Source organism: Pseudomonas sp. NUPR-001 (genome assembly GCF_052147955.1).
Lineage (GTDB): Bacteria > Pseudomonadota > Gammaproteobacteria > Pseudomonadales > Pseudomonadaceae > Aquipseudomonas.
On sequence record NZ_CP197353.1, the window covers coordinates 563,867 to 618,812 of the forward strand.

Consider the following 54,946-nt stretch of genomic DNA (forward strand, 5'->3'; position numbering starts at 1 on the left):
TGCAGCACCAGGACGCCGTCGTGCCCCTCTTGTTTCACCGCCTCGACAATCACGTCGCGCATCGCCAGCCAGTTGGCTTGCTGCATGTTGGCGCTGTCCAGCAACGGTGACAGTTCACGCAACGTCCAGTCGATGCTCGGTGAGTGCGGATCGCTGGCCAGGTAGTCGCGCATACGCGGCTCGAAACCACCGGCAGGCGCCAGGCCTTGCGGGGTTTCGAGCATGCCGATGGTGCCTCCGGTATAGAGGACCAGCAGGTTTTTCACGCTGCGCATATCAGTGCTGCGGCTGCGCGGTAGCTGTTGCAGTGGCCTGTGCATCGGCTGCGGCTGCCGGCTTGGTTGGCCAGGCTTGCAGATCCAGATCCAGGTCGCTGAACTTCGCGGCGTCGAACACCGGCTGCTGGATACCGGCTTTGCGTTGTTCGTCGTAGTCACGCATGACCCGCAGGCCGACCTTGAACAGCAGGGCCAGGGCAATCAGGTTAACGAAGGCCAGGCAGGTCATGGTGATGTCAGCGAAGGCAAACACGGTGGACAGGTTCTGCACCGAACCCCAGACGATCAGCGCCAGTACCAGGGCGCGATAGCCCAGCAGCACCAGACGGTTACGGGTGAGGAACTGCAGGCTGGTTTCGCCCAGGTAGTAGTTGTACAGAATGCAGGTGAAGACAAACAGCGACAGTGCCACGCTGACGAACAAGCGGCCCCAGTCACCCACGACGGCTGCCAGCGAGTTCTGGGTCAGGACAATGCCATCCCCTTCAAAACCCGGGGTGTAGAAGCCGGACAGCAGGATCAGCAGCGCTGTGCAGGTGCAGATAACGAAGGTGTCGAGGAACACACTGAACGCCTGTACCACACCTTGTGCGCCGGGGTGACGCACGGCCGCCACGGCGGCGACGTTCGGCGCGCTGCCAAGGCCGGCTTCGTTAGCGAACACACCACGCTTCACGCCCATGACAATGGCGCTGCCGAGCAGGCCGCCAAAGGCTGGATCAAGGCCGAAGGCACTCTTGAAGATGGTTTCCAGCATGGCTGGAACGTGCTCGATCTGGCTGCCGATCACGTACAGGGTCACGCCGATATAGGCCAGGGTCTTGACCGGGACCAGCAGGTCGGACACCGAGGCAATACGCTTGATACCACCGAGGAAGACGATGGCCAGCAACACGGCCAGGGCGATGCCGGTGTGCTGTGGATCGAAGCCGAAAGCGTTCTGCAGCGAGTGGGTCACGGTGTACGACTGCAGGCCGTTGAAGGCAAAGCCGTAGGTCACCAGCAATAGCAGCGAGAACACAACGGCCATGGTTTTCAGCTTCAGGCCGTGCTGAATGTAGTAAGCCGGGCCGCCACGGTACAGACCATCACCGTCGCTGCGCTTGTAGACCTGAGCCAGGGTGCATTCAAAGAAGCTGCTGGACATCCCCACCAGGGCCGTGACCCACATCCAGAACACCGCACCTGGGCCGCCCAAGGTGACGGCGATGCCGACACCGGCAATGTTGCCCGCACCGACACGACCGGCCAAGCTCAGCATCAGTGCCTGGAACGAACTCAGTTGGCCTGCCTGGCCGCGCAACGACTCCTTGAACACACCGAACATGTGGCCGAAATGGCGGAATTGGACAAAGCGGGAGCGGATGGTGAAATAGCTGCCGAGTCCGACGATGAGCACGATGAGGAGTTTCCCCGAAAGGAAATCGTTGAGCGCTTCGAGCATGGAGTAACCTCGATTCTTGTTTTTTTGCGTGAAAGACGAGGGCGCCGACGTCGATGCGCCGTGCCCCAGGCGCGCATAGTTGGCCAAGATAAACGTTGTTACAATTTCGCATGTTGCTCTGAGTTGATGCGACTTGATGCTAAACTGGCGCCTGTCGCATCACCTGGAACGGATCGCATGAGCGAAAATCTCGGTATCAACCTTAAACTCGCCTGCAGTCACTACCGCTCTATCTCAGAGGTTTGCCGACAGCTGTCGATCAATCGCGCGCAGTTCAACAAGTACTTGAGCGGGCAGAGTCAGCCGACGCCTTTCAACCTCAAGCGCATCGGTGATTTCTTTGGCGTGGAAGATTACGAACTGGGGCTGCCGCCTGAGCAGTTCGCTCGGTTGATCGGCGCACGTAATCCGGCCAGCGTCGCCACCTCCCAGGCAGATCCGCTCAGCGAATTGCTCAGGCCCCTGCGCGAGCAGAGCGGCAATCTTTCGCGTTACTGCGGTTATTACTTCGAATACTCCAACTGCATGTCGGTGCCGGGTTTGATCCTGCTGTCGCTGGTGCATTTGCGCGAAGAGCGGGGCACTTTTCTGTTCGAGCGCCAGGAGCGTCAGGAGCGCTCCAGCAGTACCGATGTACAAGCCGAAGACTGGGTGCGTTGCCGTTATCTGGGGGCGGCGTTCCAGTTGCAGGATCGCCTGTTTCTCATGGACTACGAGTCGCTGACGGTCAATGAAATGAGCCAGACCATCCTGATCCCGAGCTTCAAAAGCCGCATCACCCGCCTCAATGGCCTGAAAACCGGGGTGTCCAGCGGCGATCGGCGCACCCCCGCCTGCACCCGGGTGGTGTGGGAGTACCTGGGGACGGAGATCAACCGCATCAATGCCTACCGCCAGGTCAAGCTGTACCGCCCCGATGACCCGCGTATCGACGACGATGTACGCGAGCGGCTCAGCGTCGGGCCCGGCAGCAACGGGCTGTTCGAGATCGAGTGATCAGCGCTCGCCGATAATGAACTCCGCTACGGTTTGCGCCACCTGGTCGGCGACCATGGGCGTGCTGCGCAAATGGGCGGCGATACTGTGATCACAGTTTGCGAGCAGCAAGCACTCCAGATGCGGCGGTGGCACCGACTTGAGCAGCGTGCGGGTGACCTCTTCCGGGATCGGGCTGTAACGCTGAGCGCCTGCCAGCCACAGGGTGCCCGCCGAAGTGCCTGCACCTTGGCCGTGCGCCTGGGAGTTAAGCCCATCGAACTCACCCATTACCAACAGCACACGGCCCTGGAACTGGCGCAAAAATTCAAAGCTGTCGCAGTCGAGAAATCCATAGGGCTTGCTGATCGCAGCCTTGAATGCCGGGCCGAAGGGCGCGTCATGAGCGTTGTCTGGGTAGACGGCAGGGCAGATCAACACCAACTTATCCACAGCCGGTTGCTGCGCCGCCAGCTTCAGCGCGATAGAGGCCCCCAGGCTGTGACCCACCACTGTTTCACAGCGCGCCGCGATATGCCGGTGAAAACGCAGTGCTTCTTCACGGTTGGTGCTGAGCGATGGTTGAGCCGCACCGGGTTCGCTGGCAAGACTGTGCCCAGACAGGTTGGCAGTCAGCGAACCGATACCTAATGTTTGCAAGCGATAGAGCAGGGGATTGAGGCGGGTAAAATCCGATTGCGCGCCACCCACCACGAACATTGGCGGTGCGCACTCTTCGTCGGGTACCAGCCAGCGGGCCTGTTGCTGATAATTGTCGAAAGTCTCGGTGATAAACCGCTCCTCGCCGGGGCTGGGTTCATCGTATTGCCAGGTAGAACGCTGCGAGGAAGTTGCTTCAAGTTGCATGAACACCACCTAGAGAAACAGAAGATGCAGCCGCTCAGCGAGCGGGTTTCCGGTGCTGAACAATAGCTTGAGCGCCATGATGCAACACACGCAAACCAACAGCGGGCGGATCAGCCTAGGGCCAAAATGCACCGCACACCGCGCACCTGCCTGGGCACCGAGAAACGCAACGCAGGCCATTGCCAGCGCTAGCGGCCAGATAATAGCGCCGCTCAGCGAGAATACCGATAGCGCTCCGAGGTTGCATGCCGCGTTCAACAGTTTGCTGTTGCAGACGGCCTGGAGCAGCGGTTGTCCGAGCAGAATCACGCAGGCGAGCATGAAAAATGAGCCCACCCCAGGGCCAAACACACCATCGTAGAAACCAATGATCGGTGCTACCAGCAGGCAAAACAGGCTGATGGACAGCTTCGCCTTGCGTTGCTGGTTGTCCAATTTGGGGCTGAAGGCGAAGTAAGCCGCTACCAGAATCAGCAGCACGGGCACGCAGGCCTGCAGCAGGGCTTTGGGCACCAGGCTTACCGACAACGCACCAACAGCGCCACCCGCAAATGCCATACAGGCCATGGGCAGGCCGCTTTTCCAGTCGATCATGCCTTTGCGGGCGAATGCACAGGTGGCGGACACGGTGGCCGAGGCAGCTTGGAATTTGTTGGTGGCAATTGCAGCCAACGGGTCAATGCCTGCGACGAACATCACAGGCAACGTGATTAGGCCTCCACCGCCGGCAATGGCGTCAAAAAAGTGCCGGTGTCAAGTCTTTCGCGCAAATCACGCAGGGCTTGAAACCGTATATGGGACAGTAGGTTAGCTCTTTTCGGGGCCGCTTTGCAGAACCGCGGCTTCGTCGGCTAGGAGCCACATAAGAGCGTCGGGAGAGAAAGCCGCATCGCACCGTGTCGTGCTGGATTGCCGAGGAACGGCGGGCCTGTCGCGTCATCATAGCCCAAGAGGCTTGGCGGCATCCAGAATGAAGAACGCGCAGCCGGTGGCTGCGCGTTCGATGGATGCCGTTGGTATGTGACGCCATCATGTCGGCTTCGATGGCGCGCTCCGGGTCGCCGTGCCCTTCCTGAATCCCCGATCCCCCGCCATGAACGCCTCCAGCATGTGCGGGATCAATTTCTCTGCATCGACCGCCTCGCCATACGCCTGCGCGTGCAGCGAGGCGTAGCGGTCGAGGTCGGCTTTCAGGCTTGCCGGGCAGGCGAAGGTCAGCTTGACACTCTCGGTCTTGGGCAGAGGCCCGAGCCGCAGCTTCTTGGTCGTGGTCATTGCGAAGCTCCCCGGTTAAAGAACAGGGGCTGGTACGGCCGCAGCACCAGATCCCGGTTGACGATGATCCGCACCGGCAACCCTGGCCGCGCCGTCAGTGTCGGCTGGATGTTCATGTTGCGGCGGGTGATCTCCTGGCCGACCTGGTTGATGCTGTCTTGCGCGCTATCGCGCCCGGCGATCACGATGCGGTTGCCATCCTGGCGATTCTCCGGCGCGGCCAGCTCGGCGCCTACGCCCAGCAGCGTCGTCAGCACCGCGCCCGAGACGATGCGCTTCCAATGCCAGTCCACGTCGTCCTCCAGGCCGGCGTAGCCCGCTGAATCGGTGCCCACAAGGTTGTCGAGCGTCAGCGATGAGGTATCCGGCAGGATGACCCGGTTCCACACTATCTGCACGCGGCTCTGCCCGTAGCTGACCTGGCTGTTGTAGCGCCCGAGGATGCGCGACCCCTGCGGGATCAGCAGGAACTTGCCGGTGGCCGTGTCATAGACCGGCTCCGTCACCGTGGCGATCACGTCGCCCGGCAGATCGGACTTGATGCCTGTCACCAAGGCACCTGCGACCACGGTTCCGGCCATGACCTGATACGGCGAGGCCGGCAGGGTCAGGTTGCCGGAATTACGGGTTTCCGTGGTTCCGGCTTTCTGGAAAGCCTCTTTCTGGTCTTGCCGGTTCTGTACGGCGGTCGGGTCGGCAGGCTGGGCCGCCGTCGAGGCCGGGCCAGCCGCCAGTGGGTCGAAGGCCGCATTGGCGGCGAAGCCCGGCGCGGCGGCCACCTGCGTCTGCGCCACTGGCGCGGCCTGCGACCCTGAGCGGAAGAACACCGACGATGCCGCCGCCGCTTCGGCTTCCTTGCGCAGCGCATCGTTGGGGTCGTGGCCGGGGGCCGCATAGGCGGCCGTCACCGGCTGCTGCGACTTCACGATGGCCGGGCCAAGATCGCCCGGCAGCGGCGGCCCCAGCTCCGGCACGGATGCCGGCAAAGGGGGCGGCAGCTTCGAGTAGTCCGCCGGCAGCGCGTCCAGCCCTTCGGACTTCGAGACACGATCGACGTTGTAAAGCTCGGTCTGCTCGCCTGCGCCGCGTCGCTGCGGTTGCAGCGACCACATCAGCGCGCCGAGCACGGCGACCGACAGGGTGCCTGCGAGGATGGCCAGCGTGCGCCGGTTCAGGCGCGTGACCGGGCGCGGCTGGGCGCGCAGCGCCACCGCCTCGGGCGTGACTTTGCCCGCCTGTGGCGTGGCGAGGTCGGGAGTGTCGTCCTGGCTCATGGTCAGTTCCTCCGCACCGCGCCATCCGTGCGTTCGATCCGCACCACGTCGCCGCCATCACCACCGAGGCGCAGTTCGGCCGCGCCGAACAGCCGATCCACGATGTAGTACGGCGAGCGGAAACGGTAGTTCACCAGTTGCCCGTCGCCCTGCGCGCCGATGACGAACAGCGGCGGCAGCTCGCCTTGCGCGATGCCCGGCGGGAACTGGATATAGACCTTCTCGCCATCGTCGAAGGCACGCAGCGGCTTCCACGGCGGATTACTGCCGCTGACCGCGTAGCGGAAGCGGATCTTCTCCAGCGACAGGCCGGTATCGACCGGCGCTGCGGCGCTGGCCGCCTGTGCCTGGCGCTGCAAGGCCAGCATCCGGTCTTTCGGATAGTCCCAGGACACTGAGGCCATCCACGCCTTTTCCGTCGAGGTCAGCTCCAGCAGGTACGTCCGGCGGCTGGTAGTAATGACCAGATTGGTTCTCAGGCCAGAGCGGATCGGCTTGACCAGCACATTGACGCGCAGGTCGGCGCCGCTGCCGCTGGACGTGTCGCCCACGATCCAGCGCACGGTATCGCCGGCGGCGACAGTGACAAGCTCCTCGCCTGGCTGGAGCGAAACCACGGTCACGCGCCCCGGCGCGGCATAGACCTGATACAGCGCGCCATCGGTGAAAGGCCACACCTGAATCGCATTGACGTAACCCTCGCGGGTCGGCGCGATACGCGCCTCGGCATTCGCACGCGAAACACGCACCTTCTCGTCGGCCGGCTCCGGCGCGGCCGGGGCCGCGTCCACCTCGGGCAACGGCTTCAACTGTGCCGGGAGTGCCAGCGGCTCGGGCACGGCGACCACTTCCACCGGCGCGGGCGGCTCCGGCAGCGGCTGCGCCTGCACCGGCTCATCGAGCGAAATGGACGGCGGCGGCTTGCCCTGCGAGGCGCAGCCCGAGAACAGAACAGTCGAGGCCAGCAGGATCGACGGCAAAACGGATTTACGGAAAAGTGCATTCATGGCTTGGCTCCTTCGGAAGAATCCAGTTCGCGGCTCCACGCCAGGCCATTGACGTAGATGCCCAGGGGGTTGCGGCGCAGGCGTTCTTCGGTGCGCGGGGTTTGCAGGACGATGGACACCACGGCCGTCCACCGCTCCAGCCCGGCGGCCGCGCCATTGACGTAGCGGCGTTCCGTCCAGCGCACGTTGAAAGACGTGTCGCTGGCGCGGACGACACTGGTGATCTGCACCGTCACCGACTCCTTGCCGATGCGCACGAATGGGTCATTTGTGCGGGCGTAGTCGTTGAGCACGGCCGCGCCCTTGTCGGTGGTGTAGTCGTAGGCATCCAGCCAGTTCTGCCGCACAACGATGGGATCGACAGACAGCGATCGCACCAGGCCGACGAAGCGCGCCAGGTGGTGCGCGATATGCGCATCGGCGGGCCGGTACGGCGTAGCCGCTTCGCCCACGGCGCGCACCTGCCCCGACTGATCGACCTCGATGACGTAAGGCGTGACGATGGACTGCGCCGAGCGCCACACCAGGCCGCCAGCCATCAGAAGCGCGAGCGTGAGGCAGCCGAAGGCCATGAATCGCCAGTTCTTGGCCTGGACGCGGGCCGAGCCGATACGGTCGTCCCACACCTGCGCGGCTGATTGGTAAGGGGTTGCAGGCTGCGGCGTGTCGGCATAGCGCACCTGCGGGCGTTTGAATCGCATGGGTGTTCTCCTTGAGGGTCAGGTATCGGTTCACTCATCGGCGCGCAGGCTCGGGCCTTGCCCCGAACCTCCGCCGTCGCCACCGCGCAGCGTGTGGGCGGCGGTGGTTGCGGCATGGGTGATCTGCTGGCGGCGGTGCATCCGCTTGGCCCAGGCGGGTTGCTCCTGCTTCGGTGCGCTGGCGGCGCTGCCCGCGCCTTCGCCTGCGGCGGCCTGGCCGGAGCCGGCAGCGCCGGCATCCGCGCCGTTCCAGCCAGCCCGGAAGGAATCGGCCACCTTCTGCCCGGCAGCGGAAGCACCGGACGCAGCTCGGCGGCCTGCCGCCTGCGCGCCGGTCTTGGCGACGTTGCCGAGGCCCGCAGCAGCGCCCTTGGCCCCGCCGCCCGCAGCGGCGGAACCGGCCTGGAATGCCGACTTGGCGCTGCTGGCCGCCGACGTGGCGGCGCGCGCACCAGCGCCGGCCAACTTCGCGGCAGCGGGAGCCATGCGTGCTCCAGCAGCGACGGCACCACCCACGCCGGTTGCGGCGGCACCGATGGCAACGCCCGTGCCGACCGCGCCGACGGCCGCGCCCGCCATCGCGCCCGCGCCGAGCTGCGGCGCACCGGACACGAGGCCGGTGGCGATACCGGGGCCAAAGATGCCCAGCGCCAGCAGCGCGAGCGAGGCAAGCATCACGACCAGCGCGTGGTCGATGGAAGGCTCGTCGGGATGAACCTGGAACTCCGCGAACAGGCCCGAGCCGATACCGACGATGACGGCCAGCACCAGCACCTTGATGCCCGACGACACCACGTTGCCGAGCACCTTTTCCGCAAGGAAGCTCGTCTTGTTCCAGAGTGCGAACGGAATCAAGACGAAGCCGGCAAGCGTGGTCAGCTTGAACTCGATCAGCGTGATGAAAAGCTGTACCGCGAGCACGAAGAAGCAGAGGATCACCACCAGCCAGGCGATGAACAGCACCACGATGGGGTCGAGATTCACGAACACTTCGGGGAAGCCTGCCATGTCCCCAATCTGGTCGAGAATCGGCGCCCCAGCGTCGATGCCCGTCTTCGCCAGCCGTCCCGGCTGGAGAAAGTTCTCCATGCTCAACGTCGAGCCGGTGGCCATCAGGCCCAGGCCGGCGAACGACCGGAACACGATGCCCGACAGCCAGTTGAAGTTGTTGATGATGTAGGCGAAGGCACCGACGTAGAGCACCTTGCGCAGCAGCTTTGCGATCACGTCCTCGCCCTGGCCGGTGGCGTGGCTCATGGCCCAATACAGGCCGGCGATGGTCATGTCGATGACGATCAGCGTGGCCGTCAGGAACGCCACTTCGCCTTGCAACAGCCCGAAACCCGAGTCGATGTAGCGCGAGAACGTATCGAGGAAGCGGTCGATGATGGTCACGTCGTTCATGGCGTGTCCTCCGCAGCGGCGAGCGGCGCATCGCCTTCCGGCGCGTCGTCGGTGGGCGTGTCGAAGCTCGCCGGGATCGGCGGCAGTTCGGTCAGCGTCCGGTATTCGTCCGGCCCGGTCTGGCCGGCGAAGAACCGCCGCCGGAAGGCTTCGGCGGCGGCGCGGCAGGTGTCTTCGCCTGCGGCGTGCCGGTCGGCCGCGCATTGGGCGCGCAGCGCCTTGAGCCGCACGGGATCGGCGGCCAAGGTCGCGGCCAGGTCTTCGGCCGGCTGCTGGCCACACGCGGCCAGCAGCACGGCCAGCAGGACAGGAACGCATCGCATGGCCGCCCCCTTTCAGTTGTTGTAGAAGTTGACGGACTGCGGCGTGTACGGCGTGCCGGTGCCGAGGAAGCGCCGCCGCACTTCGCGGGCGCGCTCGGTCGCCGCCGCCTGCCGCGCCAGTTCCAGCGAGGCCGCCCGGTCTTGCGTGATCTGGAGCTGCTGGGCCTGGATGGACTGCTTGGCCTGCAAGGCAAGAAGCTGGTTCGTCGCCTGCATGGCTTGTAGCGCGCCGGTGGCCGACTGGCTCTGGCTTACGAGATCGGCCAGTGCGCTTTCGTCTTGCGCCAGGTTCTGCGACACCTGCGCCTGCATCCGCATCGCGGTGTGCAGGCCGTTCAGCGTGTTTTTCCAGCGTTCCTGCGCATCACGCAGCATCTGGTCGCCGCTGATGGTGGTGGCGTACTGCTCCGGGTACAGGCGCAAAAACGTGGCATCCATGTTCTGTACGTCGTAGGCCAGTCCCTGCGCCTCGGCGATCAGGCGCTCGGTGGTGGCGAGCGTCGAGCGCAGGCGGTTGACGATATCGAAATCCAGCTTCGTCAGGTTGCGCGCCTGGTTCATCAGCATCTGCGCTTCGTTTTGAAGCTGGTTGATCTGGTTGTTGATCTGCTCCAGCGTGCGAACGGCGGTCAGCGTGTTCTGCACGAAGTTGGACGGGTCGAACACCGTCAGCGCTGCTGCGGACTGCACGGCCAGCAGCGACACCGACAGCGCGGCGGCCAGCGTTACGGAAAGCACACGGGTCTTCATGGCAGGTTCTCCTGTCGTGGTTGGGAAAGAAAAGAAGCCGCCGCCGGTGACGACGGCAGCAGGTCGGCGGCCCAATCAAGGCCGCGATGGCGCAGCCACGCGCCAGCGAAGCCGGGAGCACCGGCCTGCGTCAGCACGCGGTCGATGTCGCGTTGGTCTTGCGGTGTGGATGCGCCCGCGAAGGCGAGCGCGGCCGGCCCCAGGTCGAGGTCGAACAGGCGATTGCCGAGGCGCGATTGGTAGTAGTAGTCCTGCTTGGGCTGCGCGGTGGCGACGATCTCGATTTGCCGGCTGTTGAGGCCGAAGCCCTCGTACATCGTGCGAATCTGCGGCTCGGTGGCCTGCGGGTTAGGGAGAAAGATCCTGCTCGCGCAGCTTTCGATGACTGCCGGTGCGATGGATGACTCTTTGACGTCGGCGAGCGACTGCGTATCGAAGACGACGGAAACCTGCTTTTTCCGCAAGGTCTTGAGCCACTGCCGAAGCCGGGCCGCAAATATGGGGTCGTCCAGAAAAACCCACGCCTCCCCGAGAAAAAGCATCGTGGGCGAGCCATCGAATCGTTCTTCCAGGCGGGCAAAGAGGTAGTTCAGAACGGCCAGCACGGCGGCCTTGCTGTGCATGAGTTCTTCCATCTCGAAGCACTGCACATCCGCGCTACCCAGCCGGTCGTGGTCGGCATCCAGCAACTTGCCGTGCGCGCCGCCGAGCACATAGGGCGCAAGCGCCTGGCGCATCACGTTCGATTGCAGCAGGACGGACAGGCAGGTCAGCGTGCGCTGCTCCACGGGTGCACCAGCCAGGCTGCCGAGCGCCGACCAGATAGCGGCCTTCTCGTCGGGGCCGACGACCACGCCTTCGTGCAGCAAGCGCCCTTCGATCCATTCGGCGGCCCAGGTGCGGTAGCCCTCGCGGTCGATGCGGGCGAGCGGCTGAAAGGCAATCTCGCCATCGGCACTGAGGTCGTAGTGCTCGCCACCAAGGCCCAGGGTCGCGGCGCGTATGGATCGCCCTACGTCAAAGATAAAGACGCGCGAGCCGCGATAGCGGCGGAACTGCATGGCCATCATGGCGACCAAGACCGACTTGCCCATGCCGGTCGGGCCGACGATCATCGTGTGCCCCACGTCACCGATGTGCGTCACCAGCCGGAACGGCGTCGCGCCATCGGTGCGGGTGACGATCAGCGGCGGGCCGTCCAGATGCTTGTTGCGTTCGGGGCCGGCCCACACCGCCGACACCGGCATCATGTGCGCCAGGTTCAACGTCGAGACGATGGGCTGGCGCACGTTGGCATAGGCGTTGCCAGGGATAGACGAAAGCCACGCATCCACGGCATTGAGCGTTTCGGGGATGGTGACAAAGCCGCGTCCTTGGATGACCCGCTCGACCATGCGCAGCTTTTCGTCGGCCACGGTTGGGTCGGCATCGAGCACCGTCACCGTGGCGGTGAGGTAGCCGAAGGCGACTTGATCGCTGCCCAGTTCCTGCAAGGCGGCATCAGCATCGGCTGCCTTGTTGCTGGCGTCGGTATCGACCAGCGGGCTTTCCTGTTGGAAGATCGTTTCGCGCAGCAGCGCGATGACGTTCTTGCGCTTGGCGAACCATTGGCGGCGCAGGCGGCGCAGCTCCTTTTCCGCCTCCGCTTTGTCGAGGCAGAGAAAGCGCGTACTCCAGCGATAGGCAAAGCCCAGGCGGTTGAGGTCGTCCAGCAGGCCCGGCCAGGTCGAGGTCGGGAAACCCCGCACCGACACCACGCGCAGGTGCTGGTCGCCCAGCATGGGCGCCAGGCCGCCGACCAGCGCGGAGTCGTCCAGCAGCGCATCCAGATGGAAAGGCACCTCGGGGACGCCGATGCGATAGCGCCGCGTCGAGACGGTTGCGTGCAGGTAGGTCAGCGTCTGTGCGTCATCGAGCCAGGCGATTTCCGGCATCACGCCATCGAGCAGGTCGAACACGCGATCGGTTTCCGCCACGAAGGCATCGAGCCGGCCGCGCCAGTCCACGCCATCGCCCGGCGCGTGCTCGTAGAGCAGCTTGGCCGCACGGGCGCGGGATTCCTCGGGCGGCAGGTAGGCCAGCGTCAGGTGATAGGCGCTCTCGAAGTGGTTGCCCGATTCCTCGAAGGCGGCGCGGCGTTCTTCATCGACGAGCCAGGACAACGGTTCGGGAAACTCGGAGTGCGGGTAGTCTGCGGCCGGTCGGCGCTCGGCTTCCACGAACAGCGCCCAGCCTGAACCCAGCCGGCGCAGCGCGTTGTTCAGCCGCGCCGTGGTGGCGACCAACTCGCCTTGCGTGGCGCTGTCCAGATCAGGCCCGCGAAAGCGCGCCGTGCGCTGGAACGAACCATCCTTGTTCAGCACCACGCCTGGCGCGATCAGCCCGGCCCAGGGAAGCCAGTCGGCCAACAAGGCGGGCCGCTGGCGGTATTCGGCGAGGTTCAGCATCGCGGCGTCCTCCCCTCACACGTCCAGCAGCGGGCGATGCTTGATGTGCCGGGCGAAGACTTGCATGAACTGCGGATCGACGCGCGCACCCCACACCGCCAAAGAATGGCCGACGATCCAGAGCACTACGCCAGGAATCCAGAGTTGCAGGCCCAGCCCGACGGCAGCGGCTAGCGTGCCGTTGGCAATCGCCACCGTGCGCGGTGCGCCGCCCATCAAGAGCGGCTCGGTCAGCGAGCGATGTAGCGGCACCTCGAAGCCGGCCGCGAAGCTATCCGGGCCACTCATACGACAGCCCCGCCGGAGAAGCTGAAGAACGACAGGAAGAACGAGGACGCGGCGAACGCGATGCTCAAACCGAACACGATCTGGATCAGCTTGCGAAAGCCGCCCGACGTGTCGCCGAAGGCGAGCGCGAGGCCCGTGGCGATGATGATGATGACCGCGACGATGCGTGCCACCGGCCCCTGAATCGACTCCAGAATGGATTGCAGCGGGCCTTCCCACGGCATCGAGGAGCCGGATGCCTTCGCCGTGCCCGCCGTCATCAGCATGACTGCGGCCAGCAGCAGGCCGTGGTGCGCGGGGCCGGCCAGCCGCCGCAGGCGTGCGATGGTTGAAACCGGATTTACGGAATTACGGAAAGCGTGAACGTGCATCTGCGTCATGGCAGTTCTCCAGGTAGGTCAAGGGACGAGGAAGGCGCAGCGGCATCGGCTGCGAGAGGAACCGGCATCAGCTCGGGAAACGGTGTTTCCAGCGCGTCCGCCAGGCGATAGCCGGTGCCGTCGAAACCGACGACACGGGCGATGCTTTCGACGCGGCGCTTGCGGCCACGCCCGGCGATGTGGATCACGACGTTGACCGCCTCGGCGATCAGCGCACGCGGTGGGTTCACCGCCACTTCAAGAATCAACTGTTCGAGGCGCAGCAGCGCGCCCAGCGCGGAACCGGCGTGGATGGTGGCGATGCCGCCGGGGTGGCCGGTGCCCCACACCTTAACCAAGTCCAGGGCTTCGCCGCCGCGTACCTCGCCGACGATCACGCGGTCGGGGCGCAGGCGCATCGTGGCCCGCACCAGCTCGGTCATAGACACGACGCCAGCGCGGGTGCGCAGCGGCACATGGTCGCGGGCTGCGCATTGCAGCTCGATGGTGTCTTCGAGCACAAGCACGCGGTCGCCCGTGGCGGCGATCTCCGCAAGCAAGGCATTGGCGAGTGTGGTTTTGCCGCTGCTCGTCGCCCCGGCGATCAGGATGTTCTGGCGCTCACGCACGGCGCGGCGCAGGAACTCGGCCTGGCCTGTGGTCAAGATGCCGTCGGCCACATAGCGATCCAGCCCGATGATGCTCACGGCGCGCTTGCGCAGCGCGAAGGCTGGGCCGGGCGCTGCGGGCGGCAAGATGCCCTCGAACCGCTCGCCGGTTTCGGGCAGCTCGGCGGTCAGCAGCGGCCGCCCGCGATGCACCTCTGCGCCGACGTGCGCAGCCACCAGCCGGATGATGCGTTCGCCATCGTCTTGGGACAGCTCCACGCCCAGCGGCATGCGGCCCGATGACAACCGATCCACCCATAGGGTGCGGTCGGGGTTGAGCATGATTTCCACCACGTCGGGGTCGGCCAGCGCAGCGGCGATGACTGGCCCCATTGCCGTGCGCAGCATCTGGATACGGCGATCCAGAGAGGTTGCGGCGGATGAGAGTTCGGGCGGGGTTTGCGGAATGGCGCTCATGAGGCACGCTCCTGCGCTTCAGCCAGTGCCTCCGCGTCATCCATTCGCGCCGGGTCTGGGTGCAGTTCTTCCACAACGTCGCGCACCAGGCTGCGGCCACGCAGCAGGTGGCGGCCGAGCCGCTCCACGAATTGCTCGAAACGCGCTTTGCCTTGGGCGCGAGCTGCGTCCTGATGGGCTTCGGGAATCGGGGTGCTGACGGTCAGGAAGTAGCGGATGAACAGCGCCAGTGTTTCGATCTGGATGTTCTGGTCGCGCTCCATGCGCTCGGCCTGCCGCGACAGGCGATCAAGCCGCTTGGCGATGGCCGCCTCGCGCTGGTCGCCGGCATCGGGCGAGAGCCACGATGCGAGCGCCGCCGCGACGATGGACGACTTGGACACGCCTTTCTTGGCGGCCAGTTCTTCGAGACGCTTGGCGTGCTCAGGCTGGATGAACAGATTGAGGCGGTATTGGCTCATAGGTCGATTCCGTCGTTGGGGTCGAGGGAAGCCAGCCGGGCCGTGCGCTGCATGGCCGGGTCGAGCTGGCCGGGAAGCGGCAGCGGCAGGTCGTCGTCGTCATCGAGCAGCGCCAGGTCGTTGCCGGTGGGCGGCGCCTCGGGGCTGTATTCGGTGACTTCGGATAGCTCTGGCTGGCGGCGCGGGCCACCGTCGTCGGCGGTGCCTGCGGCGTCGCTGGACAGGCCCGCAGCCGGGGCCGTTGGCACGGCTGGGATCGCTAGGCCGCTCCAGTCGTCAGGCCGGGCTGGTGGCGCATCGGCGTACTGCCCGGCCGTGAGCGCGGGCGGCGGCAATACGCGGCTCTTGAAATTCGCGTCGGCGTAGTAGCGCAGCTTTTTCGCCTTGATCGGTGCCACGCTGGAAACCATCACCACGGCTTCGTCGGTCGGAAGCTGCATCACTTCGCCCGGCGTCAGCAGCGGCCGTGCGGTTTCCTGCCGCGACACCATGAGGTGCCCGAGCCACGGGGCCAATCGGTGCCCGGCATAGTTGCGCTGCGCGCGCAGTTCGGTAGCGGTGCCAAGCGTTTCGGAGATCCGTTTGGCCGTGCGTTCATCGTTGGTGGCGAACGTCACGCGGACATGGCAGTTATCCAGAATCGAATGGTTCTGGCCGTAGGCCTTGTCGATCTGGTTGAGCGACTGTGCGATCAGGAAGCTGCGGATGCCGTAGCCCGCCATGAAGGCAAGCGCCGTCTCGAAGAAGTCCAGGCGGCCCAACGCCGGGAACTCGTCGAGCATCAGCAGCAGCTTGTGGCGGCGCTCGATGCCATCACTGCCGTCGAGCGATTCGGTGAGCCGCCGACCTATCTGGTTGAGGATCAGGCGAATGAGCGGCTTCGTCCGCGAAATGTCCGAAGGCGGCACTACGAGATACAGGGAGACGGGATGCTCGGATGCGATCAGGTCGGCGATGCGCCAGTCGCAGCGCGACGTGACTTCGGCCACCGTCGGGTCGCGGTACAGGCCGAGGAACGACATGGCCGTGGACAGCACGCCCGACCGCTCGTTGTCCGACTTGTTGAGCACTTCGCGGGCAGCGGACGCGACAACCGGGTGCGGTGCATCGCCCAGGTGCTTCGTCGTCATCATCCGGTGCAAGGTCAGCTCGAACGGGCTGGCCGGATCGGACAGGAAGTTGGCGACGCCGCGCAGCGTCTTGTCTTCGCCCGCGTAGAGCACATGCAGGATGGCCCCGACCAGCAGCGCGTGCGAAGTCTTCTCCCAATGGTTGCGCTTCTCCAGCGCACCTTCGGGGTCAACGAGAATGTCCGCGATGTTCTGCACATCGCGCACTTCATGCGCGCCGTGCCGTACTTCCAGCAGCGGGTTGTAGGCCGCCGAGTTTGCATCCGTGGGGTTGAACAGCAGGCAATGGCTGAATCGGCTGCGCCAGCCTGCGGTGATCTGCCAGTTCTCCCCCTTGATGTCGTGGATGACCGCCGAGGCAGGCCAGCTCAACAAGGTGGGCACCACCAAGCCGACGCCCTTGCCGCTGCGCGTCGGCGCGAAGGTCAGGACGTGTTCCGGGCCTTCGTGGCGCAGGTATTGGCGGTCGTGCTGGCCGAGGAACACTCCGACCGGCTGCGTGAGGCCCGCCTTGCGAATGTCCTCCGCATTCGCCCAACGGGCCGAACCGTAGGTCGTGACCAGGCGTGCCTGCCGCGAACGCCAGACCGACATGGCAATGGCGACGGCCACGGCGACCATGCCGCTGGCACCGGCAATGGCGCCGCCGGTGTCGAAGACCTCCGGCGCATAGGCGCCGTAGAAGAACCACCACTCGAACAGCCGCCACGGGTGATAGACCGGCGTGCCAAGAAAATCGAACCAGGGCGAGCCAAGGCGTAGCTGATAGCCAAGGGCGGCTGCTGTCCATTGTGTGGCGCCCCACACGCCGGCGATCACGATGCCGAATACCACGGCGATCTGACCGAACAGCACGTTCGTCCCTTGCATGACCTGGCCTCCGATTTCTCCTGCGCTGATTCCTCATGGAAAAAGCGGCACATGGACGTGCCGCAGGCGTCAGGATGGGTGCCGAGTCAGTGCCGGTCAAAGACCGTTTAGAGCAGAAAGATCGAGCAAAAAGAAAGAATTAGCGCGGTGGCGAGCTAACGAAAAACGCCGCAAGCGCGGGCGCGTTGCGGCGTGTCGAACAGAAGAATGAAGGCTATGTGGCGATCAGTCAGCAATCAGAACTTGGGGGATTCTTCTGGCGACGTGTACGGGGTTTCGCCATCGCCATAGAACCGCTTGCGCGTGGCTTCGGCCACCCGATTGCAGAGCAGATCACCCAGCTTGGCGCGGTCGGTCTTGCATTGCTGCCGTAGTTCCTTGAGCCGTTCGGGGTTGGCCGCCAGTTCTTCCACCGTCGGGATGTTGGCTTCCGAATCGGCGGGCTTCTGTGGCGTTTCAGACTGGCCGCAGGCAGTCAACGCGGCCACCAGCAAGAACGGAATGATCTTCTTCATGGCGTCAGTTCCTCCGATTGATCGGGATTGCGGCCTCGTATGGGCCTGGGAGGCTCCAGCGATTCGATGGTCTGCACGCGCTCAATGAAGCGGGTCAGTTCGTCGGACGGATCACCGTCGAGGTGGAGCAAGTAGGTTGTCAACGGCGGCACGCGCAACGCGAGCGGTCGGGCCACGACACCTGATTCACGGCTGGAGGCAATGTGCGCGGCGCCAGCCAGCCCGAGCGCGAAGCCGGCCGACACCAAGGCCATCATCAGATCGAAGGATGCGACGCGCTCTGCGATCAGAGGCTCCATTTCGGTACGACGCAGCACCCGTTCGACATGCTTGGCATGGCCTTCGCACACTTGCGGATCGCACAAGACCAGCGGATAGCGAAGCAACTCATCCAACGGGATGCGCTTGTGGGCCAGCAGCGGGTGTCGGGCAGGCACGGCCACCATCAGTGGATCGTGCCAGACGGGCGAGGCCACAATGCCATCGCCGGAATCATCGGAGCAGGCAAAGCCCACGTCGTACAGGTCATCATGCAGACCCTTGATCTGCTGCGACAGGGGCACTTCGGTCAGGCGGATTTCGACTTCGGGCTCTTCCTGTCGGCACAGCGCCAGCAAAGCCGGCAAGCGTGACGGCGTGATGCCGTCGGACAGGGCGATACGCAACTGGCCGTGGAAGCCATTGGCTGCGGCCTTCACGCTGTCGCGGGCCTGATGCAAGGCAGTGAACACGCGCGGTACGTGATTGAGGAACAGCTTGCCTGCGCGAGTCAGTCGCGTGCTGCGCGTGGTGCGTGCGAACAGCACCACGCCTAGCTCTTCTTCCAGCTCCTTGATGGCGCGTGACAGCGGGGACTGCTCGATATGCAGTTTCTCGGCCGCGCGAGCGAAATGCAGTTCTTCAGCTACCGCGAGGAAGCAGCGCAAATGACGTAGCTCCATAGCCAGGGCCTCCCGTTTTCAGTCTGGATAGTCAGACCTTGCGGGCATTCGCGCCCACATGACGCAACGCCACGGCGGAAAGCACGGCCAGCACAGCAACGCTTACTGCGTTGAAGATGGCGGCGCCTTGGAGTCCCGCGATGAATGCCGCCTGCGCCTGTTCCATCAAACCGGCCGGCAACTCCGACGCGACGGAAGATGCGGCCCACAAGCTGTCGCTGACGGCTTCGCGCGCAGTGGTCTTGAGACCATCCGGCAAATGGCCCAGCACCTCTTGGTGATAAACCGCGCCAGCAATGCTTCCAAGCAAAGCGATGCCCAGCGAAATCCCCAAGTCTTGCACCATCTCGGTCATCGCAGAGGCCGATCCGGCCTTCTCGGGCGGTGCAGAACCGACCACGAGGTCTGTTCCCAGCGCGGCAATGGTGCCGTTGCCCAGATAGGCCAGCGCCAGAGCGGCAACGCTCAGTGTTACGCCGGCGGTGCCGTGGCTCAATTGCGTCAGCATCAGATAACCCAACACGGACAGAGCCAGCGAACCGGCGACCACGAACCCCGGTCGGATCACTCGTGCCACGAGCGGAGCGCCGGTGCCGCCAACGATCATGGCGAGCGCCGCGAGGCCCATCCACAAACCCGCGACCGCGGGTGAGTAGCCGACCACCAGTTGCAGATACTGTGCGACCAGCAGCATCGTGCCGCCCACCGCCACCAGGCCGAACAACAGCACGACCAGTGCGACCGAGAAGGCCCGGTTGGCAAACAGGCTCAAATCGAGCAACGGATCAGCCAGCCGTCGCTGACGCCTGACGAATATCCACGCAAACAGAACGCCGGCCAGAATGGCGACAACAGCATCGGGCGCAAGGCTGGATTTGGCGATCTGCTTGATGCCGTAGACGAAGGGCAACATAGCGGCGAGCGACAGCGCCACGCTGGTCAGGTCTACACGTTCGCTTTTGGGCGCGCGATACTCGGGCAACAGAAACGGGGCGAGGATCAGCAGCAGGATCACGACAGGCACCGCGATCAGGAAGGCCGCGCCCCACCAGAACCATTCCAGCAACAGGCCGCCCACGACCGGCCCCAGGGCATAGCCGATGCCCCACATCGTTGCCCAGATGCCAATACCAAGGGCGCGCTGGCGGGGATGAGGGAACAGATTGCTGATCAACGCCAGTGTCGAAGGCATCAACGTGGCGCCTGCCACGCCGAGGGCGGCCCGCGCCGCGATAAGCATGTTGGCGCTGGTCGAGAACGCGGCCGCCACCGAGGCCACGGCAAAAGCAACCGCGCCGATCAGCAGCAATTTGCGGCGACCGATGCGGTCGCCCAGCGTTCCCATCGTGATGAGAAAACCCGCGATCAGGAAGCCATAGGCGTCCATGATCCAGAGCGCCTGCGTGCTGGTCGGCTGCAAATCGAGCGCGAGTGCCGGCAAGGTCAGATGCAGCAACGACAGATCCAGCCCCAGCATGACCGTGGGTAGGGACAAGATGGCAAGCCCCGCCCAAGCACGGGCGCCGGCACGCTCGGATATGTGATCCTCGGGCACTGCGATAGGGACAGATTCGTGATGTGTCATGGATGCGGGTCTCGGGCAATTCGGATTGCTAAAACCACATCTTCCAGGCAATATCATCACATGACAATTTAAGTACTTATCCTATTACCAATAGCAACAGCCATGCAGGATCGAAGCCTCAGCCGTACTCGAAACGAACTGTCGGAGTTCCTGACCCGCCATCGGAAGAAGCTGACGCCGGGCGCTGTCGGCTTGCCTGCCACCGAACGGCGCCGCACGCCCGGCCTGCGTAGGGAAGAAGTGGCGGCCTTGGCTGGCGTGGGTCTGACTTGGTACACATGGTTTGAGCAAGGGCGCGATATCCAGGTGTCGGAGAAATTCCTGTTGAGCGTGGCTTATGCCCTCAAGCTCGACGATGCCGAATGCAGCCATCTGTTCCTGCTGGCGCACAGACGCCCTCCGCCGCCAGAAGCACATCAATGGGATTCGGTGACAGCGGACATCCAGCAATTGCTGGACGACTTGCCCAGGCCGGCCTACGTGCAGAACCTGCGCTGGGATGTGGTGGGTTGGAATGCGTCGGCTGATGCGTTGTTCGGATTTGCCGACAAGCAGCGAGAAGACCGCAACCTGCTGCGCATGACATTTGCCGACCCCGACATGCGGCGACGGCTTACCGACTGGCCCAACGACGCGCCCAGGCTGCTGGCGCAGTTCCGCTATGACGTTGCCATTGCACCGGAAGACCCGGCGATGCTGGCTTTGATCGAGGATTTGAAAGTGCTCTCTCCCAGCTTTCGCCGTGGGTGGGAAGTGCCGGACGGCGGGATTGCAATACGCGGCATTGGTTCAGTTGCGGACACCAAGGGTGAGCAACGAAATTTTCGTCATGAGACGCTGATAGTGGACGAGCATAGGCATTTGAGAATGGTGGTGTACTTTGCGGCTCAGGCTTAACGATTGACTGCGATACAAGTATCCGGGACGTTAAGCACCGAACCCGCGCTGCCGCCCAATCTCCCACGACACTCCACCACCGCGCACCGTCGCGGCGATCTGCTGCCCCAGTCGCTGTTCGATCACCGCCCGCCACGGCACCAGGCTGAACCCCATGCCGTCATCGAGCATCACGTAGCGCCCACTGGCGAGCATGACGGAACGCCGGTAAATGCCTGCGGCACGCTGGCCGTCTGTGACGGGGCGATGCTCCAGGCCGGTTTCCGCCGCAATGTCCTTGGCGGTCTGCGCCAGCTCCCGATTGCGCAGCGTGCCCAGCAGGTTGCGTGCAAGGATGACGCGCTGCCCGCGACGCTCTGCCACCCCCTGTTCCGCCAGGAAGTCGGCACGCTGCTGCATGGCTTGCCTTGCATCGCTGCCAAAGCCCAGGTCGCCCAGGCCCGAGCCACCGCCGATCAACTGCTGGTCGAGCCAGGTGGCCCCAACCGCGCGAGCCTGTCGCTCGATAGGCAGGTGCGATTTCAGCTCCACGGCCACACCACCCAGGCGCTGCGCGTCGTACTGGCGGCCACGCTCGGCCAAGTCGTCCGGCACCTTCCATAGCCCCTCAGCCACGCGCTCCACAATGCTGGCCCGGTGCATGGCTTCGAGTCGGCGGATGTATCCCGTAACGACTTCAACGGATCACGGCCCAGCCTGGGCTAGCTCGACGACCAGGTGATCGGTGACCGCGCTAATCGAGCATGCGGCGTGCCATGGCGTTGATGACCAGATCAATCGCCGCGCACTCGCCATCGTCAATGAACCAGGCTGCCGACAAGCCGGTCCATGCAACGATCCAGCGCAGAAGCCGTTCGGGCTCAAGCCCGGTCTCGGCGACCACAATGCGGAGCCGGGCCTCCAGCCTGCCCGGCAGGACCGCAAGCGGCCGATCGGGGTCGCTGAGGTCTGGATTCGTGAAGATGTTGGCATAGTCGAAGGTGCGCTCGCCCAGCAGCCCGTGCGGGTCGATGGCGAGCCACCCGCGGTCGCCGAAGTCGAGCACGTTCTCGTGGTGCAGGTCACCGTGGAGCGGGCACACCTCGCGCGGTGCCGCCAGGAGTTGGCGCGCCACGCTGGCGGCGGGCGCAAGTGCCGCGTGCTCAGCGGCCAGCCGGAAAAGCGGCTGGAACCATTCCTGCAGCGGATGGAGGTCGGGCAGCGGTCCGGACCGCGGAGCGTGCAGGCGCGCAGCCGTGCGGCAGAGGATCCTGCAGGCCTCGTCGTCCTGGCCGGACCACGCCATCTGTGCAAGGTCGCCCGCCCCGAACGCGCGCTCCATAAGCAGAGCGCCCGCCGCCGAGGCGAAGACCCGTGCGGCGCCCTGCCCGTCCCACCAGGTTAACAGGCGATAACCCGCCTCTTCATCTGGAATGCGCGCGACCTTCAGCATCGCTGGCGTGTCCCCCTGGCGGACGGCAAGCACCCAGCTCGAGTGGGTCGTGAGCAGCGCACCGTCGCGCTGCAGGCGCCAGCGCTCCATCCACGCAGTGACCTCAGGCGGAAAACGGGAAGACACACTCATGAGATGCCTGCAAGCAATTCGTTCTGTATCAGGCGCAGGAGCGTCCCGTCCGGGTCGACCAAAGCGGCCATCGTGCCTCCCCACTCCTGCAGTTCGGGGGCATGGATGCGCGGATAGCCGCTGCTGGTTTCCTGGATGCCGACGGATTTGCACTGCCGGTAGAACTCCGCGAGGTCGTCCAGCCTCAGGCAGCAGCTGAACCAACTCGCGAGGGGATCGAGCCCGGGGTGGGCGAAGAACTCCAGCATGAGATCCCCGCGCTGGAGGATCATCCAGCCGGCGTCCCGGAAAACGATTCCGAAGCCCAACCTTTCATAGAAGGCGGCGGTGGAATCGAAATCTCGTGATGGCAGGTTGGGCGTCGCTTGGTCGGTCATTTCGAACCCCAGAGTCCCGCTCAGAAGAACTCGTCAAGAAGGCGATAGAAGGCGATGCGCTGCGAATCGGGAGCGGCGATACCGTAAAGCACGAGGAAGCGGTCAGCCCATTCGCCGCCAAGCTCTTCAGCAATATCACGGGTAGCCAACGCTATGTCCTGATAGCGGTCCGCCACACCCAGCCGGCCACAGTCGATGAATCCAGAAAAGCGGCCATTTTCCACCATGATATTCGGCAAGCAGGCATCGCCATGGGTCACGACGAGATCCTCGCCGTCGGGCATGCGCGCCTTGAGCCTGGCGAACAGTTCGGCTGGCGCGAGCCCCTGATGCTCTTCGTCCAGATCATCCTGATCGACAAGACCGGCTTCCATCCGAGTACGTGCTCGCTCGATGCGATGTTTCGCTTGGTGGTCGAATGGGCAGGTAGCCGGATCAAGCGTATGCAGCCGCCGCATTGCATCAGCCATGATGGATACTTTCTCGGCAGGAGCAAGGTGAGATGACAGGAGATCCTGCCCCGGCACTTCGCCCAATAGCAGCCAGTCCCTTCCCGCTTCAGTGACAACGTCGAGCACAGCTGCGCAAGGAACGCCCGTCGTGGCCAGCCACGATAGCCGCGCTGCCTCGTCCTGCAGTTCATTCAGGGCACCGGACAGGTCGGTCTTGACAAAAAGAACCGGGCGCCCCTGCGCTGACAGCCGGAACACGGCGGCATCAGAGCAGCCGATTGTCTGTTGTGCCCAGTCATAGCCGAATAGCCTCTCCACCCAAGCGGCCGGAGAACCTGCGTGCAATCCATCTTGTTCAATCATGCGAAACGATCCTCATCTGGCTCATATATCTTCGGTCAGCGCCGGATGGGCAAAATACCAGGCAACCCGACTGGCGAGGAATCTGATTGCAGGGGGGAAGATATGGTCATTACGTAAATTACTCGCTCAGTCTCTCGCCAAAACAAGAGATCTTGAACCTCCAGGCTTCGCAGTCCCTCGTACAACCGGAGACAACATCCAAGCGATAGCGCGGCTCGGTTTGAGGGCATGCAGGCGGTGGACCAAACGCAAGTTCACCAGCCTGACATGCATCTCCGCATTCTCTTATTGGCAGGACGCTGATCATAGTCACGATCCTTGAAACGCTCAACCACGTAATGCTCAAAATTTTGGTGGTTCCTTCGGCGGATTGTATGGCGTTGCACCGTCGCCATAGAACCGCTTGCGTGTGGCTTCGGCGACCCGGTTGCACAACACGTCGCCCAGCCTGGGGCGATCGGTCTTGCACTGCTGGCGCAGTTCCTTGAGTCGTTCAGGGTTGGCGGCCAGTTCCTCCACCGTCGGAATATTCGCCTCCGAAATGTTGGCCTTCTGAGGCGCCTCGGACTGGCCGCAGGCAGTCATCGCGGCGAACAGTAAAAGCGGGATGATTCTTTTCATGGCGCAGGTGCAACGGATAGGAAATTCAACCGCATGAGGCCAAGTATGGCGCGAGTTTTGGGCCTCGAAACACGTTCGGCCAAGGAAGGTTGAGCGCTCGCTTGCCGCTCAATGGCAAGAGCTTGGGAGGCAGTATGCATTTGGGCCTGGCGCGCGCGCAGCTGCTTCCCCGCAGCGATGGATACCGCCGCTTCACTGGGTCACCAATTGACGCGCTGGTCTACCTCGTCGGGTTGAGCTGCCAGATCCCAATCCGGCTCGCCTTGCGCACCATCATCCACCGGCGCGTCGCAGCCCTCCCACAGCGGTGGCCCGCGTGCCGGGGTGATGTGCGGGGGGGCAGACTCCACCCCGATGTGGTTCAGGATGTGGCGGATTTCGGCGCTGTGGGTGATGAAGGCAATGATGCGCATCTGCCCACCGCACATGGGGCACAGCAGCGGAAATGCCTCGTAGATGCGGGCAATCAGCACCGCCCACAAGTAATGCGCCGCTCGCTTCGGGCGTGCTTCAGGTTCGGGTGTGGGTGTGGCCGCGTTGCCCGGCGCCGCCACCCCAGGTACGCCCGCGCCAGGTTGTGCAGCCTCCACCGTGGCTGGTTGCGACGCAGCAGGCTGAGCCAGCGCCCCGGGGTTCGACACTTAACCGCAATTTTCGCCCCTTTTCGGAAAGTGCCTCCAGCGCCGGCGCGGGTTTGACGGCCGCAATTGCAAAAGCGCTGTGGTGGCACGTTTGTAACAGACGACCTCAAGCTTGACGCGAACTTGTAGGTGGTTAAAGTGGCGGCATCATGCACGTCAAGCTCACCACCTCCGGCGGTCGCCGCTACGTCCAGCTCGTCGAGTCCTACCGCGACGAGGCTGGGCGGGTAAAGAAGCGCACCGTCGCCACGCTCGGCCGCGCCGAGCAGGTCGATGGGTCGCTCGACGCGGTGATCAACGGTCTGCTGAAGATCACTGGCCGCGCGCCGATGGGCGCCAAACCGCCGGCGCCCACGGTGTCGTTCGAGTCCGCGCGCGCGCTCGGTAACGTATGGGCGCTGACCGAGCTGTGGAAGTCGCTCGGCTTCTCGGGGCTGCGCCGGGTGTTCCGGCGCACGCGCCGGACCACGGATGTAGAAGCGCTGATCCGGCTGATGGTGCTCAACCGCCTGTGCGACCCCGAGTCCAAGCTCGGCGTGTTGCGCTGGGTGCAGACCGTGGCGCTGCCCGACTTCGGGCCTAAGGCGGTGACGCACCAGCAGTTGCTGCGCAGCCTCGATGCGCTGATGGATCACCAGGACGAGGTCGATGCCGTGGTCGCCGGGCTGCTGCGCCCGCTGATCGACCAGGATCTGTCGATGGTGTTCTACGACCTCACCACGATCCGCAGCGAAGGACTCAGCCAGCAGACCGGTGACGTGCGCCAGTACGGCATGGCCAAGGAAGGGCTGATTGCCCGCCAGTTCATGCTCGGCGTGGTGCAGACCGCCGAGGGGCTGCCGATCTACCACGAGGTGTTCGACGGCAACACGGCCGAGACGCGTACCTTGCTGCCCACACTCTCCAAGGTGCTCGAGCGCTTCCCGTCGGTGCAGCGCCTGGTGCTGGTCGCTGACCGGGGGCTGCTCAGCCTGGACAATCTGGAGGCGCTGAAGGCCGTGCGCCTGGCCAGCGGCAAGCCGCTCGAATTCATCGTCGCGGTGCCGGGCCGCCGATACAACGAGTTCATCGAGCTGCTCGAACCCTTCCACGAACAGCAGTGCGCAGCCGCCACGCAGGAAGTGATCTCGGAGCACGCCTGGAACGACCTGCGGCTGGTGGTCGCGCACGATCCGGTGACGGCAACCACGAAGACCGAGCAGCGCAATGCGCGTATCGACGCGCTGATCCGCCAGGCAGACCAATGGACCGGCAAGCTCACCGAGCAGGACGAAGGCGTGAAGCACCGGGGGCGCAAACTCTCGGATAGCGGCGCCAAGGCGCGCTTCTACCATGCGGTCAGCGAAGCGCACCTGTCGCGCATTCTCAAGGTGGATCTGGGCGAGGAGCTCTTCAGCTACCACATCGACGACAAGGCGAAGCGTCTTGCCGAAATGATGGACGGCAAGCTGCTGCTGGTGACCAACGCCGAGGGGCTCGCCGCGCAGAACGTGCTTCAGCGCTACAAGTCGCTCGCCGACATCGAGCGCGGCTTCAAGGTGCTCAAGTCCGAGATCGAGATTGGCCCGGTGTATCACCGCCTGCCCGAGCGGATTCGCGCCCACGCGTCGATCTGCTTCATGGCGCTGATCCTGCATCGGGTGATGCGCAGCCGACTCAAGGCGGCGGACGCGGGCTACACGCCCGAGCGGGCGCTCGAGCAACTACAGCGCATCCAGCATCACCGCGTGCGCCTGAACGGCGGCGAGCCGGTGGTCGGGGTGTCGACGCCCAGCACGGAACAGAACGAGGTGTTTCATGCATTAGGAATCGAAAAACCAGCGGCGCCGGAGCAGTTGGCGCTGTTGTAGTGGCATTTTTGAAAGTGCGCTCTAGCAAAAACAAGCACTTGCGAGCGTAACTGTCGAACTCGGGAGCGCCGTTACCGCCGCTCTCAGCGGCGAGTTTGGTGCCAGCACACCAAAGTAGCGGTGCCGGTGGGTGCGTGGCGGTGGCACCAGCGCGGCGATGCGGTCGATCAGTTCCAGCGGTGTGAGGTGCAGCTCATCTGCCTTGGCACCACGCTTGTCACTGGTGCCGCACTCCAGATATGTGGCAAACGCTTTGCGCACGAAGGGCTTGGGGGTGTGGTGGTCGCCCTGGCCGTCGAACTGACCCGCGCTGGCCAACTCTAGCCAGGTCTCGTAGTGCTCGGCTACCGTTTGGTAGAGCAGCGTGCGTTCGGGGTGGCGTGGGTTGTAGAGCTTGGGCTTGGAAGTGGCTGACATGAATACTGTACAACTGCACAGTATTCTGCGGCGATTGTTTGGGTACGCAAAGCACAAGGCCCGAACCGTCGCCAGTTCGGGCCTTGTCAGGGTAGCTTGGCTGCGGACTTACTTGCGCGCAGGCGGCACATCCGTGCAGCTGCCATGCGCCACTTCCGCCGCCATGCCGATGCTCTCGCCCAGCGTGGGGTGGGGGTGGATGGTCTTGCCGATGTCCACCGCATCGGCGCCCATCTCGATGGCCAGGGCAGCTGTGTTTTTAGTTTCAATTTCGGCGTATTTTTTTTCTGTATTTTTAATGCCCCAACCGATTTTAGCTAAATCTTCGGTTTCAAAATATTTAAGTGTATTTCCGAATATTATGATATTAGGTTGTAAACTTTCAATTTGTTTTAAAAGTTTATCTTTACCTTCATCATATGCTTTTTTAATTTCCCAATCATTAGAGGATGAATCAGCTGGTAATTTGTTAATATTTATATATGCAATTTGCTGAACTACTTCATAAGCTTCTTGATTTGCATAAGGTACATTTTCCCATTCAACAGTTGGATTTAAAATACCATAAGTTGCGTATATCATTTTTCGAAATGTAGGTACAGATAACGCATTTTTTTTATGCCAATCATTACGAAAACCTTCACAGACATCAATTTCTTTTTCTTTGTCTTCTGCTGAAATGTTAGCTTCTTTCAAAATCCACAGAATTTTACACGACGCATTATCGTATTCAATATCATTTATTTTCCCGTCAATTATTTCTTTCATTTAATTTGTTGAATTTACGTTTTCTGCGGTAAAGTGACGCCCAACGGTTTGGGTATTGCCGAAGGCGGGGATTTTTTTGCACAGAACTTCAATAGAAATACCGCAGTTCAAATATTACAGAAAAGTTGATTAGAATTCCTTCAGCCCCGCTTTTGGCAATACCTTGTTAGTGGCAGTGCATTTGATTTAAAGCGTTATAGGCATTATATCCCATTCGCTATTTAACAAACGGTGGATATAACAACGGTCGGCTTGTTTTATCAATTCTTCTTTCTGCTCTTCGGAAAGGACCACCTGGCGGGCCAGGGAACATCGGTTTTCAAGCAAAAAATGGGTATAGAGCCCGCCGGATAAACGCAGGCAGCTATGTTTTTAATAGCTATTGAGCCTCTCGCAAGCGCTGGACATCATGGTCAAGATGCGCAACGGCGGCCACATCGCCCCCGATTTGTTCGACGTGTTTGTGAGCCAGGGCGTGCCCCAACGCTATGCGCAAGAGTTCCTGGACCCAGCCCAGATCGACGTTTGACCGTACTGTCGAGATTGGCTGCCGTCACTGGGTCTGCTCCAGAAGCCACTGCCCAAATGCCTGCATGGCGGCGGTGGGCGTGCGCGACTGCAGGTGGGTCAGCCAGTAGGCGCTCCGGTGCAATTCCAGGGCAAAGGGCTGCACCAGCCGCCCCTGTTGCAGCTCGCGCGTGAACAAAGCCACTGGCAACAGAGCCACCCCTGCGCCCTGCGCTGCAGCCTCGGCGAGGGTGAGGGAGGAGTCAAACACCGCGCCCCGTAGCACCGGGCAGGGCAGGCCCGCTGCCGCAAACCATGCCGTCCACTCATCGGTACGGTAGCTGCGCAGCAAGGGCAGCCTGGCCAGGTCACTCGGCTGCTGCAGCCCCTGGGCCAAGGCGGGTGTGCACATGGGCGAGAGTGGTGCCTGAAAAATCTGCTGGGCGTGGGTGCCATGCCAGGCCCCGTCTCCAAAGCGGATGGCATAGTCCAGCCCCTCTCCGGCCATGTCCACCCGGTTGTTGTGGGTAAGCAGGCGCAGGTCCACAAACGGGTGGGTCTGCTGAAAGTGTCGCAGCCGAGGCAGCAGCCAGCCCACGGCGAACGTGCCCACCACGCCCACGGTCAGCACTTCGCGCGGCCGGTTTTCGCGAATCTGTTCCAGTGCCGTCTCCATGCGTGCGAAGGCATCGCTCAATGTGGGCAGCAGCGCCAGCCCCTCGTCCGTCAATGCCAGGCCTCGGGGTAATCGCCGAAAAAGCGGCTTACCCAGGTGATCTTCCAGCTTGCGAATGTGCTGGCTCACCGCGGTTTGGGTGACGTGCAGCTCCAGCGCTGCGCGGGTGAGGCTCAGGTGCCGTGCGGAGGCTTCAAACGCTCGCAGGGCATTGAGAGGCAAGTGCATGGTGATCCATTAGTTTTTCTTGGGTCTGCTCTCAATTATTGCCATTGGCGCAACGCGCAGCGGCGTTATATCATCGCGATCTTTCAAAAGGATGGAGTTTCAGAATGCAAAGGCGAGAGTTTTCCTTGGGGTTGGCCGCGCTGGGGCTTTCCCCGTTGGCGGGTTGCGCAGTGCCGGCCGCCCCTGGCGCAGACATCTCCAAAAGTTGGAGCAGCGCGATGGAGGGGATTGAGCACAACGCGCAGGGTCGCCTGGGCGTGTCCATGCTGGATACCGAAACCGGCCTGGCTTTGGGCTGGCGTCAGGACGAACGTTTTGCCATGTGCAGCACCTTCAAGCTACTGCTGGCGGGGTGGATGCTGTCGCTGGTGGACCAGGGCCGCGAAGAGCTTGATGCGCGTGTGCACTACGCGCCTGCCGATGTGGTCGACTACTCGCCCGTCAGCGGGCCGCGCGCAGGCACAGGCGGGGGCTTGACGGTGGGTGAACTGTGCTCTGCCACGGTGAGCCTGAGCGACAACACTGCAGCCAACGTCTTGCTGGAACGCCACGGCGGCCCGGCTGCGCTCACCCGCTACCTGCGTATGCTGGGCGACCCCATCACGCGCCTGGACCGCAATGAGCCCACCCTGAACGAAGCCGCCATTGGCGATGTGCGCGACACCACCACCCCGCTGGCCATGCTCCAGACCATGCAAAAGCTGGTGTTGGGCGAATCACTGTCTGCCTCGTCCCGCGCGTGGCTGCAGCGTTGGCTCATTGAAACCAGCACCGGCGACAAGCGCTTGCGCGCGGGGGCCCCGGGCTGGAAGGTGGGGGACAAGACAGGCACTGCCGGCAGCAGTGGTACTGCCAACGATGTGGCCGTGCTTTGGCCGCCAGGCGCCAGCGGTCACCGCGGGGCAGTGCTGGTGACCTGCTATCTCACCCGATCTGCGGTAGCGCCAGAGCAGCGAGATGCCGCGATTGCTGCTGTAGGCCGCGCGGTGGTGAGGGCAAGCTTGGCATCGCGCGGAACCTGATCGCTGGCGTTCAGGCTGCCTGCAGCCGCCTGAAGCGCTTAAAAAAGCTCTACGTCGTCGTTGGCCACTTTGGTGGCCAGCTCGCCAGAGGCGACCAGATCTTCGTAGAAGCGCACCTGGTTGCGACCATGTTCCTTGGCGTAATAAAGCGCCTGGTCTGCCTGGCCCAGAATTTCCACCGGCGACCCGCGCGAGGTGCCGACAAAACCCAGGCTCACCGTGACGTTGCCAACCTGCGGGAAGTGGTATTCCTGCACCGCTTCGCGGAAGCGGTTGAACACCTTGTGGGCTTTGGAAAGCGTGGTGTTGCGCAGCAGCACCACGAACTCTTCACCACCAAAACGGAAGATGCGGTCGTGCGAGCGGAAAGAGCTGCGCAGAATGTTGGCGACCAGAATCAGCACTTCGTCGCCATACAGGTGCCCAAAGCGGTCATTGACTTGCTTGAAGTGGTCAATGTCCACTACCGCCAGCCAGTTCTGCACGGGCTCACTGGTGGGGCTGACTTCTTCTGAAATCATCGACTCCGCGGCCTGGGGCTTGCTGCTACTCAGGCCGGGCAGTGCGTTGCGAGCAAATTGCTCATCGAAGGTTTTGCGGTTGAACAGCCCGGTCAGTGCATCGCGCTCGGAATAGTCCAGCAGGCTCTGGTAGTTCTGGTAGACGAGGAACACGCCTTTGAGCACATCCAGCTTGTGGGCCGAGAAGGGGCGCGACTGCGTGATCTCCAGGCAGGTGCTGACTTTTTCGTGCATCCACACCGGCAGCCACAGCGTGTGCCGACCAGGGCGCGGGTGCGCCAGGGCGCTGTCGCCCTGCGTGGTCACGCACTGCATCAGTTCGGGGTAATGCTCCAGCGGTTCCTTGCGCGGGTCTGCGGCGGCCTCGGAGTCGGTAGACACCAGCTGGCCGTCCTGCACCCAGGTGCGTGGGCGGATATGGGGCTGGCCGTTGTCGGTGAACAGCTCCAGCGCCCGCACCTCCTTGATACCGCTGAGCTTTTGCAGGGTCGAGAGCACCGACACTTCCAGCCGCAAGTGGTCGCGGTGGCCAGTCATCTCGACCAAGTGTTGCAATATGGGCTTCATAGGCGGGGAAGTGCGTGCGGCTCAGGCAGAGGTCAACGGCGCTTGAAAACGATGTCCCACACCCCGTGGCCCAACCGCAAACCGCGGTTTTCGAACTTGGTGAGAGGGCGATAGTCCGGCTGGGGCGCGTAGCCTTCAGCCGTATTGGCCAGCAAGGGCTCCTGGCCCAGCACTTCAAGCATCTGCTCTGCATAGGGCTGCCAGTCGGTGGCGCAGTGCAGATACCCGCCGGGCTTGAGGCGTGCCGCCAGCTTGGCGACCAGCGGGCTCTGGATCAGGCGGCGCTACGGATAGGAAATTCAACCGCATGAGGCCAAGTATGGCGCGAGTTTTGGGCCTCGAAACACGTTCGGCCAAGGAAGGTTGAGCGCTCGCTTGCCGCTCAATGGCAAGAGCTTGGGAGGCAGTATGCATTTGGGCCTGGCGCGCGCGCAGCTGCTTCCCCGCAGCGATGGATACCGCCGCTTCACTGGGTCACCAATTGACGCGCTGGTCTACCTCGTCGGGTTGAGCTGCCAGATCCCAATCCGGCTCGCCTTGCGCACCATCATCCACCGGCGCGTCGCAGCCCTCCCACAGCGGTGGCCCGCGTGCCGGGGTGATGTGCGGGGGGGCAGACTCCACCCCGATGTGGTTCAGGATGTGGCGGATTTCGGCGCTGTGGGTGATGAAGGCAATGATGCGCATCTGCCCATCGCACATGGGGCACAGCAGCGGAAATGCCTCGTAGATGCGGGCAATCAGCACCGCCCACAAGTAATGCGCCGCTCGCTTCGGGCGTGCTTCAGGTTCGGGTGTGGGTGTGGCCGCGTTGCCCGGCGCCGCCACCCCAGGTACGCCCGCGCCAGGTTGTGCAGTCTCCACCGTGGCTGGTTGCGACGCAGCAGGCTGAGCCAGCGCCGTTACCGCCGCTCTCAGCGGCGAGTTTGGTGCCAGCACACCAAAGTAGCGGTGCCGGTGGGTGCGTGGCGGTGGCACCAGCGCGGCGATGCGGTCGATCAGTTCCAGCGGTGTGAGGTGCAGCTCATCTGCCTTGGCACCACGCTTGTCACTGGTGGGCTCGCTGCGCTGTTTGGCACAGCGGTACACCAGTTTGCTTCCCTCTTTGCGTAGGCGCTCCATGGAAAACGGTGGACGCGCGCAATAGCGCAGCAGCCGCTCCAGCGCAGCGCGGTCGTGGGCTTCGATGCACACCCCCGCATCCACCGAGAAGCCGCTGTGTTTGTAGCCCAGCATGTCTTTGGCGTCACAGTTCTCCAGCAGCATCGCCGGCATGTCCCCCTGGCGGACGGGAAGTATCCAGCTCGAGTGGGTGGTGAGCAGCTCGCCGTCGCGCAGCAGGCGCCAGCGCTCCATCCACGCAGTGACCTCAGGCGGAAAACGGGAAGACACACTCATGAGATGCCTGCAAGCAATTCGTTCTGTATCAGGCGCAGGAGCGTCCCGTCCGGGTCGACCAAAGCGGCCATCGTGCCTCCCCACTCCTGCAGTTCGGGGGCATGGATGCGCGGATAGCCGCTGCTGGTTTCCTGGATGCCGACGGATTTGCACTGCCGGTAGAACTCCGCGAGGTCGTCCAGCCTCAGGCAGCAGCTGAACCAACTCGCGAGGGGATCGAGCCCGGGGTGGGCGAAGAACTCCAGCATGAGATCCCCGCGCTGTCATTCTGTGGGCCGTACGCTGGTACTGCAAATACGGCATCAGTTACCGTGAGCTGCAGGAGATGCTGGCTGAACGCGGAGTGAATGTCGATCACTCCACGATTTACCGCTGGGTTCAGCGTTATGCGCCTGAAATGGAAAAACGGCTGCGCTGGTACTGGCGTAACCCTTCCGATCTTTGCCCGTGGCACATGGATGAAACCTACGTGAAGGTCAATGGCCGCTGGGCGTATCTGTACCGGGCCGTCGACAGCCGGGGCCGCACTGTCGATTTTTATCTCTCCTCCCGTCGTAACAGCAAAGCTGCATACCGGTTTCTGGGTAAAATCCTCAACAACGTGAAGAAGTGGCAGATCCCGCGATTCATCAACACGGATAAAGCGCCCGCCTATGGTCGCGCGCTTGCTCTGCTCAAACGCGAAGGCCGGTGCCCGTCTGACGTTGAACACCGACAGATTAAGTACCGGAACAACGTGATTGAATGCGATCATGGCAAACTGAAACGGATAATCGGCGCCACGCTGGGATTTAAATCCATGAAGACGGCTTACGCCACCATCAAAGGTATTGAGGTGATGCGTGCACTACGCAAAGGCCAGGCCTCAGCATTTTATTATGGTGATCCCCTGGGCGAAATGCGCCTGGTAAGCAGAGTTTTTGAAATGTAAGGCCTTTGAATAAGACAAAAGGCTGCCTCATCGCTAACTTTGCAACAGTGCCTAAAATAAGCCTTATATCCAAGCATAAAACAAGGTTGTCTAGACTTCTTTTAACAGTAAAGTTATCATAAAACTGAATTTTATTTTTTAGGTAAGTTTATGCATTCTATCCGCATTCGTTAAGACACAACTATTTGCATAGTGACACTATTTTATAATGGTGGGCTTTTGTTGTGTCTTTAAGAATATATGCGGATATATAAAGTAAAAGTATGCTTAATTTATAAGTATGCTTTTAGTGCATAGTTTCCAGTTATAACTTAATTGACTAGCTATTTGTCCACCCTGTGGATGAATAGCTTTTTTTTTGGGAGGACACTGTGATGCTAGCTTTTGTTTTCACCTAAATCCTGTTTGCTGCATAAAAAATTTCAAGAGCTCCGGGGTTCGACACTTAACCGCAATTTTCGCCCCTTTTCGGAAAGTGCCTCCAGCGCCGGCGCGGGTTTGACGGCCGCAATTGCAAAAGCGCTGTGGTGGCACGTTTGTAACAGACGACCTCAAGCTTGACGCGAACTTGTAGGTGGTTAAAGTGGCGGCATCATGCACGTCAAGCTCACCACCTCCGGCGGTCGCCGCTACGTCCAGCTCGTCGAGTCCTACCGCGACGAGGCTGGGCGGGTAAAGAAGCGCACCGTCGCCACGCTCGGCCGCGCCGAGCAGGTCGATGGGTCGCTCGACGCGGTGATCAACGGTCTGCTGAAGATCACTGGCCGCGCGCCGATGGGCGCCAAACCGCCGGCGCCCACGGTGTCGTTCGAGTCCGCGCGCGCGCTCGGTAACGTATGGGCGCTGACCGAGCTGTGGAAGTCGCTCGGCTTCTCGGGGCTGCGCCGGGTGTTCCGGCGCACGCGCCGGACCACGGATGTAGAAGCGCTGATCCGGCTGATGGTGCTCAACCGCCTGTGCGACCCCGAGTCCAAGCTCGGCGTGTTGCGCTGGGTGCAGACCGTGGCGCTGCCCGACTTCGGGCCTAAGGCGGTGACGCACCAGCAGTTGCTGCGCAGCCTCGATGCGCTGATGGATCACCAGGACGAGGTCGATGCCGTGGTCGCCGGGCTGCTGCGCCCGCTGATCGACCAGGATCTGTCGATGGTGTTCTACGACCTCACCACGATCCGCAGCGAAGGACTCAGCCAGCAGACCGGTGACGTGCGCCAGTACGGCATGGCCAAGGAAGGGCTGATTGCCCGCCAGTTCATGCTCGGCGTGGTGCAGACCGCCGAGGGGCTGCCGATCTACCACGAGGTGTTCGACGGCAACACGGCCGAGACGCGTACCTTGCTGCCCACACTCTCCAAGGTGCTCGAGCGCTTCCCGTCGGTGCAGCGCCTGGTGCTGGTCGCTGACCGGGGGCTGCTCAGCCTGGACAATCTGGAGGCGCTGAAGGCCGTGCGCCTGGCCAGCGGCAAGCCGCTCGAATTCATCGTCGCGGTGCCGGGCCGCCGATACAACGAGTTCATCGAGCTGCTCGAACCCTTCCACGAACAGCAGTGCGCAGCCGCCACGCAGGAAGTGATCTCGGAGCACGCCTGGAACGACCTGCGGCTGGTGGTCGCGCACGATCCGGTGACGGCAACCACGAAGACCGAGCAGCGCAATGCGCGTATCGACGCGCTGATCCGCCAGGCAGACCAATGGACCGGCAAGCTCACCGAGCAGGACGAAGGCGTGAAGCACCGGGGGCGCAAACTCTCGGATAGCGGCGCCAAGGCGCGCTTCTACCATGCGGTCAGCGAAGCGCACCTGTCGCGCATTCTCAAGGTGGATCTGGGCGAGGAGCTCTTCAGCTACCACATCGACGACAAGGCGAAGCGTCTTGCCGAAATGATGGACGGCAAGCTGCTGCTGGTGACCAACGCCGAGGGGCTCGCCGCGCAGAACGTGCTTCAGCGCTACAAGTCGCTCGCCGACATCGAGCGCGGCTTCAAGGTGCTCAAGTCCGAGATCGAGATTGGCCCGGTGTATCACCGCCTGCCCGAGCGGATTCGCGCCCACGCGTCGATCTGCTTCATGGCGCTGATCCTGCATCGGGTGATGCGCAGCCGACTCAAGGCGGCGGACGCGGGCTACACGCCCGAGCGGGCGCTCGAGCAACTACAGCGCATCCAGCATCACCGCGTGCGCCTGAACGGCGGCGAGCCGGTGGTCGGGGTGTCGACGCCCAGCACGGAACAGAACGAGGTGTTTCATGCATTAGGAATCGAAAAACCAGCGGCGCCGGAGCAGTTGGCGCTGTTGTAGTGGCATTTTTGAAAGTGCGCTCTAGCAAAAACAAGCACTTGCGAGCGTAACTGTCGAACTCGGGAGAGCTAAACAGGAGTAAATAAAAATGAGTTTAATTATTAAAGCGAGAAACATACGCTTGGATTATGCTGGGCGTGATGTTTTGGATATTGATGAATTGGAAATTCACTCTTATGACCGTATTGGTCTTGTGGGTGATAACGGAGCAGGAAAGAGTAGTTTACTCAAAGTACTTAATGGCGAAATTGTTTTAGCCGAAGCGACATTACAGCGTTTTGGTGATTTTGCACATATCAGCCAACTGGGCGGAATCGAAATAGAAACGGTCGAAGACCGGGCAATGTTATCTCGCCTTGGTGTTTCCAATGTACAAAACGACACAATGAGTGGCGGAGAGGAAACTCGTGCAAAAATTGCTGCCGCATTTTCCCAACAAGTACATGGCATTCTAGCGGATGAACCAACCAGCCACCTTGATCTCAATGGAATAGATCTACTTATTGGTCAACTTAAAGCATTTGATGGAGCATTACTTGTTATCAGTCATGACCGATATTTTCTTGATATGGTTGTAGACAAGATATGGGAGTTAAAAGACGGTAAAATTACGGAATATTGGGGTGGTTACTCGGATTACTTGCGTCAAAAAGAAGAAGAGCGACAACACCAAGCCGTAGAATATGAGCTGATGATGAAGGAACGGGAGCGATTAGAATCTGCTGTGCAAGAAAAACGCCAGCAAGCTAATCGATTAGACAATAAGAAAAAAGGAGAAAAATCCAAAAACTCTACCGAAAGTGCTGGACGACTTGGGCATGCAAAAATGACTGGCACCAAGCAAAGAAAACTGTATCAGGCAGCTAAGAGTATGGAAAAGCGTTTGGCTGCATTAGAAGATATTCAAGCACCAGAGCATTTGCGTTCTATTCGTTTTCGTCAAAGTTCAGCCCTAGAACTGCACAATAAGTTCCCGATTACGGCAGATGGTCTGAGCTTAAAATTTGGTAGCCGTACTATCTTTGATGACGCTAACTTTATAATACCGCTTGGCGCTAAAGTCGCTATAACTGGATCGAATGGAACAGGGAAAACGTCCTTGTTAAAAATGATATCAGAACGTGCTGATGGATTAACCATATCTCCAAAAGCTGAAATTGGCTACTTTACACAAACAGGATATAAATTTAACACGCATAAATCTGTGCTCTCCTTTATGCAGGAAGAGTGCGAGTACACAGTTGCGGAAATTCGTGCAGTATTGGCTTCAATGGGGATCGGAGCGAATGATATTCAAAAAAACTTATCCGACTTATCGGGAGGTGAAATCATCAAACTGCTTTTATCCAAAATGCTTTTAGGAAAATATAATATTTTGCTTATGGATGAACCAGGAAACTATCTTGACCTAAAAAGTATTGCCGCATTAGAAACAATGATGAAGTCCTATGCAGGAACTATTATCTTCGTATCTCATGACAAGCAATTGGTCGATAATATTGCTGACATTATCTACGAGATCAAAGACCACAAAATCATCAAGACTTTTGAGAGAGATTGTTAATGATAGCCAATCTAATCCGAACATTAATTATTGAACTCTTTAAAGGAAATTAAAAATGACAATTCAAGATATTCAATCACTTGCTGAAGCACACGGCTTGTTGCTTACGGACAAAATGAATTTCAATGAAATGGGCATTGATTTTAAGGTCGTTTTTGCTCTTGATACAAAGGGGCAACAATGGTTGCTGCGTATTCCTCGTCGTGATGGCATGAGGGAACAAATCAAGAAAGAAAAACGCATTTTAGAATTGGTAAAAAAACATCTTTCTGTAGAGGTTCCTGATTGGAGAATTTCATCTACAGAATTAGTGGCTTATCCCATACTTAAAGATAATCCTGTTTTAAATTTGGATGCTGAAACCTATGAAATAATTTGGAATATGGACAAAGATAGCCCGAAATACATAACATCTTTGGCAAAAACCTTATTTGAAATCCATAGTATTCCTGAAAAAGAAGTTCGGGAAAATGATTTGAAAATTATGAAACCTTCAGATTTAAGACCTGAAATAGCAAACAATTTGCAGTTAGTAAAATCTGAAATTGGTATAAGTGAGCAATTGGAAACCCGCTACAGAAAATGGTTGGATAATGATGTTCTATGGGCAGATTTCACCCAATTTATACATGGCGATTTATATGCTGGGCATGTACTAGCTTCAAAGGATGGAGCTGTTTCAGGCGTTATTGATTGGTCAACAGCCCATATAGATGACCCAGCGATTGATTTTGCTGGGCATGTAACTTTGTTTGGAGAAGAAAGCCTCAAAACTCTAATCATCGAGTATGAAAAACTAGGGGGTAAAGTTTGGAATAAACTATATGAACAGACTTTAGAAAGAGCAGCGGCCTCTCCTTTGATGTATGGTTTATTTGCCTTAGAAACTCAAAATGAAAGCCTTATCGTTGGAGCAAAAGCTCAGTTGGGAGTTATATAATTTAAAAATATGATTGCTGAGGCACTGTTGCAAATAGTCGGTGGTGATAAACTTATCATCCCCTTTTGCTGATGGAGCTGCACATGAACCCATTCAAAGGCCGGCATTTTCAGCGTGACATCATTCTGTGGGCCGTACGCTGGTACTGCAAATACGGCATCAGTTACCGTGAGCTGCAGGAGATGCTGGCTGAACGCGGAGTGAATGTCGATCACTCCACGATTTACCGCTGGGTTCAGCGTTATGCGCCTGAAATGGAAAAACGGCTGCGCTGGTACTGGCGTAACCCTTCCGATCTTTGCCCGTGGCACATGGATGAAACCTACGTGAAGGTCAATGGCCGCTGGGCGTATACGGATAGGAAATTCAACCGCATGAGGCCAAGTATGGCGCGAGTTTTGGGCCTCGAAACACGTTCGGCCAAGGAAGGTTGAGCGCTCGCTTGCCGCTCAATGGCAAGAGCTTGGGAGGCAGTATGCATTTGGGCCTGGCGCGCGCGCAGCTGCTTCCCCGCAGCGATGGATACCGCCGCTTCACTGGGTCACCAATTGACGCGCTGGTCTACCTCGTCGGGTTGAGCTGCCAGATCCCAATCCGGCTCGCCTTGCGCACCATCATCCACCGGCGCGTCGCAGCCCTCCCACAGCGGTGGCCCGCGTGCCGGGGTGATGTGCGGGGGGGGCAGACTCCACCCCGATGTGGTTCAGGATGTGGCGGATTTCGGCGCTGTGGGTGATGAAGGCAATGATGCGCATCTGCCCACCGCACATGGGGCACAGCAGCGGAAATGCCTCGTAGATGCGGGCAATCAGCACCGCCCACAAGTAATGCGCCGCTCGCTTCGGGCGTGCTTCAGGTTCGGGTGTGGGTGTGGCCGCGTTGCCCGGCGCCGCCACCCCAGGTACGCCCGCGCCAGGTTGTGCAGTCTCCACCGTGGCTGGTTGCGACGCAGCAGGCTGAGCCAGCGCCGTTACCGCCGCTCTCAGCGGCGAGTTTGGTGCCAGCACACCAAAGTAGCGGTGCCGGTGGGTGCGTGGCGGTGGCACCAGCGCGGCGATGCGGTCGATCAGTTCCAGCGGTGTGAGGTGCAGCTCATCTGCCTTGGCACCACGCTTGTCACTGGTGGGCTCGCTGCGCTGTTTGGCACAGCGGTACACCAGTTTGCTTCCCTCTTTGCGTAGGCGCTCCATGGAAAACGGTGGACGCGCGCAATAGCGCAGCAGCCGCTCCAGCGCAGCGCGGTCGTGGGCTTCGATGCACACCCCCGCATCCACCGAGAAGCCGCTGTGTTTGTAGCCCAGCATGTCTTTGGCGTCACAGTTCTCCAGCAGCATCGCCGGCATGTCCCCCTGGCGGACGGGAAGTATCCAGCTCGAGTGGGTGGTGAGCAGCTCGCCGTCGCGCAGCAGGCGCCAGCGCTCCATCCACGCAGTGACCTCAGGCGGAAAACGGGAAGACACACTCATGAGATGCCTGCAAGCAATTCGTTCTGTATCAGGCGCAGGAGCGTCCCGTCCGGGTCGACCAAAGCGGCCATCGTGCCTCCCCACTCCTGCAGTTCGGGGGCATGGATGCGCGGATAGCCGCTGCTGGTTTCCTGGATGCCGACGGATTTGCACTGCCGGTAGAACTCCGCGAGGTCGTCCAGCCTCAGGCAGCAGCTGAACCAACTCGCGAGGGGATCGAGCCCGGGGTGGGCGAAGAACTCCAGCATGAGATCCCCGCGCTGGAGGATCATCCAGCCGGCGTCCCGGAAAACGATTCCGAAGCCCAACCTTTCATAGAAGGCGGCGGTGGAATCGAAATCTCGTGATGGCAGGTTGGGCGTCGCTTGGTCGGTCATTTCGAACCCCAGAGTCCCGCTCAGAAGAACTCGTCAAGAAGGCGATAGAAGGCGATGCGCTGCGAATCGGGAGCGGCGATACCGTAAAGCACGAGGAAGCGGTCAGCCCATTCGCCGCCAAGCTCTTCAGCAATATCACGGGTAGCCAACGCTATGTCCTGATAGCGGTCCGCCACACCCAGCCGGCCACAGTCGATGAATCCAGAAAAGCGGCCATTTTCCACCATGATATTCGGCAAGCAGGCATCGCCATGGGTCACGACGAGATCCTCGCCGTCGGGCATGCGCGCCTTGAGCCTGGCGAACAGTTCGGCTGGCGCGAGCCCCTGATGCTCTTCGTCCAGATCATCCTGATCGACAAGACCGGCTTCCATCCGAGTACGTGCTCGCTCGATGCGATGTTTCGCTTGGTGGTCGAATGGGCAGGTAGCCGGATCAAGCGTATGCAGCCGCCGCATTGCATCAGCCATGATGGATACTTTCTCGGCAGGAGCAAGGTGAGATGACAGGAGATCCTGCCCCGGCACTTCGCCCAATAGCAGCCAGTCCCTTCCCGCTTCAGTGACAACGTCGAGCACAGCTGCGCAAGGAACGCCCGTCGTGGCCAGCCACGATAGCCGCGCTGCCTCGTCCTGCAGTTCATTCAGGGCACCGGACAGGTCGGTCTTGACAAAAAGAACCGGGCGCCCCTGCGCTGACAGCCGGAACACGGCGGCATCAGAGCAGCCGATTGTCTGTTGTGCCCAGTCATAGCCGAATAGCCTCTCCACCCAAGCGGCCGGAGAACCTGCGTGCAATCCATCTTGTTCAATCATGCGAAACGATCCTCATCTGGCTCATATATCTTCGGTCAGCGCCGGATGGGCAAAATACCAGGCAACCCGACTGGCGAGGAATCTGATTGCAGGGGGGAAGATATGGTCATTACGTAAATTACTCGCTCAGTCTCTCGCCAAAACAAGAGATCTTGAACCTCCAGGCTTCGCAGTCCCTCGTACAACCGGAGACAACATCCAAGCGATAGCGCGGCTCGGTTTGAGGGCATGCAGGCGGTGGACCAAACGCAAGTTCACCAGCCTGACATGCATCTCCGCATTCTCTTATTGGCAGGACGCTGATCATAGTCACGATCCTTGAAACGCTCAACCACGTAATGCTCAAAATTTTGGTGGTTCCTTCGGCGGATTGTATGGCGTTGCACCGTCGCCATAGAACCGCTTGCGTGTGGCTTCGGCGACCCGGTTGCACAACACGTCGCCCAGCCTGGGGCGATCGGTCTTGCACTGCTGGCGCAGTTCCTTGAGTCGTTCAGGGTTGGCGGCCAGTTCCTCCACCGTCGGAATATTCGCCTCCGAAATGTTGGCCTTCTGAGGCGCCTCGGACTGGCCGCAGGCAGTCATCGCGGCGAACAGTAAAAGCGGGATGATTCTTTTCATGGCGCAGGTGCATCCGGGGAATCAGGGCAATGCTTGGGAGCTTCCGGCGATTCGATGGCCTGCACGCGCTCGATGAAGCGCGCCAGCTCATTGGACGGATCGCCCTCAAGGCGCAGCAAGTAGGTCGTCAACGGCGGCACACGCGATGCTAGTGGCCGGGCCACCACGCCCGGCTCGCGGCTGGCGGCAATGTGCGCCTCACCAGTCAGGCCCAGCGCGAAACCTGCGGAGACCAGCGCCATCATCAGATCGCAGGAGGCCACCCGCTCGGCAATCAATGGCTCCATGTCTGTCCGGCGCAGCACCCGTTCGACGTGCTTGGCAAGACCCTCGCATACCTGTGGGTCGCACAGCACCAGCGGGTAGCGCAGCAGTTCATCCAAAGGGATGCGTTTGTGGGCCAGTAACGGATGCCGCGCGGGCACCGCCACCATGAGCGCATCGCTCCATGCGGGCGCGGTGACGATGCCGTCGCCCACTTCATCGGACTGCGCAAACCCCACGTCGTACAGATCGTCATGTAGACCTTTGATCTGCTGAGACAATGGCACCTCGAAGAACCGGAGTTCAACTTCGGGTTCTTCTTGGCGGCACAGCGCCAGCAAGGCAGGTAGCCGCGACGGCGTGATGCCGTCGGACAAGGCGATACGCAACTGGCCGTGGAAGCCGTTGGCGGCCGCCTTCACGCTGTCGCGCGCCTGCTGCAAGGCGGCGAAGACGCGCGGCACATGATCCAGGAACAGCTTGCCCGCACGGGTCAGGCGCGTGCTTCGCGTGGTACGGGCAAACAGCACCACGCCCAGTTCTTCTTCTAGCTCCTTGATGGCACGCGACAGCGGTGACTGCTCGATGTGCAGCCGCTCGGCCGCACGGGCGAAGTGAAGTTCTTCGGCGACCGCAAAGAAGCAGCGCAAGTGGCGTAGTTCCATAGGCTAAGCGTTTCTACGATCCAGATGGAAAAGGTTCCATCCGAGATTCATCCCCGCCACGGCAGCCAGGATGGCGACGGCCCCGACGATCTGCATCGCGCCCAGCAGGTGGTCGAATGCCCAGGCATCGACCACGATGGCGACGATCGGATAGACGAACGAAAGCACCCCCACCAGCGCGGTCGATATCTTCTGGATCGCGCCGTACAGCAGTGTGGACATCAGGCCGGTGTGGATGAAGCCGATGGCCAGCAGGAGGCCCCAGGCATGGGGCGAGGATGCGCCATCGGGCCAGAGGGCAAACGGCGCCAGAAGCACGCTGCCCACGATCATCTGAATCACGACGATCACGTGCGGTGGAACGCCCTTGAGACTCTTGGTGATGGCCGCGGCGATGGCATAGAAGAACGCGGCCGCCAGTGCCAAGCCGATGCCGGCCAGGTAACCCGGAGCGTGCGAGCCGGCCTGCTGGCCGCCGATGACGATCAGCACGACGCCACCGAAGGCCACACCCAACCATCCGAGCTTGTTCGCCGTCAGCTTTTCGCCGAAGAACAGCGCCCCCAACGCCACCAGCATGAAGGGCTGAGTGTGGTAGGTCACGGTGGCGACAGAGATGGAGGCGTGCGAGTAGGCGGTGAACAGCAAGACCCAGTTGGCGATCAAGGCCACGCCGCCCAGCGCAGCCAGTCCCGCCTGCCTGGCGTCGAGTACGCCCCGGCGCAGCAGGCCCAGGCCAGCGCAGGCCAACAGCATGGCAACCGCCCCGAATGCACAGCGCCAGAACACGACGGAAGCGGCCGGCATCCGTGTTTCGAGCACGAACCAGCCGACCGTGCCGGATATGACCATCGCCGTGGTCATCTCCATGATTCCCCGAGTTTTGGTGTTCATTGGCGGTGAAGAAAAATCAAATCGATCGACGAATAGAACAATTGACCGATATGATGATCAGAAGCATATCGTTCGTCAAGTCGAACGATCGTTTGTTCTGGAGAACACAATGACGCCCCCTTCCCAAACCTCCCCGCCCTCGCCAATCGGCCTGCTGGCGGCGTCAATCAAACGTGAACGAGAGCGTTTGGGCCTTTCCATTTCCGAGTTGGCCAAGCGGGCCGGCATCGCCAAGTCCACGCTGTCGCAGCTTGAAGCGGGTGTCGGCAACCCGAGCTTGGAAACGCTCTGGGCCTTGGCTATGGCGCTGGACGTCCAGGTGACCCGGTTGATCGCCCAACCGAGAAGCCGCGTTCAGGTCATCCGCGCCGATGAAGGGGCCACCGTGGCTTCGGAACAGGCCCACTACGCGGCCACCCTGCTGGCGGTCTGCCCGGCCGGCGTTCAGCGTGATCTCTACCGGCTCGTGGTCGAGCCTGGAGCGCCACGGCTGTCCGATCCGCATCTCCCGGGAACGCTCGAACATGTCGTCATTTGTCACGGACGTGCCAGGTTGGGGCCGGTCGGGCACCCGGTAGAGCTGTCCGCAGGCGACTATGCGAGCTATTCGGCTGACGAGGCCCACATGTTCGAGGCGCTCGAAGCCAGAACCACCGCCGTCATGTTGATCGAGCACACGTGATGCCCGACAGCCGATCCCGTGCGGCTAACTGAATAAATGAGGTTCAGGAAATGGCCGACCCTCTCTGTCGTCCCACCTCCCACGACACCCCGCCGCCGCGCACCGCTGCGGCGATCTGCTGCCCCAGCCGTTGTTCGATCACCGGCCTCCACGGCACCAGGCTGAAACCCATGCCGTCATCGAGCATGGCGTAGCGTCCGCTGGCGAGCATGACAGAGCGCCGGTAGATGCCGGCCACGCGCTGCCCATCGGCCACCGGGCGATGTTCCAGGCCGGTTTCGGCAGCAATGTCCTTCGCAGCCTGCGCCAGTTCCCGGTTGCGCAACGTGCCCAGCAGGTTGCGCGCCAGGATCACGCGCTGCCCGCGACGCTCTGCCAATCCCTGTTCCGCCAGGAAGTCGGCGCGCTGCTGCATCGCCTGCTTGGCCTCGCCACCAAAGCCCAGGTCGCCCAGGCCCGAGCCGCCGCCGATCAACTGCTGGTCAAGCCAGGTGGCCCCGATCACGCGGGCCTGCCGCTCTATGGGCAGGTGCGATTTCAGTTCAACGGCCACGCCGCCCAGGCGCTGCGCGTCGTAGCGGCGGCCCTGCTCGGCCAGGTCGTCCGGCACCTTCCATAGCCCTTCGGCCACGCGCTCCACGATGCCGGCCCGGCGCAGGGCTTCGAGCCGGCGGACGTGGACCGCGACGACTTCCTGCGGATCGCGGCCCGGTACGGCCTGACCCTGCGCGATGGCGAGGTGATGATCGGTGCGGTACAGGCCACCGCTCGCCAGTGCGGCGATGTTCTTGTCGGCGGCGCGCAGGTCGGCCGATCCCTTCACCTCCACCACGGCACCGGCTGGGTAGTTCGCCAGCTCGTCGCGGGCGTTGAGCGCGACGTAGTGGGCCTTGCCATCCACCCCGTCGATGACCAGATAGCCCCGGTCTCGCAGCTCGTCGGCCAGCCCCTTCGCGGCCACGCGGCCGAGGATGGTTCGGCCGTCGTCTCCCGGCTCGAACACCGCCAGCTCGCGCGGCTCGCCGCGCATGGCCCGCTGCATGGTGCGGATGATGTCGCCACGCTCGCCCAGGACGCGCAGGGTCTTTTCCGCGTCGGCATGGACGGCCCAGGTGCCGGGCTGCATTTCGTCGGCCAGGCCCAGGCGCTGCAAGCGTTGTAGGCGGCCGATCAGCAACAGGCGCTGGCGTTGCAGCCGCGGTTTGTTGAAGCGTTCGATCTGCACCCAGCCATCCTCGCCGGCCTCGCGTTGCAGGGTGCGATCCAGGCTCGTCCATCGCTCCTGTTCCACCTCGCGCTGCAAGGTCTGCTGGATCTCCAGCTCGGTGCGTGGCCCTAGCCATTCGGTCGCCAGTTCGGCGGCGCGATGGCGGAAACCGTGCGCGATGTAGTCGCCCGCGATGATGAGGTCTTTGCCGGTGTCGTCGCGCCCGCGCACGACGATGTGCGTGTGCGGGTTGTCGGTATTCCAGTGGTTGACCGCCACCCAATCGAGGCCCGTGCCCAGGTCGGCCTCCATGCGGCCCATGAGGTGCCGCGTGTAGGTGCGCAGGTCTTCGAGTTCCGCGCCATCCTCGGGCGAGAGGATGAAGCGGAAATGGTGTCGGTCGTCGGCACAGCGTTCCTTGAAGACGTCGAGGTCGGCCGCATCGGTCTGCGGCCCGTAGGATTGGCCCGGCTCGCCATCGCGGCCCACGCCATCGCGCTCGATGTAGCGCAGGTGCTTGGCGAGCGACTGCGGGCTGGCCTGGCGCTGGTTGACCAGCAGCGTCTTGATGGTCACGCGCCGCGACATGGGCGTGAGCTTCGCCCCCGCGAAGCGCGCCGCCGTATGGCCCCGCCCGAGGCGCGAGCCGGGCCGCTGGCCGGTGCCACGCGCCGACGCCGGACGGCGCACCGAGGACTTGCCTCCGCTGGCCTTGCCCGCCTGCTTGAGCACCTTGGAGACGAAGCCCTGGCCCCGGTTCTTCGGGGCACTGGGGCGGATGCGGAAATCGTCGTCGCGGCGGTCGGTCATGGTTATGCCCTCTGCAAGCTCCGGCGTGTCTGGTCGTGCAAAGCACGCGGACATGCCTGCATTGGCGCGGGCCTCGCGCCACAAGCGGCACGGCGGCAAAACCGTTCCGTGCCGCGCAACCCCCATGTGCAGACTGGCTTTCGACGCGGCCCGGTGCCGCGTCCTTTTGTCTTGCCTTCCGCCTTTGCCCCTCGCTCCCGCTCCGGGCATCGGCGGCCCGGCGGCGCTGCTGCACGAGCAGCCAGCCCGCCGGCGAACACGCCAATGGCCGCAGGCCAGGCGCGTTCGAGGCAAGACGCCTGCACGTTGGGCGGCTGCGCCGAAGGCAGCGCGAAGTGCGGTGCGAATGCACCCGCACTGCACGCGCGACGACACGGCGACGAACAGTAGAACGACATGCCCGATGGCACGATGAGAGGCGCGGCAAAGTGCAGCGAATCGGCGGCCATCATGGACGTGTCTCCAGCCAGATCGGATGCGCAACGCCGATCACGGCGAACGCGCTGACCGGCCCGAAATAGCGGCTGTCGAACGACGCCGGGTTGGTCGCGCTCAACAGGAACAGTTCGCCCGGTTGGAGACGGCGGCAAAGCTGCAAGGATGGCAGCGGCCGGCCCAGCCGGTCGGCAGGCAGGGCGGCGGCCACCGGCACGCCGTCGATGCGAACCTGGCCGGCGACGATGCAAACGTGTTGTGGCGCGACTGCGCCCACACGTTTGAGCAGCGGAACGCGGGTCGGCAGGTAGCCGCGCTGCGCAGCCAGCATGGCGGCCCTGTCGGGCAGCGGCATCAGCACGATGCTGTCCACGGACAGCGGACGTGGCCGCGAGGCGGTGCGCGGGTCGAACGGTTCGATGCGATACCAACCGACCGCCACGCTGTCGGACGGGTTGTAGGCCATTCGCGGCAGGGGCTGCACGAACGCCGCCCAGGCCAGCGCAGCGAGGCCGACGGTGGCGAAGCCTGCCAGCACGAGGCGAGCGCGCAGGCGCGAGCGAGGATGCGGCACGGGGCCGGTCGTGGAAATCGTGGTCATGGCAATGCCCTCCCGGCCAGCCAGGCGGCGTGCCGTTCTGCGGTGTATGTGGGTAGCGCCGAGCGCGCTGCGAGCCGGTTCGCGAGCGTGCGCCAGTACGCGGGCGATGTGTCTGCGGCTGCGATGCCCAGCGCCTCGATGCCGTCGATGCGTTCCAGCACGGCGCGCACGTTGGCATCGCCTTCGGCGTGCAGCAGCAGACGCGCGCCCGGCTGCACGCCGGGGATGCGCTGCACGGCGTCCAGCGGCGTGGCGGTCTGCATCACCATGAGCTGCCAGCGGATCGTGCCGTAGTCGTTGGCCTGCCAACGGATGCGGCACAGAACCGCGTTCGGCAGGAACACGGCGCAGCGCCGCCAGCGGTCGAGCTGGAGCGTGCGCGCCGGTTCGCCGAAGCGCAGGTAGAGCTTGAAGCGCGGTTCGATGTAGGCCAGCGCCACGCGCGTCAGCGGCACGTTGCCGGCCTGGCCGGCGAGTGTCGAAGGCGCCGGCGGCGGCGCAGCCGTGGGCGCACTTGCTTTGGGGGTGTGGGCGGTCGAAGCGGATGCGTTCACGGCGTGCCCTCCGGGGGAAACTCCCGCTCCAGCAGGTCGCGCAGCAGTTCGGCTACGGTCACGCCTCGCGTGAAGGCCGACACCTTGATGCGCGCCCGCATGGCGGGCGTGATGTCGAGCGTCAGTCGAGCGGTGTAGAGGTCGCCTTTCTGCACGGCATCTGCGTCGCCCTGGCGAATCCACGCTTCGGCGTGCGGATTCGCTGGGGGACGCGCACCGATGCCGACGCGCTTGCTGCGTGGTGGTGGCTTCCCAGTCATGTCGGCCACCGCAGCAGTTCGTCGGTGAGCGCGGCGATCTCGCGGGCAGCGGCGCTGTCGGGCGCGGTTTCGCGGGCGAGCCGGCCAGCGGCTACGCTGTCGGCAAAGACGATGCGCTGGTGGATCTCCGAGCGCAGCGCGGGCAGCGGCTGTTCGGCCAGCGATTGCCGTGCCTCCCTGCCGATGATGGTGGTGCTGACGCGCCGGTTGATGACGAAGGCCGCGCGCAGCGCTGGCCGGAACACCTGTGCTTCGCGGATCAGTGCGACCATCTCGGCAGAAGCCCATACGTCGTAGGGGCTGGGCTGCACGGGGATCAGCACGCGCTCGGCCGCCAGCAGCGCGGAACGCGCGAGGGCGGCGATGCGCGGCGGGCCGTCGATGATGATGTGATCGGCCCGCCTGGCGAGTTCTGGCGCTTCCTGATGCAGCGTTTCGCGGGCAAGGCCCACGGCGCTGAACAGACGGGGCAGGCCCTGCTGGCTACGCCGCTGCGTCCAGTCGAGCGATGACCCCTGCGGGTCGGCATCCAGCAGGATGACATGCAGGCCGCGCATCGCCAGTTCGCCGGCGATGTGCGTGGCGAGCGTGGTCTTGCCGACGCCGCCTTTCTGGTTGAGAAACGCGAAGATCATGGCGCGGCCCTCCGAGCTGGAAAGCCGGCCTGGCCGTGCCGTTTCGTGGTTGTCCACCGAAACGGCGCGCTTCTACTAAAAGTTATGTATTTCTTGTTAGGTAAGTTAGAGGGAACGCAAACCCGCGCCGTTGTTGGCTTTCCGGCGTTTTCGTACTCCTGATAGCACGAGGGTCGTACTCCTGATAGCACGATACCCGGTACTCCTGATAGCACGAGGCCGTCCACAGGTTCTCCCGCAGTTATCCCCGTGCCGCGTGCGGCACGGGCCGGAAGGTCAGCAGCTCGGTGTTGTCGTCCGGCATCCGCTCGATGCCGAGGACGTAGCCGGGCAACGACTGCCGCGCCACCAGGGCGCGCACGTCGTAGGCGAAGTCCGAGAAGCGGGCCGCGCTGCCGGATTTGCGGTACAGGTGTCGGAAGTCGAATTGCCAGCCGTGCTCCTGCCGCCCGCCATGCTTGCGCACCAGGCGGTACAGCCAGCGTTCGATACCGCCCTTCAAGCGGAAATAGGCCGGGTCGATGGTCAGCACCAGGGCGGCGTCGAGCACGCCGGCATAGAACCAGTCCGGCAAGATCAGCTCGATGCCCAGCGGGGTGCCGCTGGCGTCGGCGAGTTCCTTCCACTCGTTGATCCACGAGAAGCGATGCAAGCGCCTTCCCGTGGTTTCGCGGATGGACGTGGCCACCGTGGTCGATTGCAGCCGGTCGAGGGCGGCCTTCAGGCGCTGGTAGTCGTTGAGGGACGTGCCGCGCCCGATGAAGCGCAAAATCTCGTAAGGCGTGGCGCGTATCCAGCGCGACGGGCGCAGGCCCGCGTCGCGCGCCTCCACGATCTGCGAGGCGGCCCATATCAGCACGTCGGCATCCCATATCGTTGCGATGCCGTGCTCCTGCGTGCCTTCCACGCGAATGGTGACGTTCCCGCTGCGGAAGTCGATCGGCGCCGTGCGCCGCGACTTGGCAAGCGAGAAGAACGGAAAGGCCATCAAGTCCTGGGAATCGCGTGGCGCCATGTCGCCCGGCAGCGCGCGGAACAGATCGAGCTGTTCGCGCTGCGGCAAGGCTTGCCCTGGCGGGCTGGACATGGCGAAGGCCACCCACGCGCCGACGATCAGCGGCCATCACGGTAGTCGCCCGCGTGGCGCTCGGCGTATTCGGGATCGGACGTGGCCTCGTAGCTGCGCTGGTCGGCCCAGGCATCGAGGTCGGACACCGCGTACATGACGCGGCGGCCGAACTTGCGGAACTTGGGGCCGCCGCCGATCACCCGCTGCTTCTCCAGCGTGCGCGGCGACAGCCGCAGGTAGTCGGCGGCTTCGTCGTTTGTCAGGTAGCGTTGAGGCTGCGAGGTCGCAGTGACGGCAGCGGCGGCAGGCCGCGAGGGAGCAGGTCGCATGGGATGTACCTCCATCAAGCCCGGCCACACCACGCGGCCGGATAGAGGCACTCTCAAGAAAGCAAGGCTTCTTGCTAAGGGACGATTCGCACGGGTCGAGAAACGTCCCCCCTAATGCGACGGGAACATTGGAAGCTGCGCTAGTCGGCGGTAGCCGCCGTGCATCAGCTCATCGCCGCGGCGTACCAGCCGCCGTACGCGGGCACGCAATGCACTGTCTTTGTGCCAGTCGGCCGCGACGGCATCCGCGCCGAACAGACCTTCGCCCACCTCGCGCAAGGAGGCTCCCGCGAGGGTCGCGTCGAGCGCTTGCAAGGTATGCAGTTCCAGCAGCGCGGCGGGCGTGGGGCGGGAGCGGGCTGTTGCCACAGGCGTGGCCACGGTTGCGGCAGATAGCGCATCCAGCTTCGCAGCGAGCGTGCGGTAGCGCGCACAGGGCGTGGCGCAGGCGCGTGTGGCGTAGAGATAGGCCGAACCATCTTCCAGGTCGGGTGCGAGTGCCAGCCGAACGCAGCAGCCTGGCCAATGCGATACGAGCACCAGGCGCTTGCCGTCGTGGGTCAGTTGCTTGCGCCCAGGAATGCGCCAGAACTCGAAGGTATGCGCATCGGGTGGTGGGTCGGCGTCGGGGTATAGCTGCACCACGGCATCGTGATCGGGGAACCAAGCAGGATGTGCGTCGCGCGCATCCAGGCCGGGATCTTCCAGCAGGCGCAGGCCCCAGGCCTGCGCCGCATCAGGCTTGCGACGCCGGCGTAGCCAGTCGCGCCGGTAGCTTGGATTCCTGCGCAAATACTCCCAAGCCAGCGCTGGGCCATCGAGGTGCAGCGTGTAGAGATACGCGGCCGTGGGATACCAGTGTTGGCTGCTGCGGTCAGTCATGGCGAAACCTCCCTGTTTCTGGGAACGTCGCCACAATTCCGCTGTGCGGGAGCTATCGAATCGCCATCAAGTGGTCATCAAACTCGGGTTACGCTTTAACTGCTGGTGTCAAGACAGATTCGCTCCAGTGCATTGCCGAAATCGTCTAAATGCGACGACTGCACCGCCCGGAAATGGGGTGCAGCATTGAACACCGTGCCGAATCTCGCGCCTGGCATCATGACTGTTTTGGTCAGGAGCGCACCACCCTGGTGCAAGCATGCGGATCAAGACTTGCCAGGTCTTGGCTAAGACCGAAATAGTCACAATGCGATACTTTTTGCCTGGTCGCGCTGGAATGCGTCAATCGGTGATCGAACCGTTTTCCTGAGCCAGTCGAACGTATTCCGACAGCGGCCGCGTCGGCTGGAAATACCGATCTCGTATCACGGGCTGCTTGAGCGGCCCGACGATGGACGCCAGATCGGACAGCTTCACCGTCGCCAGGGCAGGCATCCCGATCCCGAGGTCGATCAGGCCGTAGGCCGTATCGCCATCGGTCGGATCGAGCGCGGCCAATAGCCAGGTCGCATGTGCGTCCGGTGTGAACAGGCGCACCACGGGCAGCGGGTCACATTCCTGGCCTGCGGCGCGGGTGAGGCCGTGGGCCAGTAGGTGCACCCGGTCTTCCTCGGTGACAAGCGTGGTCAAGGCCGCGCCCCTTCCACGAACACACGCAATCGCCGAGGCGCATCTGTGCCTGCGGACGGATGCACGTATGCGCAAGCGCACGAAGCCGCAAAAGCGGAGAGGCACGAAGGCGTATTGGTGGAAGTCAGGAAAGACACGGATGCGGTTCCCTGGGTCTGAGGAAATCCGCAGATGCGGATCTCCGTAAAAGCACGGAAAAGGAAAACATCACCACCAAATGAACACTATAGATTGTAGTCCTATAGGGCGCAATGGGCTGTCATCTTGGTTTTTTGGGGAAACCATAGGTGGCAGCGAAGAACTCATTGGCAGCGGCGATTCGGACGGTAAGGAAGGCGCGTGGTTTGAGCCAGGAAGCGTTCTCCAACGTGTCCAGTCGCACCTACATGAGCACGCTGGAGCGCGACCTGAAAAGCCCAACCATCCAGAAGCTGGCCGATCTGTGCGAGGTCATGGAAGTGCATCCGCTCACGCTGCTCACATTGGCTTATGCCGGTGACAGCACCCGCGAAGCTGATGAATTGCTGGCACAGGTGCGCCAGGAACTCAGGGCGATATTGGAAGAGCCCGACACGCCTTAGCGCGTTGGCGTGTGGTACTGAATTGCAGCAAGCGGAGCGCGCAGCGCCGCAGGCGCGAAGGCGTGAGGGATTGAAGCCGGATGGCCGTGACGGCTTGCCGGCACGGGGCGAAGCCCGAAAGCCCGGCGGCGCTTACAGCGCCGACACGCCACACACCGCTCGTTGACACGGATTGCGAGCCACAAGGCACGCATGCAGGCCCGCCGTGACGGGCGTATCCAGCACGCGGCAGCAGCAGAAATCCTGCGCGTGCGGTGCTGCGATCAGCAGCATCGCGCCCCGCCGCAGTGGGCGGGACGCGGTAAGCGGCTGTCAGGCCGCCTTCGGCTTGTTGCGCGACCAGATCAGGTCGTGCGTGCCGTCCTCGTTCTCGATCAGGCGGGCATAGACCGTCGCCGGGAACGAAGGGTCGTCGATGGATACGGACAGGTATTCCCGCCCGGCCTCGCTGGTCTTCTTCCACGCTGCGCCGACTTCGTGGCCAGCCGCTTGCAGGTGGAAGTCGGGGGCGTTCTCGGTGTCGCCCTTGTCGTTGGGAACCAGCTTGACCTTGACGTTGAGCGTCAGGGTGCGAAGCGTGCCGGTGAAGCCGTCTTTCTCTGCGGTGAAGGTGCCGATGTTAGCCATGATGTTTCTCCTTTCGGGTTGAACAAGGTCGCGCCAGTGCGTCCTTGTTGTGATCCGGCCGGCGGGGGATGGGCTGGTCGCACCGCACAGCGGTCGCAACAACGTGGAGAACCTGGAAGCGAAAAGAATTTGTCCCGCGAGGAATGCGCGCAGCGCAGGGGAAATTGTTTTCGCTGCAAGGTTGCGGCCATCAAGCACAAGGCGCAGCCGCGCCACCGCCAGGATTCACAACAAGACAAGGACGCACAGGCCGCCCGCTCCCGAATGGAGACGTGGCCAACTCGGCATCCCCGCGTGACGGCTGCACCGGCTTGCGCCCTGACGCGGGCCAGGTCAATGCCCCGACGACAAGGCCAGAGCGCCCCTGCCGCAGCTCACGGCCACATACTGAGGCGTGGTGTGGAAGCTCCATAGAAGCGAGGCTGGGCGGCGTGTCGGTGAACCGTCTTTCGTGACGTACAGACAACGAACCGCCAGCGTCGGGGACGGCACGCTTTCGTGCAACCTGCCGCAGCAAGCCGGGGCGTAGCCACACCAGCCCCGCCCATTGCGGCGGGGCTCGGTCGAATCGTTGGCGGCGCGATGCGCCGCCACACTTGCTGGCTTCGTGGATTTCGCGCACGAGCGCCCTTGTGCGTGGCCCCATCGCCGCCTGTCCGAAGGCGGCGATGGGGCGTTTTGGCTTTGAGCAGTGAAACCGGGCGCGGCCACCGCCGCGCCCGGAGTTTTCGACCACCGGCCCCAAGGCGGCACGGCTTGGGGCCGGTGCGGCTCGTTATTCCTTGGTTTCGATGATCCACCACACGGCGCGCGGCAAGGCGCGGCCCGTGAGGGGATGCAGATCGGTCAGGTCGGCGCGGGCCGTCCAGCCACGCGGCGGACGGTAGCCGCGCACGTCGCCGTCGCCGTGCCAGCGGCGGGCGCGCACCGTGCCGGAGGCATAGGTCGCAGCTATGCGGGGGCGGTTTGCGGGTTGGTGGGTCATGGCAGGCATCCTCAACATGAAGCGCCCCGGCCGGAACCGGGGCGCTATCTACGGTGCGAAGTCACGCGGCCAAAGCCTCGGCCTGCGGCTGGTCATCCGCCACGGCGGCCACTTCTTCCTGTGCTTCGGCTTCGCCATCCGCCGGCGCGTCCTGCCCGGTCTGCTGCGGGCCTTCGGAGCGGAAGATGGCGGGCATCCAGCCGGTGCCAGCGGCCAGCCGTTCGGCTTCGCTGGCAATGTCGCCCTTCTTCAACTTCGCCAGTCGGGTGACGTGCGAGGGCGCGAACCCGCCAACGGCTTCCAGAATCGCGGCCTTCGGCACATGCCGGAAGTAACCCTCATTGGTGGGCTGCCACCACGCGGCCATATCCAGCCCCACGGCCTGCGCCAGTTCCGCGCCGGGCTGGTGCGGCGTGGCGCGAGGCGTCACCACGTCCACCGTGGAAGCTAAGCACACGGCCAACAGCCGCACCAGTTCATCCTGTGATTTCGCCAGCAGCGCGGCGAACAGTTCGGCGCTGTCCTCCGGCAAGGTTTCGCCTGCCACCTGTTGCAGTTCGCGCAGCGCCACGGCGGCGGGTGATTCCGGCCAGTCCGGGGCCATGCCTTCCAGCCGGTCTTGCACCGTGAGGCGCACACCCAGCGGCAGGTCGTGCCCGTAGTGCCTTTCCTGCAAGACGGTCTGCACCATGCCATGCACCACGGCGGCCAGCGCTGCTTGCGGATGCCGTGCAACTTCGATTTGCAGCGCAGCGGTACGGTGCGCGCTCAACCGCTGCGCCAGTCGGTCAGACATGGCGGCGGTCTTGGGCTGCTCGTCGTCCTCGCCTGCGTCCTCGTTCGCGGCTTCGCCTTCGCTGCCGAAACCCTGCCGCAGCCGCTCCAGCGTGCGCAGTGCCTTGGCCTCCGCTTCGCGCAG

Annotated in this window: 55 protein-coding genes and 8 pseudogenes (2 of these 63 cut by a window edge); 12 read left to right on the forward strand and 51 right to left on the reverse strand. The window is 62.6% G+C overall.

Annotated features, from left to right (window positions below):
- On the reverse strand, nt 1-275 hold the beginning of the coding sequence (locus ACP6KB_RS02595) for an asparaginase (protein WP_442111898.1). The gene continues 718 nt to the left of window position 1, outside the view; only the first 275 of its 993 coding nucleotides appear in the window; the start codon lies at nt 273-275; its stop codon lies beyond the left edge, outside the window.
- A 1-nt stretch (nt 276) separates the two neighbouring features.
- On the reverse strand, nt 277-1,722 hold the full coding sequence (locus ACP6KB_RS02600; RefSeq protein WP_442111900.1) for an alanine/glycine:cation symporter family protein: 1,446 nt from the start codon (nt 1,720-1,722) through the stop codon (nt 277-279).
- 177 nt (nt 1,723-1,899) lie between these two features.
- Between ACP6KB_RS02600 and ACP6KB_RS02605 the strand changes: the two genes are divergently transcribed.
- Nucleotides 1,900-2,718 (forward strand): helix-turn-helix domain-containing protein, encoded by an 819-nt coding sequence (locus ACP6KB_RS02605; RefSeq protein ID WP_442111902.1) that lies wholly within the window; start codon nt 1,900-1,902, stop codon nt 2,716-2,718.
- On the opposite strand, the gene ACP6KB_RS02610 is transcribed toward ACP6KB_RS02605, so the two are convergent.
- The 18 genes and pseudogenes from ACP6KB_RS02610 to ACP6KB_RS02695 all read right to left on the reverse strand — a co-directional run bounded on the left by ACP6KB_RS02610 (nt 2,719) and on the right by ACP6KB_RS02695 (nt 19,979).
- The gene (locus ACP6KB_RS02610) at nt 2,719-3,564 is read right to left on the reverse strand and encodes an alpha/beta hydrolase (RefSeq protein ID WP_442111904.1); all 846 of its coding nucleotides are present in this window, start codon (nt 3,562-3,564) and stop codon (nt 2,719-2,721) included.
- A 9-nt stretch (nt 3,565-3,573) separates the two neighbouring features.
- Nucleotides 3,574-4,308: pseudogene (locus ACP6KB_RS02615) on the reverse strand (TSUP family transporter); the annotation flags it as partial.
- Between the two features lie 285 nt (nt 4,309-4,593).
- Nucleotides 4,594-4,839, reverse strand: a complete 246-nt coding sequence (locus ACP6KB_RS02620) for a DUF2274 domain-containing protein (protein ID WP_033990732.1) — start codon at nt 4,837-4,839, stop codon at nt 4,594-4,596.
- Complete coding sequence (locus ACP6KB_RS02625) at nt 4,836-6,113, reverse strand: TrbI/VirB10 family protein (RefSeq protein ID WP_442111906.1); 1,278 nt, start codon at nt 6,111-6,113, stop codon at nt 4,836-4,838. Before ACP6KB_RS02625 ends, ACP6KB_RS02620 begins: the two co-directional genes overlap by 4 nt.
- A 2-nt stretch (nt 6,114-6,115) precedes the next feature.
- Nucleotides 6,116-7,120 carry a P-type conjugative transfer protein TrbG gene (trbG, locus tag ACP6KB_RS02630; RefSeq protein WP_023127270.1) on the reverse strand — a complete coding sequence of 335 codons (1,005 nt, stop codon included), beginning with the start codon at nt 7,118-7,120 and terminating at the stop codon, nt 6,116-6,118.
- Complete coding sequence (gene trbF / locus ACP6KB_RS02635; RefSeq protein ID WP_023127269.1) at nt 7,117-7,821, reverse strand: conjugal transfer protein TrbF; 705 nt, start codon at nt 7,819-7,821, stop codon at nt 7,117-7,119. The genes trbG and trbF overlap by 4 nt, the downstream gene beginning before the upstream one ends.
- A gap of 30 nt (nt 7,822-7,851) precedes the next feature.
- Nucleotides 7,852-9,225 (reverse strand): P-type conjugative transfer protein TrbL, encoded by a 1,374-nt coding sequence (gene trbL / locus ACP6KB_RS02640; RefSeq protein ID WP_023127268.1) that lies wholly within the window; start codon nt 9,223-9,225, stop codon nt 7,852-7,854.
- Nucleotides 9,222-9,548, reverse strand: coding sequence for a hypothetical protein (locus ACP6KB_RS02645; protein WP_023127267.1), 327 nt, complete (start codon nt 9,546-9,548; stop codon nt 9,222-9,224). Before ACP6KB_RS02645 ends, trbL begins: the two co-directional genes overlap by 4 nt.
- A gap of 12 nt (nt 9,549-9,560) precedes the next feature.
- Nucleotides 9,561-10,298 carry a P-type conjugative transfer protein TrbJ gene (trbJ, locus tag ACP6KB_RS02650; RefSeq protein WP_442111909.1) on the reverse strand — a complete coding sequence of 246 codons (738 nt, stop codon included), beginning with the start codon at nt 10,296-10,298 and terminating at the stop codon, nt 9,561-9,563.
- Complete coding sequence (trbE, locus tag ACP6KB_RS02655) at nt 10,295-12,745, reverse strand: conjugal transfer protein TrbE (RefSeq protein WP_023127265.1); 2,451 nt, start codon at nt 12,743-12,745, stop codon at nt 10,295-10,297. Before trbE ends, trbJ begins: the two co-directional genes overlap by 4 nt.
- 15 nt (nt 12,746-12,760) lie before the next feature.
- A complete protein-coding gene (locus tag ACP6KB_RS02660) occupies nt 12,761-13,033 on the reverse strand; it encodes a VirB3 family type IV secretion system protein (protein WP_034028659.1) in 273 nt (90 codons plus the stop codon).
- Nucleotides 13,030-13,413 (reverse strand): TrbC/VirB2 family protein, encoded by a 384-nt coding sequence (locus tag ACP6KB_RS02665; RefSeq protein ID WP_004883090.1) that lies wholly within the window; start codon nt 13,411-13,413, stop codon nt 13,030-13,032. The genes ACP6KB_RS02660 and ACP6KB_RS02665 overlap by 4 nt, the downstream gene beginning before the upstream one ends.
- Complete coding sequence (gene trbB, locus ACP6KB_RS02670) at nt 13,410-14,477, reverse strand: P-type conjugative transfer ATPase TrbB (protein ID WP_004883088.1); 1,068 nt, start codon at nt 14,475-14,477, stop codon at nt 13,410-13,412. The genes ACP6KB_RS02665 and trbB overlap by 4 nt, the downstream gene beginning before the upstream one ends.
- Entirely contained in the window at nt 14,474-14,938 is a 465-nt protein-coding gene (locus ACP6KB_RS02675) for a ribbon-helix-helix protein, CopG family (RefSeq protein ID WP_004883086.1), read from the reverse strand. The genes trbB and ACP6KB_RS02675 overlap by 4 nt, the downstream gene beginning before the upstream one ends.
- Nucleotides 14,935-16,938 (reverse strand): conjugal transfer protein TraG, encoded by a 2,004-nt coding sequence (locus tag ACP6KB_RS02680; RefSeq protein ID WP_442111912.1) that lies wholly within the window; start codon nt 16,936-16,938, stop codon nt 14,935-14,937. Before ACP6KB_RS02680 ends, ACP6KB_RS02675 begins: the two co-directional genes overlap by 4 nt.
- A 236-nt stretch (nt 16,939-17,174) precedes the next feature.
- Nucleotides 17,175-17,453, reverse strand: coding sequence for an EexN family lipoprotein (locus ACP6KB_RS02685; RefSeq protein ID WP_023127262.1), 279 nt, complete (start codon nt 17,451-17,453; stop codon nt 17,175-17,177).
- Nucleotides 17,450-18,394, reverse strand: a complete 945-nt coding sequence (locus ACP6KB_RS02690; RefSeq protein ID WP_023127261.1) for a LysR family transcriptional regulator — start codon at nt 18,392-18,394, stop codon at nt 17,450-17,452. The genes ACP6KB_RS02685 and ACP6KB_RS02690 overlap by 4 nt, the downstream gene beginning before the upstream one ends.
- 31 nt (nt 18,395-18,425) lie before the next feature.
- Nucleotides 18,426-19,979 carry an MFS transporter gene (locus ACP6KB_RS02695; protein ID WP_021018496.1) on the reverse strand — a complete coding sequence of 518 codons (1,554 nt, stop codon included), beginning with the start codon at nt 19,977-19,979 and terminating at the stop codon, nt 18,426-18,428.
- Between the two features lie 102 nt (nt 19,980-20,081).
- Here ACP6KB_RS02695 and ACP6KB_RS02700 point away from each other — a divergent pair, with 102 nt between their 5' ends.
- Nucleotides 20,082-20,876 carry a helix-turn-helix transcriptional regulator gene (locus tag ACP6KB_RS02700; RefSeq protein ID WP_021018495.1) on the forward strand — a complete coding sequence of 265 codons (795 nt, stop codon included), beginning with the start codon at nt 20,082-20,084 and terminating at the stop codon, nt 20,874-20,876.
- A gap of 30 nt (nt 20,877-20,906) precedes the next feature.
- Here the strand turns inward: ACP6KB_RS02700 and ACP6KB_RS02705 are convergent.
- The 6 genes and pseudogenes from ACP6KB_RS02705 to ACP6KB_RS02730 all read right to left on the reverse strand — a co-directional run.
- Nucleotides 20,907-21,568, reverse strand: a pseudogene (locus ACP6KB_RS02705) (DUF3363 domain-containing protein); the annotation flags it as partial.
- Between the two features lie 41 nt (nt 21,569-21,609).
- On the reverse strand, nt 21,610-22,440 hold the full coding sequence (gene aph(6)-Ic, locus ACP6KB_RS02710) for an aminoglycoside O-phosphotransferase APH(6)-Ic (RefSeq protein ID WP_442111915.1): 831 nt from the start codon (nt 22,438-22,440) through the stop codon (nt 21,610-21,612).
- The gene (locus tag ACP6KB_RS02715; protein WP_000131935.1) at nt 22,437-22,817 is read right to left on the reverse strand and encodes a bleomycin binding protein BLMT; all 381 of its coding nucleotides are present in this window, start codon (nt 22,815-22,817) and stop codon (nt 22,437-22,439) included. Before ACP6KB_RS02715 ends, aph(6)-Ic begins: the two co-directional genes overlap by 4 nt.
- A gap of 20 nt (nt 22,818-22,837) precedes the next feature.
- Nucleotides 22,838-23,632: an aminoglycoside O-phosphotransferase APH(3')-IIa gene (locus tag ACP6KB_RS02720; RefSeq protein WP_000572405.1), complete on the reverse strand. Its 795-nt coding sequence runs from the start codon at nt 23,630-23,632 to the stop codon at nt 22,838-22,840.
- 342 nt (nt 23,633-23,974) lie between these two features.
- Nucleotides 23,975-24,253: an EexN family lipoprotein gene (locus ACP6KB_RS02725; protein WP_012076320.1), complete on the reverse strand. Its 279-nt coding sequence runs from the start codon at nt 24,251-24,253 to the stop codon at nt 23,975-23,977.
- Nucleotides 24,254-24,453: 200 nt separating this feature from the next.
- Nucleotides 24,454-24,879: pseudogene (locus ACP6KB_RS02730) on the reverse strand (IS91 family transposase); the annotation flags it as partial.
- Between the two features lie 164 nt (nt 24,880-25,043).
- On the opposite strand from ACP6KB_RS02730, the gene ACP6KB_RS02735 reads away from it, so the two are divergent.
- Nucleotides 25,044-26,744 (forward strand): IS1634 family transposase, encoded by a 1,701-nt coding sequence (locus ACP6KB_RS02735; protein WP_442111918.1) that lies wholly within the window; start codon nt 25,044-25,046, stop codon nt 26,742-26,744.
- Nucleotides 26,745-26,807: 63 nt separating this feature from the next.
- Here ACP6KB_RS02735 and ACP6KB_RS02740 read toward each other — a convergent pair.
- Nucleotides 26,808-27,161: pseudogene (locus tag ACP6KB_RS02740) on the reverse strand (transposase); the annotation flags it as partial.
- Between the two features lie 108 nt (nt 27,162-27,269).
- Nucleotides 27,270-27,929 (reverse strand): hypothetical protein, encoded by a 660-nt coding sequence (locus ACP6KB_RS02745; protein WP_442111920.1) that lies wholly within the window; start codon nt 27,927-27,929, stop codon nt 27,270-27,272.
- Between the two features lie 382 nt (nt 27,930-28,311).
- Between ACP6KB_RS02745 and ACP6KB_RS02750 the strand changes: the two genes are divergently transcribed.
- Nucleotides 28,312-28,458, forward strand: coding sequence for a hypothetical protein (locus tag ACP6KB_RS02750; protein ID WP_442111922.1), 147 nt, complete (start codon nt 28,312-28,314; stop codon nt 28,456-28,458).
- A gap of 24 nt (nt 28,459-28,482) precedes the next feature.
- On the opposite strand, the gene ACP6KB_RS02755 is transcribed toward ACP6KB_RS02750, so the two are convergent.
- Nucleotides 28,483-29,340 carry a LysR family transcriptional regulator gene (locus ACP6KB_RS02755; RefSeq protein ID WP_442111924.1) on the reverse strand — a complete coding sequence of 286 codons (858 nt, stop codon included), beginning with the start codon at nt 29,338-29,340 and terminating at the stop codon, nt 28,483-28,485.
- 104 nt (nt 29,341-29,444) lie between these two features.
- Between ACP6KB_RS02755 and bla the strand changes: the two genes are divergently transcribed.
- A complete protein-coding gene (gene bla, locus ACP6KB_RS02760) occupies nt 29,445-30,362 on the forward strand; it encodes a class A beta-lactamase (RefSeq protein ID WP_442111926.1) in 918 nt (305 codons plus the stop codon).
- Nucleotides 30,363-30,400: 38 nt separating this feature from the next.
- Here the strand turns inward: bla and ACP6KB_RS02765 are convergent, their stop codons facing one another.
- The 4 genes and pseudogenes from ACP6KB_RS02765 to ACP6KB_RS02780 form a co-directional block, all read right to left on the reverse strand.
- The gene (locus tag ACP6KB_RS02765) at nt 30,401-31,450 is read right to left on the reverse strand and encodes a GGDEF domain-containing protein (RefSeq protein ID WP_442111928.1); all 1,050 of its coding nucleotides are present in this window, start codon (nt 31,448-31,450) and stop codon (nt 30,401-30,403) included.
- Between the two features lie 32 nt (nt 31,451-31,482).
- Entirely contained in the window at nt 31,483-31,728 is a 246-nt protein-coding gene (gene trmB, locus ACP6KB_RS02770) for a tRNA (guanine(46)-N(7))-methyltransferase TrmB (RefSeq protein ID WP_442114245.1), read from the reverse strand.
- A gap of 196 nt (nt 31,729-31,924) precedes the next feature.
- Nucleotides 31,925-32,713, reverse strand: a pseudogene (locus ACP6KB_RS02775) (IS91-like element ISPps1 family transposase); the annotation flags it as partial.
- Nucleotides 32,714-32,844: 131 nt separating this feature from the next.
- Nucleotides 32,845-33,111: pseudogene (locus tag ACP6KB_RS02780) on the reverse strand (hypothetical protein); the annotation flags it as partial.
- Nucleotides 33,112-33,113: 2 nt separating this feature from the next.
- Between ACP6KB_RS02780 and ACP6KB_RS02785 the strand changes: the two are divergent.
- The 5 genes and pseudogenes from ACP6KB_RS02785 to ACP6KB_RS02805 all read left to right on the forward strand — a co-directional run.
- Nucleotides 33,114-33,779 carry an IS6 family transposase gene (locus ACP6KB_RS02785; protein WP_050676646.1) on the forward strand — a complete coding sequence of 222 codons (666 nt, stop codon included), beginning with the start codon at nt 33,114-33,116 and terminating at the stop codon, nt 33,777-33,779.
- Between the two features lie 594 nt (nt 33,780-34,373).
- The gene (locus tag ACP6KB_RS02790) at nt 34,374-36,074 is read left to right on the forward strand and encodes an IS1634 family transposase (RefSeq protein WP_442111918.1); all 1,701 of its coding nucleotides are present in this window, start codon (nt 34,374-34,376) and stop codon (nt 36,072-36,074) included.
- An 88-nt stretch (nt 36,075-36,162) separates the two neighbouring features.
- The gene (gene msr(E) / locus ACP6KB_RS02795; protein WP_000052512.1) at nt 36,163-37,638 is read left to right on the forward strand and encodes an ABC-F type ribosomal protection protein Msr(E); all 1,476 of its coding nucleotides are present in this window, start codon (nt 36,163-36,165) and stop codon (nt 37,636-37,638) included.
- 55 nt (nt 37,639-37,693) lie between these two features.
- Nucleotides 37,694-38,578 carry an Mph(E) family macrolide 2'-phosphotransferase gene (locus ACP6KB_RS02800; RefSeq protein ID WP_000155092.1) on the forward strand — a complete coding sequence of 295 codons (885 nt, stop codon included), beginning with the start codon at nt 37,694-37,696 and terminating at the stop codon, nt 38,576-38,578.
- A gap of 83 nt (nt 38,579-38,661) precedes the next feature.
- Nucleotides 38,662-38,940 (forward strand): annotated as a pseudogene (locus tag ACP6KB_RS02805) (IS6 family transposase); the annotation flags it as partial.
- A gap of 179 nt (nt 38,941-39,119) precedes the next feature.
- Here the strand turns inward: ACP6KB_RS02805 and ACP6KB_RS02810 are convergent.
- The 6 genes and pseudogenes from ACP6KB_RS02810 to ACP6KB_RS02835 all read right to left on the reverse strand — a co-directional run.
- Nucleotides 39,120-39,909: pseudogene (locus ACP6KB_RS02810) on the reverse strand (IS91-like element ISPps1 family transposase); the annotation flags it as partial.
- Between the two features lie 131 nt (nt 39,910-40,040).
- Nucleotides 40,041-40,421 (reverse strand): bleomycin binding protein BLMT, encoded by a 381-nt coding sequence (locus ACP6KB_RS02815; RefSeq protein WP_000131935.1) that lies wholly within the window; start codon nt 40,419-40,421, stop codon nt 40,041-40,043.
- A 20-nt stretch (nt 40,422-40,441) separates the two neighbouring features.
- Nucleotides 40,442-41,236: an aminoglycoside O-phosphotransferase APH(3')-IIa gene (locus ACP6KB_RS02820; protein ID WP_000572405.1), complete on the reverse strand. Its 795-nt coding sequence runs from the start codon at nt 41,234-41,236 to the stop codon at nt 40,442-40,444.
- Between the two features lie 342 nt (nt 41,237-41,578).
- Nucleotides 41,579-41,857, reverse strand: coding sequence for an EexN family lipoprotein (locus ACP6KB_RS02825; protein WP_012076320.1), 279 nt, complete (start codon nt 41,855-41,857; stop codon nt 41,579-41,581).
- Nucleotides 41,854-42,786, reverse strand: coding sequence for a LysR family transcriptional regulator (locus ACP6KB_RS02830; protein ID WP_442111935.1), 933 nt, complete (start codon nt 42,784-42,786; stop codon nt 41,854-41,856). The genes ACP6KB_RS02825 and ACP6KB_RS02830 overlap by 4 nt, the downstream gene beginning before the upstream one ends.
- A 3-nt stretch (nt 42,787-42,789) precedes the next feature.
- A complete protein-coding gene (locus tag ACP6KB_RS02835) occupies nt 42,790-43,650 on the reverse strand; it encodes a DMT family transporter (protein ID WP_232108967.1) in 861 nt (286 codons plus the stop codon).
- Here ACP6KB_RS02835 and ACP6KB_RS02840 point away from each other — a divergent pair.
- Entirely contained in the window at nt 43,631-44,362 is a 732-nt protein-coding gene (locus tag ACP6KB_RS02840) for a helix-turn-helix domain-containing protein (RefSeq protein ID WP_198421454.1), read from the forward strand. The two genes, ACP6KB_RS02835 and ACP6KB_RS02840, sit on opposite strands and share 20 nt — an antisense overlap.
- A gap of 43 nt (nt 44,363-44,405) precedes the next feature.
- Here the strand turns inward: ACP6KB_RS02840 and ACP6KB_RS02845 are convergent, their stop codons facing one another.
- The 9 genes from ACP6KB_RS02845 to ACP6KB_RS02885 form a co-directional block, all read right to left on the reverse strand.
- Entirely contained in the window at nt 44,406-46,379 is a 1,974-nt protein-coding gene (locus ACP6KB_RS02845; protein ID WP_442111938.1) for a relaxase/mobilization nuclease domain-containing protein, read from the reverse strand.
- Between the two features lie 448 nt (nt 46,380-46,827).
- A complete protein-coding gene (locus ACP6KB_RS02850; RefSeq protein WP_003092304.1) occupies nt 46,828-47,415 on the reverse strand; it encodes a S26 family signal peptidase in 588 nt (195 codons plus the stop codon).
- Nucleotides 47,412-47,969, reverse strand: coding sequence for a DUF2840 domain-containing protein (locus tag ACP6KB_RS02855; RefSeq protein WP_023093372.1), 558 nt, complete (start codon nt 47,967-47,969; stop codon nt 47,412-47,414). The genes ACP6KB_RS02850 and ACP6KB_RS02855 overlap by 4 nt, the downstream gene beginning before the upstream one ends.
- Nucleotides 47,966-48,229 (reverse strand): hypothetical protein, encoded by a 264-nt coding sequence (locus ACP6KB_RS02860; RefSeq protein WP_000147048.1) that lies wholly within the window; start codon nt 48,227-48,229, stop codon nt 47,966-47,968. Before ACP6KB_RS02860 ends, ACP6KB_RS02855 begins: the two co-directional genes overlap by 4 nt.
- Complete coding sequence (parA, locus tag ACP6KB_RS02865) at nt 48,226-48,864, reverse strand: ParA family partition ATPase (RefSeq protein WP_003092312.1); 639 nt, start codon at nt 48,862-48,864, stop codon at nt 48,226-48,228. Before parA ends, ACP6KB_RS02860 begins: the two co-directional genes overlap by 4 nt.
- Before the next feature lie 241 nt (nt 48,865-49,105).
- Entirely contained in the window at nt 49,106-49,951 is an 846-nt protein-coding gene (locus ACP6KB_RS02870; RefSeq protein WP_022652188.1) for a replication initiator protein A, read from the reverse strand.
- Nucleotides 49,952-49,977: 26 nt separating this feature from the next.
- Entirely contained in the window at nt 49,978-50,262 is a 285-nt protein-coding gene (locus ACP6KB_RS02875) for a helix-turn-helix transcriptional regulator (protein ID WP_001247107.1), read from the reverse strand.
- Nucleotides 50,263-50,373: 111 nt separating this feature from the next.
- Nucleotides 50,374-51,144 (reverse strand): DUF2285 domain-containing protein, encoded by a 771-nt coding sequence (locus tag ACP6KB_RS02880; protein ID WP_003092318.1) that lies wholly within the window; start codon nt 51,142-51,144, stop codon nt 50,374-50,376.
- A gap of 342 nt (nt 51,145-51,486) precedes the next feature.
- Nucleotides 51,487-51,834 carry a DUF2958 domain-containing protein gene (locus ACP6KB_RS02885; protein ID WP_016487838.1) on the reverse strand — a complete coding sequence of 116 codons (348 nt, stop codon included), beginning with the start codon at nt 51,832-51,834 and terminating at the stop codon, nt 51,487-51,489.
- A 287-nt stretch (nt 51,835-52,121) separates the two neighbouring features.
- Between ACP6KB_RS02885 and ACP6KB_RS02890 the strand changes: the two genes are divergently transcribed.
- Nucleotides 52,122-52,415: a helix-turn-helix domain-containing protein gene (locus ACP6KB_RS02890; protein WP_006379425.1), complete on the forward strand. Its 294-nt coding sequence runs from the start codon at nt 52,122-52,124 to the stop codon at nt 52,413-52,415.
- 312 nt (nt 52,416-52,727) lie between these two features.
- Here the strand turns inward: ACP6KB_RS02890 and ACP6KB_RS02895 are convergent, their stop codons facing one another.
- From ACP6KB_RS02895 to ACP6KB_RS02905, 3 genes are all read right to left on the reverse strand, one after another.
- Nucleotides 52,728-53,042: a DUF736 domain-containing protein gene (locus ACP6KB_RS02895; RefSeq protein WP_001273857.1), complete on the reverse strand. Its 315-nt coding sequence runs from the start codon at nt 53,040-53,042 to the stop codon at nt 52,728-52,730.
- Nucleotides 53,043-53,817: 775 nt separating this feature from the next.
- A complete protein-coding gene (locus tag ACP6KB_RS02900) occupies nt 53,818-54,027 on the reverse strand; it encodes a hypothetical protein (protein ID WP_022580212.1) in 210 nt (69 codons plus the stop codon).
- Nucleotides 54,028-54,088: 61 nt separating this feature from the next.
- Nucleotides 54,089-54,946: the end of a ParB/RepB/Spo0J family partition protein gene (locus ACP6KB_RS02905; RefSeq protein ID WP_000994919.1), read on the reverse strand. The gene runs 1,212 nt beyond the window's last position; 858 of the gene's 2,070 nt are visible here — the last part of the coding sequence; its start codon lies off the right edge, out of view — the gene reads right to left on this strand; the stop codon is at nt 54,089-54,091.

Coding starts and splice junctions, on each gene's coding strand:
- ACP6KB_RS02600 (WP_442111900.1), bottom strand. CDS start 1,722: ATGCTCGAAGCGCTCAACGATTTCCTTTCGGGGAAACTCCTCATCGTG.
- ACP6KB_RS02605 (WP_442111902.1), top strand. CDS start 1,900: ATGAGCGAAAATCTCGGTATCAACCTTAAACTCGCCTGCAGTCACTAC.
- ACP6KB_RS02610 (WP_442111904.1), bottom strand. CDS start 3,564: ATGCAACTTGAAGCAACTTCCTCGCAGCGTTCTACCTGGCAATACGAT.
- ACP6KB_RS02620 (WP_033990732.1), bottom strand. CDS start 4,839: ATGACCACGACCAAGAAGCTGCGGCTCGGGCCTCTGCCCAAGACCGAG.
- ACP6KB_RS02625 (WP_442111906.1), bottom strand. CDS start 6,113: ATGAGCCAGGACGACACTCCCGACCTCGCCACGCCACAGGCGGGCAAA.
- trbG (WP_023127270.1), bottom strand. CDS start 7,120: ATGAATGCACTTTTCCGTAAATCCGTTTTGCCGTCGATCCTGCTGGCC.
- trbF (WP_023127269.1), bottom strand. CDS start 7,821: ATGCGATTCAAACGCCCGCAGGTGCGCTATGCCGACACGCCGCAGCCT.
- trbL (WP_023127268.1), bottom strand. CDS start 9,225: ATGAACGACGTGACCATCATCGACCGCTTCCTCGATACGTTCTCGCGC.
- ACP6KB_RS02645 (WP_023127267.1), bottom strand. CDS start 9,548: ATGCGATGCGTTCCTGTCCTGCTGGCCGTGCTGCTGGCCGCGTGTGGC.
- trbJ (WP_442111909.1), bottom strand. CDS start 10,298: ATGAAGACCCGTGTGCTTTCCGTAACGCTGGCCGCCGCGCTGTCGGTG.
- trbE (WP_023127265.1), bottom strand. CDS start 12,745: ATGCTGAACCTCGCCGAATACCGCCAGCGGCCCGCCTTGTTGGCCGAC.
- ACP6KB_RS02660 (WP_034028659.1), bottom strand. CDS start 13,033: ATGAGTGGCCCGGATAGCTTCGCGGCCGGCTTCGAGGTGCCGCTACAT.
- ACP6KB_RS02665 (WP_004883090.1), bottom strand. CDS start 13,413: ATGACGCAGATGCACGTTCACGCTTTCCGTAATTCCGTAAATCCGGTT.
- trbB (WP_004883088.1), bottom strand. CDS start 14,477: ATGAGCGCCATTCCGCAAACCCCGCCCGAACTCTCATCCGCCGCAACC.
- ACP6KB_RS02675 (WP_004883086.1), bottom strand. CDS start 14,938: ATGAGCCAATACCGCCTCAATCTGTTCATCCAGCCTGAGCACGCCAAG.
- ACP6KB_RS02680 (WP_442111912.1), bottom strand. CDS start 16,938: ATGCAAGGGACGAACGTGCTGTTCGGTCAGATCGCCGTGGTATTCGGC.
- ACP6KB_RS02685 (WP_023127262.1), bottom strand. CDS start 17,453: ATGAAGAAGATCATTCCGTTCTTGCTGGTGGCCGCGTTGACTGCCTGC.
- ACP6KB_RS02690 (WP_023127261.1), bottom strand. CDS start 18,394: ATGGAGCTACGTCATTTGCGCTGCTTCCTCGCGGTAGCTGAAGAACTG.
- ACP6KB_RS02695 (WP_021018496.1), bottom strand. CDS start 19,979: ATGACACATCACGAATCTGTCCCTATCGCAGTGCCCGAGGATCACATA.
- ACP6KB_RS02700 (WP_021018495.1), top strand. CDS start 20,082: ATGCAGGATCGAAGCCTCAGCCGTACTCGAAACGAACTGTCGGAGTTC.
- ACP6KB_RS02715 (WP_000131935.1), bottom strand. CDS start 22,817: ATGACCGACCAAGCGACGCCCAACCTGCCATCACGAGATTTCGATTCC.
- ACP6KB_RS02720 (WP_000572405.1), bottom strand. CDS start 23,632: ATGATTGAACAAGATGGATTGCACGCAGGTTCTCCGGCCGCTTGGGTG.
- ACP6KB_RS02725 (WP_012076320.1), bottom strand. CDS start 24,253: ATGAAAAGAATCATCCCGCTTTTACTGTTCGCCGCGATGACTGCCTGC.
- ACP6KB_RS02735 (WP_442111918.1), top strand. CDS start 25,044: ATGCACGTCAAGCTCACCACCTCCGGCGGTCGCCGCTACGTCCAGCTC.
- ACP6KB_RS02745 (WP_442111920.1), bottom strand. CDS start 27,929: ATGAAAGAAATAATTGACGGGAAAATAAATGATATTGAATACGATAAT.
- ACP6KB_RS02755 (WP_442111924.1), bottom strand. CDS start 29,340: ATGCACTTGCCTCTCAATGCCCTGCGAGCGTTTGAAGCCTCCGCACGG.
- bla (WP_442111926.1), top strand. CDS start 29,445: ATGCAAAGGCGAGAGTTTTCCTTGGGGTTGGCCGCGCTGGGGCTTTCC.
- ACP6KB_RS02765 (WP_442111928.1), bottom strand. CDS start 31,450: ATGAAGCCCATATTGCAACACTTGGTCGAGATGACTGGCCACCGCGAC.
- ACP6KB_RS02790 (WP_442111918.1), top strand. CDS start 34,374: ATGCACGTCAAGCTCACCACCTCCGGCGGTCGCCGCTACGTCCAGCTC.
- ACP6KB_RS02800 (WP_000155092.1), top strand. CDS start 37,694: ATGACAATTCAAGATATTCAATCACTTGCTGAAGCACACGGCTTGTTG.
- ACP6KB_RS02815 (WP_000131935.1), bottom strand. CDS start 40,421: ATGACCGACCAAGCGACGCCCAACCTGCCATCACGAGATTTCGATTCC.
- ACP6KB_RS02820 (WP_000572405.1), bottom strand. CDS start 41,236: ATGATTGAACAAGATGGATTGCACGCAGGTTCTCCGGCCGCTTGGGTG.
- ACP6KB_RS02825 (WP_012076320.1), bottom strand. CDS start 41,857: ATGAAAAGAATCATCCCGCTTTTACTGTTCGCCGCGATGACTGCCTGC.
- ACP6KB_RS02830 (WP_442111935.1), bottom strand. CDS start 42,786: ATGGAACTACGCCACTTGCGCTGCTTCTTTGCGGTCGCCGAAGAACTT.
- ACP6KB_RS02840 (WP_198421454.1), top strand. CDS start 43,631: ATGACCATCGCCGTGGTCATCTCCATGATTCCCCGAGTTTTGGTGTTC.
- ACP6KB_RS02835 (WP_232108967.1), bottom strand. CDS start 43,650: ATGACCACGGCGATGGTCATATCCGGCACGGTCGGCTGGTTCGTGCTC.
- ACP6KB_RS02845 (WP_442111938.1), bottom strand. CDS start 46,379: ATGACCGACCGCCGCGACGACGATTTCCGCATCCGCCCCAGTGCCCCG.
- ACP6KB_RS02850 (WP_003092304.1), bottom strand. CDS start 47,415: ATGACCACGATTTCCACGACCGGCCCCGTGCCGCATCCTCGCTCGCGC.
- ACP6KB_RS02860 (WP_000147048.1), bottom strand. CDS start 48,229: ATGACTGGGAAGCCACCACCACGCAGCAAGCGCGTCGGCATCGGTGCG.
- parA (WP_003092312.1), bottom strand. CDS start 48,864: ATGATCTTCGCGTTTCTCAACCAGAAAGGCGGCGTCGGCAAGACCACG.
- ACP6KB_RS02870 (WP_022652188.1), bottom strand. CDS start 49,951: ATGTCCAGCCCGCCAGGGCAAGCCTTGCCGCAGCGCGAACAGCTCGAT.
- ACP6KB_RS02875 (WP_001247107.1), bottom strand. CDS start 50,262: ATGCGACCTGCTCCCTCGCGGCCTGCCGCCGCTGCCGTCACTGCGACC.
- ACP6KB_RS02880 (WP_003092318.1), bottom strand. CDS start 51,144: ATGACTGACCGCAGCAGCCAACACTGGTATCCCACGGCCGCGTATCTC.
- ACP6KB_RS02895 (WP_001273857.1), bottom strand. CDS start 53,042: ATGGCTAACATCGGCACCTTCACCGCAGAGAAAGACGGCTTCACCGGC.
- ACP6KB_RS02900 (WP_022580212.1), bottom strand. CDS start 54,027: ATGACCCACCAACCCGCAAACCGCCCCCGCATAGCTGCGACCTATGCC.